Consider the following 57,671-nt stretch of genomic DNA (forward strand, 5'->3'; position numbering starts at 1 on the left):
GTCAGATGTTTTTGTAAGGACTCTAACTCAATATTTTTCATAGTGTTGAACTCTGTGTACAGCAATCCATACAGTATGTATAAGTAAGACCAACACTAAATGCAAACACAGCCTTAAATCAACAGTAAGAAGGTCTTTTTTTTTTATGGAAAATTTACCGCCTGCTTCATTTGCTTTTTAACGGCATCAACCGCTAATTTTACATTCAAAGGCGTTTGGCCGCCAAAGGCATGCACCGCATAGACAGGAACGGCAGGGAGCAGAAAATCTGGAAAGATATCAAGCAGTTCGCCTTTGTGCTTGCTCGGAGAAAAGATAAAATCAGGTACTAAAGCGATACCCGCCCCGGATTTCACCATGGCTATTACGGCATTTAACGAATCGTTAAAGCGGTTGGGCTTAAAAACCAGCTCTATGGTTTTGCCACTGCTGTTATCCGTTAAGGTGTGACTGACGCTTTTCCCCTGCCAGCGATTGGCAACATAATCACAGGCAAGCAGCTTTTCGGGATTGCTTTTTAACTGTCCCACAGACAAATTTTCCCGCTGGATATACTGGGGACTGGCACATAAAACTTCACGAAAGCTGCCCAGTAATTGCTGCTTATAATCGCTTGACGGCAACTCCCCCACCCGAATGGCGATATCGATATTGTCATCAATTAAATCAACACGCTGATCACTGGCATAAATGCTGGGAATGATCTTGTTAAAACGACTGACCAGACTGCCGATGGCCGGTGAGATCACCGCTTCAATTAAGGCATGGGGGGCGCTGATACTCAGGGTGCCGCTTGGCTCTTGCTGTGCGTACCTGGCATTGTCCCAGGCTTGGTTGGCCAGCACATTTATCTGCTGGCATTGTTGGTAGAAATCCCGTCCCACCGGCGTTAATACCTGCTGGCGTGTGGTGCGCTTTAACAGCAGCACGCCCAGCTCCTGCTCCAGGGTTTTCAGTTGCTGGCTGAGCACAGATTTGGAGATCCCCAAATCGCTGGCGGCGGCGCTGATAGAGCCCAGCTCAACAATTCGGGAAAACACCAGCATATGGCGGATATATTTCATCATATTGTTCGCTATTTTAGAACAGTGATTCAGGCTTTACTATCTTTTTCAAAGACAATATTCGGCCTACTATTAAGTCATCACCGATAAATGAGTTATTTTCAGGAGCAAAAAATGAACGAACAAGACAAAGCAGATATCATCGCCAAAGTTATCCGGGCAAGCGACATCTGGAAGCAAGGTTTTAACTCGGGTAATGCCGATGTTTGCGCCGGTCAGTATACGCCGGATGCGGTGATGCGGGCGCGTCCTTTCGGCACTTTTACCGGCTTTGATGCCATCAGGGAGTTTTGGCAAAACTTGATCAATGACGGCTTTAGCGATGTCGATTATATCGAGCCTGATTATCAGGTGATTGATGAAGCCAGCGTACTGCTGACTTCCCGCTGGCGCATGAATAAGGCCGGCGGCGTGATCCATAAAGAATTATGGCAGCAACAGGCAAACGGTGAATTTAAGCTGACCGAAGATGATTTTGAAGTGCTTGAATAGCAAAAACGTTAACTGACAGCAAAACTTAAGATCGTTATAAAGTTATTGCGAGTCTATAAAAGCGCTAATAATGTCGGCCGTCTGTCCGGGCACTTCTATCATAGGTAAGTGGCCGGCATTGGTAATAACCTCAACAGTGGGATTAAGCAACAGCGGTTTAAGCACCTGCGCCCCACTGACATCAAGCACCCGGTCTTTATCTCCCCAGAGCACTAAAGTCGGGGCTGCATAATCTTTCAGTACCCGGTTTAACGGGGATGTCGGCAGCGGGATTCCCTGGTCGAAGTTATGGATCTGATGAAAAATTTTAGTGTTCAGGGCAAGGGACTTTTCCGCTTGCTGTGCCAGGTGATCCACTATGACTTGCGGAATAAAAGGCGGGTCAACAAAAACAACCTCCAGTAATTGCCTGAACTGCTCTTGGTTTTGCACTAAAACCCGGGGATTTTTTCCCTGTTTTATCTCGGTAAACATTTCACTGGTTTGTGCGCCCATGACACCAAAGGGCGCCAGCAGCAATAAGCTTTGCACAGACTCGGGATAAAGGGCAGCAAAGTTACCGGCAATATAACCTCCCATGGAATTACCCGCCAGATGAAAAGACTTAATGCCCAGGGCATCGGCAAACTGTTTTATCCGCTTTGACTGAGGCAAAGCATCATAGTCTAACTCGGGGTTTTTACTGCTGTTACCAAATCCAGGTAGGTCCGGGGCAATGACATCAAAACGCTTGGTCAAATGCTGGGCCAGACGGTTCCAGTTATCTTTATCTGCGCCGAAACCATGGAGCAACAACAGTTTAGGCCCATTCCCGCCACGCAAATATTCCAGTTCCAGCTCGCCGACTTGTACCTTGTGCACCGTTAAACCGGCAAAAAAACGCTCTGCGGCGATAGAGAGTTGAAACAGCCTTTCACTGGGCAGTAAAAAAGCCAGGATAAGCCAAAGACAGAGTAAACCAGCCAAGATATAAGCAATAATTTTCATCTTCAGTAACCCACCTCTGATTTAACCTCTGATCATAGCTTAAGAACGTTATTTAACCGACTATTCATCGGACAAAATAGCACACAGAGCCTCAAAGTAATAAATGCTTTATCTGGGGTTGTAAGTGAGGATATTTCTTTAGGGGTTCGGTACCGACAACCTTATATTCGGCAAAAGCGGTATCACGAACAACAACCTCGGTTTCTAAAAAAACAGTACTGTTTTGTAAAACAGTGACCAGCGGACTGCTGAGGGTATTGTTTAAATTTGTGACTAAAGCAATTTCTTTATTCTGTAACCTGACAATGGACCCCAGGGGATAAACGCCCATCATTTTAATAAAAGGGTAAATCAATGTTTCATCAAAGCTTTTCTTATTATTGTAAATGGTTTTGATGGCCTTGTTTGATGAAGTATTTGGCCTAAATACAGTGTTATGAGACGCAGCCACATAGGTATCGGCAATGGCGATAATCTTTACCGCAAGGGAGATCTCCCCTGCCGTCAACTTATCGGGATAACCTGTCCCGTCCAAACGCTCATGATGATGCCGGACAACATCCAGCCAGACAGCGTCTTTTACCCCTTGTTTTTTTAAGATGCTTTCACTCACTATCGGGTGTTGCTCAACCGCCTCTTTTTGCTCTTTGCTAAGCTTTCCCGGTTGAGCATGCAATTTATTCTGCAGCTTTTCAAAACCTATATCATGGGTAAGCGCCCCCGCAATAAGGGATAAACGTTCTATCTGCGCCAGCCCGTATTGGGCTGCAATAGCCTCACAAATAACCGCACTATGCAGGGCGTTAATAACATTGAAGTCTTTATGAATTTTGATTTGCATCGCAACCAATAAAATATCGAGGTCACGTTTACACTGTAATTGAATATGAAGCGCCAGCTCCAAAACCAGATGGGTAAAATCAACGCTTGGCTGATGGTAATTACCCCGAATAACAAGCAGCTTTTTTATCCAAGAGTTAATCAGAAGAATTATCTCCTTGTCACCCTCTTTGCTAAAGTCATCGTAATCCGCAGACGAGCTTAATAAATTTTCTTTAAAATAGCCTTTTGTATTAATAAAACGAAATTGTTTCAGCGATGAAATGGTACGGCCTTTACGTAACACTAACTGGCCAGCCTTATTAAAAACTGAATAGTTGAGCTTGCAACCTGGATTGATTTCACCGACAGGTATTTTCTTCAGAGAAGATAATGGCATAGATAATTTCCAACATTCTTTGCAATTAAAATACTTAACCGTCCCTAAGCAGCTATTGTTTGACTGTTTGATAAAACAGGGCAAACGACTTTTCCTACTGGTTTGCTTTTTCTATTTAGCAAGGGAAATGTGTTGAAAAACACGGGGGGATTTTCATCAAAAAAACGGTCCTTTGAGTCATACCAGAGAGAGCAGCAGGAGGAAGCTGTTCTCATTCTATGTGCTATTTTTCCCGCCAAATTTGTGTAAAGCCGCCATCACACAAGAAGCCATATCATCTCAGATAAACTTACCCGGGACTATAGAGCAGATCTACTATATTGCAGCCTGGAAAGCGCCATATCATTAGCCCTCTACTCATGACAATGACAAAGAAACGGTGCTGTAAAGCGGGGAAGTTCAGGCACAACAAGAAAAGTTGCTACCGGTAATTGTTGCTGCGTTATATACAGAAAAATTACCGGCAGCAGCTGCGACAAAGGCTTGCCGCAACTTATCTCCCAAGAAAGAATATTAAAAACTGTATTTAAACGAGGCCGAAAATCCGGTGCCGATTTCCCGGGTTTTCACCTTGATATTATCCTGCAGTACTTCCATGTCTTCTCCTAACAGATTCTGCACCTTGAACTTCACGGTACTCGAATAGCTCGGATAGTAGGTATAAACCAGATCAAGCGAGTGGAACGGTTGTTCAAAGGCATCGCCCCGGTCACCCGCGCCGGCGGCAAGAATACGCTCACCGAAGACATTGTAGACCAAAGAGCCGCTGTGATTGCCGTCTGCCGAGTCATAACCAAGCTGGAAGTTCACCACATATTCCGAATGGCCGGTCATGCGGCGCTTCTGGCTCTGGGTACCGGCATCTTCCGCCGACAGCACAGTTTCAGAATCGCTTAAAGTGATGTTACCGGACGAGAATAAACCATCAAGCGCCAGGGAGGATAAGTCATATAACCACTCGGCTTCGACACCGTAAACCTCGGCTTCTTCGCCGTTAAGGTAAGTCAGGCTGTAGCTGTCATCCCCCACCAGCAGTTTGGTTTCGATCGGATCCTCGATGGTTTTATAAAACGCCGCCACCGAGAAGTTATTGCCGTTATCGCCGTAATATTCCCAGCGGGCGTCATAGTGTTTTACCGGGCTGGATTTAAGGCCCACGGTACCGACGGTTTTCAGGTCGGTAATAGGGTCGATAAATTCCACCGGCGAAACTTCACGCATATCCGGGCGCACTATGGTTTCACCGTAACTGAGGCGATACTGGCTTTGCTCGCCTAAATAGGTCAGGGCCAGGGCAGTGAAAATATCGTCTTCAACAATAGAAGCGTTTTCGATATTTTCCGGGGTAAAAATCTCATTAAAGTCGGTGATGCTGTAGATTTGACGGGAGAATGCCAAGGATGTTTGTCTGAAATCTTCCCAGCGTAAACCGCCGCTGATGCGCCATTTTTGATCGTAGATAACATCAAACGAACCGTAATAGGCATCGATTAACTGCGCCGCGACATAATCATCGGTTTTAGGCTCATTAAAGACAAAATCAAAGTCGGTATTGTCGATAAAGCTGTCGGTGAAGGCGCCGCCGATATTAAGGATGTTATCCTCGTCCGTATTTAACACTACGGCTTCATTGAAGTTGAAACCGAATACATCGGTGCGGTAATCGCGGTTTTTCTCCAGGAAGTCACCACCGGCTTTAAGCTCAATTTCAAAATTGCTGAAAAATAGCGGCAAGCTGGCATTCCAGCCATAAGACTCCACTTCATCTTCCATTTCAACAAAGCCATGGGTGCTGACATTGGTCACTTCCAGCGCTTCCGAGTGTTGGTATACGCCGTTGTCGAACACATCCTGCACTTTCAGCTCGGTTTCGTTGGGAATATCCGTGGTGGCACTCGAGTTGGTATATTGCCAGTCGATGCCTAAACCGTAAAATTGATTAAAGGTATGCTGCCCCAGCAACTGGGTAACGATGAGCTCCCTTTCTTCAAAGCGGGTTTTATGGGTACGGGATAATTTGCCGTCCGCCAGGGTTAATTCATTATCCGGTTGCGCCGTGGTGAAGACTTCCACTTCATCATCGGTATTGCGCAGCAACATATTCGACAGGGAAATCTTATGATCGCCGAGCTGATAACCCAGGTTTAAAATACCGTTGAGCTTGATCTCATTGGTGGTTTTCGCCCCTTTGTCCAGGCGGTCGTAACAATCTACGGTGACCGTTTTCTGACAGTCGTTGCTGGCCGCACCGCCGGAAATTTTTCCGCTGGTTTGTTCACTGTGGGTCCAGCCGTTGTCATAACTTAACGCCGCCATAAAACCTAAGGTACCGCCAAAGTAGCTCTCGTCAAACGAATTACCGGTGGCGATAGAAAAGCCCATATCGGGATCCAGGCTTTTTTTGCTGATGTCCTGGTTAGTGTTTAACGATTTCGCCAGCGACTTGTTGATGGCCCGGGCATCTGCTGCCGAGAAGTCCTGACCGGAAAAGTTCTCTTCCGTGGTGATAATATTATCGAGCGAGAAATCGGCTTTATAACGGTCAAAAGCCAGATCTATCGCGCCGGGTAAACCCCGGGTGCCGTCGTCTGTACCTAACCAGTCATCGCTGCCGCCGGCGTAGCTGTACCCGCTGCCTGACGCCAAATCGCCGCCGATATCCATTTCAATATCAAAGAAAAAGTCAGAAGGTATGGTTTTAGTGCGGATATCGACATTACCGCCGCCAAACGCCGCCGGCATATCCGGCGAATAGGCTTTTTGCACCGACAGGCTGCTGATGATGCTGGACGGGAAAATATCTAGCGGAATGACGTTACGGGTTAAATCCGGGCTCGGCACATTGGCGCCGTTTAAACGGGTGCTGGAATAACGCTCACCCAAGCCGCGGATATAAATAAATTTACCGTCAACCAGGGTTAAGCCGGTAACCCGGCGAAGGGCGGAAGCGGCATCGCTGTCACCGGTACGGGAAATTTGTTCGGCTCCCATAATATCGGCAACAAAGGCCTGCTGTTTTCTTTCTTCGATAACAGCGGTGGCACTGCCCTGTAAACGGGTCGCAACGGCAACCACTTCTTCCATCGCCAGCTCCTGCTCATCTCCTTCGGCGGCATAAGCGCCGGGAGCAAAACCGCCGGAGATACCGGCAGAAAACGCCAGCATTAATCCCAGATTTAACGGGCTCAGTGTAAACTTGGATGGTTTGGTTTTCATACCAAATGACCTCTTGGAAAAACAATCCATTAACTAGCTATCAGATAAGCAGGACGGCACTTAGCTGTCCTGCTTGTCTAACAAAATAAAGAATGAAAGGGGCTGTTGCCTAGTGAGCAAATGAAGAAGCGGCGGCAATGCTCATGGCGGCATCGACCCATTTCGCCCAGTCACTGTTGACATCGCTTTCACTGATGGCACCGACATATTCCACCTGGTCAAACCAAGGGTCCATGGCGTTTACATCAACGGCTTCAGGAATCGTTACCGCTGTGCCTTCGGCGTCACTCATGGTTGTCGCAGTGCGGTAGCCATCGGCGGCATAAACCACATGGTCTTTGGTCAATGCAATATTGCCTTTGCTTTTCCACCAGGTCGCCAGGTCAAAATCAGGATTGTTTTTCGGATTTTTAAAGTTGATGCCACAGGCAACAACCGAGCCTTCAACGATGATTTTATCGGCGTTGGCATTGGCAATAACGCCGTCAACTTCAACCTTATCTTTTTCATCGTTCAGTTCGAAACACTGGTGTGAACCTTCGGTGGCAGGGTTAGTCACCAGCAGGTTATACAGCTTGCCCATACCCCATTCGCGCATCATGATGCCGCGTGAAGCATCACCGTCACGGATACTTTCGGTTTCATTGGAAATCACGGTAACATTGGCAACCGTCGGGTTAGAGCCTGACTCGTCGCTGTCCCCCTGGGCCGTTGGCGATGATTTCGCGCCGTCGGTTTCAAAGCCGCGGTTACCTAACTGGTTACCGTGCTTGATCAGTACGTGCTGGATTTTACCGGTATAACCTTCATCCCAGTCAACACTGTCATCCTGGTTATGGGTCAATACCAGATGTTTCATGTTCACGCTGCCGCCAAAGGCTTCAACACCGTCGTCGTAACCTTCGTGAATATGCACATAATCTATGGTAGTGCCTGAGCCGACCGCGTATAAAGACAAGGAATTCAAATCGTCACCGGCGCCCGCCAGTTTAGGACCTGAACCGGCATAGCTGACGGTAACAAATTTCAGGATACCGCTGTTGTCATCTTCGATGTTGCCGCCGTAATAAGACACCGCACCTTCGGTTTTCTGGCTACAGCTGTCGGCTTCACGCTCGGCGGTAGTACATTTGTTGTTGATGCCGCGGCCGTTGATCATGATACCGCCCCAGTCACGGTATTTAGGACCTTCACCTACGGTATCTAAATCTTCGAAAGCTTCGTTGGAAGTGAAGGTAATTGGCTTATCAACCGTACCTTCGGCAACAATGCGTGAACCGCGGGCAACACGCAGATAATCGTCGTTACCGGAAAATACGATAGTGCTGCCTGCTTCAATCGTTAATACCGCGCCTGTCGCCGGGATATTGCTTTCCTGGCCGGGAGCATAATCGGCGCCGATAAATAAGCTGCCGTTAAAAATGTGGCGACCTTCGATTGCCGGAATATAAAGGTCACTGGTGATTTCTTTAAGATCTGACGCAAAAGTGGTGGAGTAAACACAATCGTTGCCGTCAGCGGTACCGGTTAAGGTAGAACCGTTCTGGGTATAAGAAGCACATTTCACTTCAGTAGGGGTACCCGTACTTGGGTTAGTGACACTGTTGTCGACCGAATTGTCAACGGTAGTAGGCTTCACTTTAATATCGCCACCACAACCAGCTAAGACTAAGGCACCGGCAATCATACTTACTTTAAAAACTTTATTTACTAGCATCAGGGTTTGCTCCACAGCGTTTTGTTTAAGTTTGTTAAAATTTGTTTAACGACAAATTTTTTGCAGCTATGTTACGAAGCAAAGATGACAGAAATGTTTTACTAATATTGTGGTTTTGTGTCGCTAATATTTCAGCTGTGTGACACTAAAGATATACGGTAAAGCCTAATTGCCCTGTGCCTGCTTTTTACTTTCCAGCTCCCGGGCGACATCCAAAATCAAACTGGCGGTCAGGCGGGAGCGCTCAACAATGCCCTGAAAACGGCTGACACCGGACTGGTTATCGACCACCGGCAACCAATCCAGGCCTAGCTGTTCCATTTGTGCCAGCACCCGCTTTTTATCCGCTTGCGGGGTTACCGCCTGGCCAAGCTCGACAAAACCCGCCACGTCGGCCAGCTCGGCTTTATCGGTGTTGATAATGGCTTGAGTAAAGCCGTGCCATTTCGCCACCGCATTTTCATCCGGCAAGCCGCGAAAAGGTTTTAACGGATATTTTTCCATCAACTCATTGTTATTATCGCTGTTTAATATCGCGGTAAGTTTTCTCGCAGAAAAGAGGCCGAACAAGGCGCCTTGCTCATCAAGGATCACCGCATATTTAAAAGGGGGTGAGCTGAGCAGATGATTAAAGTACATCCATACTGCCCCGCCGTGGTAACCGCGATAACCTAAGGTAAAGCTCAGCACCTGGCTGCCTGAGGCGATCAGCCTGGGAATTTCCCTGACGCTGCTTTTGGGATCCGCTTTCAGCGCCGTTACCGGGATTTTTGACACCTGTAAATCAATCGGCGCGGCGGCGGCGGTAACAATCACATCGGCGGTTTCAAAAGATAACAGCCCGGGAAGTTCGACCTTTTTAAAAATACCGGCGGATGCCATCCATAACACAAAAGGGATCAGGGCAATGCCGACATCGACCGGTTTGATCTCGACATTTTTCGCCAGCTTGCCCTTAAGCCAGATAAAAAGCACCAAGGTCAAAATAAAGGCGGGGGCAAGAACCCAGCTGTGCTCGCGGATCCAGGCGGTCATATCCATAACTGAATTTCCTCGCTTTAGCAGTTTAAAAACCACTCAGGTGATGAACAAATGACATGGGCTCAAATTAAGCCCATGTATTTGCTTATCATTATAGTTAGCCCGGTGTTATTTCACTATTTGACTCATCCTCCTTTCATCACTTCTTAAGACAACCTGGGCAGCTAAGGTAACTGACAGGACATTTCCGCCTGCTTTTGATAATAATCAGCGGTTAATCCCAGCAGCTGGGGTACAGTGGCGGAGATGACCACGGAGGAGAATGTTCCGACAACAATACCGGCAAATAAAGCAACAGAGAAACCGCTTAAAGACGCCCCCGCCAACAGCCATACCGATAAAATGGTGGCCAAAGTGGTGCCTGAGGTGATCAGGGTACGTACTAAGGTCGATTTGATCGCCAGATTGATTATGCTATCCATGGAGGAATCACTCTGACTGCGCATAAATTCCCGCACCTTATCCCCAACGATTATTGAGTCATTTAACGAGTAGCCGATAATGGCCAAAATGCTGGCTAATACCGTTAAATCAAAACTCAGTCCGGTCCAGGCAAATAACCCCAGCACCAGAATAACATCATGACAAAGCGCTGCCACCGCCCCGGTCGCCAGACGCCACTCAAACCTTACCGCCAGGTAAAGTAAAATCACCACAGCTGCCGTTAACAGCGCCAGCCCGCCCTGCTCTATCAGCTCTTCTCCCACCTGACTGCCCATATAAATGGCTTCCTGAGGTTTGATGGTGATAGCCCCAGGTTTAGCCACCATCTCTTGTGCCAGCTTATCCAGCCAGTCGGCCCCTTTCACACTTGAGACGTTATCTGCCTGGCGCACGGTCCAATAGTGTCCCTGGTTTGCCGACGACAAACGGAATCCGTCCGGTAAATAAGCACTTAAAGCCTGCTGCATTTCCTGCTGGCTGACGCTTTCGCTGGTGGAAAATTCGGTTAAATAGCCTCCGGTAAAGTCCAGGGCGAGATTAAGGCCGCGGCTGAACAGCCCTGCCAACGCAAGCAATACCAGTCCCATAGAAAAGTAAAAACCAACCCTTCTAAATTTCGTCAAAAAAGTCACCGGTGTTTTATCGATATCTTTCATAGTGCAACTCCTAATAACTTCTGCTTATTTTCTCTGATCGCTAAATTGGTTAGTGCCTTGGAGACGAAAACGCCGGTAAACATACTGGTTAAAATGCCTAAACATAAAATGACGGCAAAGCCCTTCACCGGCCCGTAACCTATGGCATAGAGAATCATCCCGGTGATCAAGGTAGTAATATTGGCGTCCAAAATCGTGGCAAAAGCATGTTTATAGCCGACTTCTATCGCCATCAGCACCTTGCGCCCGCGTTTAAGCTCTTCTTTGATACGTTCAAAAATAAGCACATTAGTATCAACCGCCATACCTACGGTGAGTACTAGTCCTGCAATGCCGGGTAAGGTTAACACCGCCCCCGGTAACAGTGACATCAAGCCAAGCAAACTCATTAAGTTCAGCGCCAGGGCAATATTGGCAACCAGGCCTAAACTCCGGTACCAGAGCATCATAAAGACCAGGGTTATCGCTATCCCCAGGGTTAAGGCTTTAATACCGTTGTCGATATTATCGGCCCCTAAAGTGGCTTCTATGGTTTGCTGTTTCACTATGGTCACCGGCGCCGTCAGCGAGCCTGCCCGCAACAACAAAGCCAGTTCCTGTGCCTCCTGCAGGCTTGGCATATTGGTGATGCTAAACTGCGCCCCCAAATGAGACTGTATAGTGGCAACATTAATCACCTCGCTTTTTTTCACCGCTTCATTATCTTGATTGCGGTAATACTCTGAAAATACCGTCACCATAGGTTTGCCGATATTCTCCTTTGAAAACTTCGACATTTTTTTACCGCCTGCGCTGTCTAAGGTTAAGTTCACCAAAGGTGCCCCCATTTGGTCACGACCGGGGCTGGCATTTTTGATATTGCTACCGGTAAAAACCGCCTGGCTGTTTAATACCAGTTGGCGGCCACTTTCATCGCTGATACGCTTAATGCCCATGGCACGGGAATTGGCCGCCAGCTGGTAAAACTCCAGCGAGGCGGTGGCGCCGATAATACGTTTTGCCTGCTCGGGATCATGCACGCCCGGCAACTCGATACGGATACGGTTTTTCCCCTGCTGCTGGGTAACCGCCTCGGTAATGCCTAACTCTTCAATGCGCCCGCGCATGGTTTTTATCGTTTGTTTCATGGTTTGCTGGCGGAACTTTGCCAGCTCGGGGGCGGCATAACTCAAAGTCAATCGGTGGCTACTGACTTTCTCCGGTGTCAGTTCGGGATATACCCGGGTAATTTCAGCCAGCAAAGGTTTCAAAGATTGTGTGCTGCTGGCAGCCAGCGTAAGGCTGATGCCCGATTGCCCGGACACAGCAAGGTGTACTCCCCTGAGCTTATTTTCCATCACCATAGATTTTAGCGACAGCGAGATCTGGTTTAAGCGCTCCGTTAAAGCCTGATCTATGTCGACATCAAGCACAAAAAGGACTCCGCCGCTTAAATCCAGGCCCAGTTTAATCGGCTCTCCTCCCAGGGCTTGCAGCCAGGCGGGAGCGTTATTTGCCACTGTGCTGGTAATCACGTACTCCCCGGCCAGCTTATCTTTTAGTACTTGTTCGACTTGTGTCCGGGCAGTCTCATCCGATAAGACTAAGCTGGTATATGCTTTGTTGGTAGAAATCCCGGCGAGCTGCTGGTCTTGCTTGGCAAGCAATGCTTTTAAAGACTGAGGCGCAATCGGTTTGCTTGTTTCAGATCTTGGGGTGATCTGGATATTGACCTGATTGCTATAAAAATTAGGCAGGGCGCTGACCAGCAGTAATATCAAGGTGATCACTATCACCAGGTTTTGCCAGTTAAAATAAGCCCTCGGCTTTTTTACGGGTACATTCATCATAAAATCTCGACATCAATAGCCGTACAGGATGAAAATCCTGCACGACTACTCCGGTGTTAAAACACCAAAAAAGGAAAATAAAAGTTGTGATTTTTACGGCGCAAAGAGCATGTTTTAATAAAAAAACATAAGCTCAAAGCAGCCTTAACGGATGAATTTAACTGTGGTAGGTGATACGACCGGAATACAGGCAGTTGCCGTCTTTCCAACCGGAAATACGGCATGCCTGATGATTGTGTGTCAGTTGTTGGTGCCAGATAGGGGCTAACGGCGGATTACTGAGATTTTTAAAAAATGCAGGCGCCAGTTCGGTGGCAAAAAACTCTATTTCAAGGACATACTCAGGCTCGGTTTGCACTTCGGCGGCAAAGACCGGAGCAGTGGCCCTGAGTCCTCTGGGCGGGTTGAAGTAACCGTCAAAGTCGTCGTCATCCCCTAAAAAAGCAAACGTCGCCTGCTCTGACATCACAGTTTCGCTCAGCTTAACCCGGCTCTGATCATCTGAAGCTTTTGAAAATGACATAGCAGCAAAGTTGGCCGTATATACGACCAACAACAATGCCAGGATCATTGTTAAGTTACGCCAGATGCTCATGCTTAACTTTATGCCACGCTTTTGTTAACAGGGAAGATTTCATTTCTTCAGATAATAGCTATATATGGCTGTTTTGGGAGATTTCAACAAAACAGCATTTTTTAGTGGCAAACAGGTTTCCGGCAAACAGAAAACAGCGACAAAACGTGCAGCCGGGAAAATAACTCCTATCCTATAACAAACACCCCACAAACAGGCATAACGCTTAAGCGGAGGACAGATGACAGGCCCAGCCCGGTTCACCCTGATCAGCCACATCCTTTGCCCTTATGTACAAAGAGCAGTGATCACCTTAAAAGAATTGGACGTGTCCTATAAACGCATAGACATAGATCTCACGAACAAACCCGAATGGTTTTTAGCCTTGTCTCCGCTGGGCAAAGTGCCGCTATTGGTGGTAGATGATGAGACCGTTATATTTGAGTCAGAGGTGATTTGCGAATACCTCAATGAAGCCAACCAGGGAAAATTGCTGGCTGAAGATGCTTTAGAAAAAGCGGAACAAAGAGCCTGGATTGAGTTTGCTTCTACCACCCTCAGCATTATCGCCCAACTCTATAATGCACCAGATAAAGCCGTTTTTAGCCAGCTACAGGAGAAACTCGAACACTTGGGGCAAACCCTGGAAGATAACCTGGTGCAAGCAGAATACTTCAGCAGTAATGAGTTTTCCCTGGTGGATGCCGCCTTTGCCCCGGCATTCAGGTACCTGCCATTATTTGAAAGCCTCAGCAAAGAGCAATTTTTTCAACACTTGCCCAAATTAGCACTCTGGGCACAATATCTGTTGAGCAGGCCCTCGGTTATTGAAGCGGTCAGTGAGCATTACCAGCAACAACTGATGGAATTTCTGGCAAAACGAGAAAGTTATCTGGGGCAACTGGCGCAGAATCAACTCGCCACTAAAGCCGTTAAGTAACAATATCCAGGTTATTGTAAAATAAAACTCTTGAAAACCGGCCCGGGTCAGTTCTTTTTGAAATCTAGATGTTCAATGCCATGCCGGCGTCTCAATTCATCGATCTCTTTTTTATGCTTGGTCAAGAAAGCGTTAAAATCTTTAAAAACGTCTTTATGATAAATGGTGGATAAAAAATAGTCATCTTTGCCAAAAGGCAGCCCGCGGTTCCACACGACATCCAGATTAGGTAAATTTTGCTCCACATACTTCAACCCCACCTGAACATTGACATAAGCCCCGTGTATTCGCCCCGCCTTTAATAAACGGAATAATTGATCCATATTATCCGCTTCCACCAGGGTGATCCTGCCGGTTTGTACCCAGCCCATATAAGGCCAGGGGCTAAACCCCTTGATACTGCCAAGCACCTTAAATTCATCCAGCAAAAGTTCTTCGTGTTTTTTCAGGGTTAAAATACCGTCAATAATAACAGTGGTGCTGTTGCTGTAATGAATACCATGACTTTTTTTCATTTGCGCCGACCAGTTCGGGCTATCGGGGTATTTGAAATCTATTCTGCCCGCCAGAAAAACCGAAAACAGCCGGGAAACATTATAGGCTTTAAACTTGATATCATACCCGTACTTACGGCCAAAAAGCCGCAACAGGTCTACGGAGTAACCGGATAAGGGTTCCCCGGCTTTCACCTGATAAAAAGGCAGGTAATCCAGGGCCTCGATACCGATCACTAAAGTTTTCTGCTCGTCCTTGGCTGAGCTGGTAAAAGAGACCAGGAAAACCAGCACAGCATAAAAAAAACACCGAAAAATATTAAAGTGAATTTTTTTCATTATTGCCCCGTTTCGGCTATAGAGCGAAAAAGCTACCGGGCTCACCCGGCATCGCCCTGATATTTAACCACTGAAAATTGATATTTCCGCCTGCCAGTCAGGTAAAACATGACATCCAACCATTAAAGCGTGGCACTAAGAGTATTACTCTGTCCAGTTCAGGGAAGTATAATCCTGGAATATGAATAAAATAACCATCAGAGACCGTAAAAGCCAAGATCAGGGTTCACTAAACATCAGGACTTTTTAATCCGGGTTTAAGGGATAAAAATAAAAACATCAACTCCCCTTTGCCCTGAATGCATATAAATAGTCACAGATAAATATGACTTATCCTATCCCAAATAATAAAGGTGACGGCTAGGGATTACATTCCACCTCCCTCCGGTAAATACGCTGCGGCAATTTAAACACGAGCAACCAACCCCCTTAAGCCCAAAAATGTAAAATTTTTGTTGCAACCTGGTTGAACAAATAATACTCTTAACATGATAATCTAGTGATTTTTTTATTTATAAATCATTATTATACAATTCATCATTTACTAGCTTATAAATGATAGTCCAGCTCCCTTCCCATACGAGGAATAATAAAAATGAAAAAAACGATATTAGCGGCTCTCGCCTTGATGTTAACGGCCTGTGCCAGTAATGATAACGAGCAACTGGCCAAAAACGACGATGGCTATCGCTGTGAAAAAGTGTATACCTTAGCCAGTAAGATTCCTAAAAAGGTCTGCACCAACAGCGCACAACGTAAAAAAATGGAAGAAGACTCTAAACAAGCCTTGCGCGAACGACGTAACGGACCGCTTACACAAGCCGCAACTCCGACAAAATTCTAAAGCAGTCTTGATAAATGCCGTAAGTAATAAATCACGGCGACTAACACCGGCAACTTAGCTGACGATGTTAAAGGTTTGGAAGTAGAGAAAGGGTTTCAAGGATGAACCACTTAATCTTGCTACAAAACAGCGCACTGCTTAGTGACAACAGTCTTTAATTATCAATCACCTACCACCTGGTTTCGCCCCCCGGCTTTTGCCTGATACAAAGCCTTATCCCCCCGGTTGATCAAGTCCTGTAAATTTTTCTCCTCACGGACACAAACCACACCGAGACTGACGGTTAAATATATGCTCTCCGGCTCAACGCCGACCCGGGCCGTCGCCACTTTAGCGCGGATACGTTCGGCAATTTCCACGGCTTTCTCCTGTCGGGTATCGGGTAATAACAACAAAAACTCTTCTCCGCCGATACGGCCAAGCTGATCCTGTTTACGCAGGCATTCTTTACTTTTTTCCACCACCTGTACTATCGCCTGATCCCCCGTCTCATGCCCTAAAGTATCATTAACCTGCTTAAAGTGGTCGATATCAAACACGATCAGCGACAGGGGCTGATTCAGCGAAATTGCCTGGCTGAGCATTTGCTGCCCGGTTTCAAAACTATGGCGTCGGTTGGCAATTCGGGTCAGGTGATCTGTCTGGGCCCGGTATCTGAAAATCTTTCGGGTTCTGAGCAAATGCCAGCTCAGTAAAACCAGGGCAAAAGCCAAAAAAGACACCAGCAACAGGAAAAGGTAGGCATTGCGTTTTTGCTCTTGTTCCTTGTCAAACTGCAGGGCATTTATTTGCAGGTCTTGCTGCAATATTTTATTGTCCAGCTCGGTAATATTGACATTAAATAAAGAGGCGGTGGTTGAGGTAGAGCGCAGGACAAAATCTCGCCGTTGCTCCACTTCCTGATCCAGGCGAAGATAAAATTGCGCCATGGCCGCACTATAGTTGCCGGCAAGAAATTCTTTTATTGCCAAGATTTCAAGACTCTCCGTTTGGTATTCGGGAAAAGCCTGTTGATAAGCCGCCAGCTGCGCTTTTGTTTCGGCAAGCTTACCCAGACGAAAATAACTGACGATCAAGCTTTCATACGCCATACGGACAAAATAAACTTCACCTGTGTTGTCTCGCTGCTGCAATGTCAGCAGCAGTTGGGCGACACTTTCATTAAACTTTCCCTGAGCAAAAGCCAGCCTGCCGGCGCCAAAATGACTGAAAAAGGTAAAGTCTTTAAATTGTTTTTGTGTTCTCGCCAGATAAAACAAGGTATCAACATGCTTACCGGCAAGCTCAAAACGCTTCATATTTATCGCGGTATCTACCAGGGTAAATTGCATGTTAAACATATCCTGATAATCATCGACACTGGCCCATTGCCGGTAAGCCTTATTAAGAAAGTCATATGCTTTTTCATAGACATTATAATTTTGATATAACAAACCAGAAGCATTATAAATCATGGCATGTTCGCGGGGAGAAAGCTGGTTATTTGTGGCAATCGCTATCGCCTCATCAAGCAAAGCGAGTCCCCGTGGCAGGTCGGCATTAAAATCTTTAAAACAAAAAGCATAACGTACCAGTACCTTAACCAGTAACTTAGACTGATTGAGTTGCCGCGCCTGCTCCAGCGCCTGTTTACGGTCCGGGCAATAGAGCCGGGTATCGTAAGTTTGCAGATACCTGACATAAGAGCGCTCCAGCAGGCTTTCCACCTGCAATACCGACGGCCCCTGATGATAGGCCTGGTCGAGGGTGATTGCCTGGCTATATGAAGCTATCGCCTGATCCAGCTGCTCACCTCTCTCCTGGTGACTTGCAAGTAAAAACCAATAATTCGCCTGCTGTTGCAAATCAAGAGTGGCAATGTCGCTTTGGTAAGACAGCAACAACTCCAGTTTCTCTTCAGGCCCGGCGATTGCGGATAATTTTTGCTTAAGGATATCCAGACTTTGCCCGTAAACAGACGGGAACACAGCCAAGTTCAGTAGGAAACAGATAACAGTTAAAACCCTGCTCAGGGAGTACATCAACAAGCTCCGGATACAATTTATTCAGGCACAAGTCACCAAATTAACAGGAGCTCATTGTGACGATTTTCAATCTAATAAATAATTCAATCTATTAGTATTATAAAGCAGGACAAGAAATAACGAAGTTATTCTTTGTTCCTACATTTTATCCTGAATATAGCGCGGCTCTTATTCTCCCTGTATCATCCTGCTCCTACTCGTCCTGAGTTCGCTGGATACATACTTCCTGTATAACCCAGCTCTTACTCGTCCTGAGTTCGCTGGATACATACTTCCTGTATAACCCAGCTCTTACTCGTCCTGAGTTCGCTGGATACATACTTCCTGTATAACCCAGCTCCTACTCGTCCTGAGTTCGCTGGATACATACTTCCTGTATAACCCAGCTCTTACTCGTCCTGAGTTCGCTGGATACATACTTCCTGTATAACCCAGCTCTTACTCGTCCTGAGTTCGCTGGATACATACTTCCTGTATAACCCAGCTCCTACTCGTCCTGAGTACGCTGGATACATACTTCCTGTATAATCCAGCTCCTACTCGTCCTGAGTACGCTGGATACATACTTCCTGTATTAAAAAGGGAAGCCGTTTTGGCTTCCCTTCTGTGCTCAACAATTACCTTGTTCAATCGTCACATTGTTCAATAACCAGGGTCCCCGCCTGCCCTTCACTCACCAGGGGAGCATCTAAAGTCAGCGTAAAACTGTAATCGGCAACACTCAAAGTAGCGGAGTTGTTGTCTGTGCCGCCATCCCCCCGGTAAAGCGGGTAAACAACACCGGCCTGAAGGTCATGTGTCAGCTGGCCCGGTTCACCGACAAAATACTGCAGCTGCCAGTCATTGGAATTATCCGCCAGCTTAAAGTTAATTTCTCCCGGGCTGTTAATTTTTACCTGGTAGCGGTTATTCCCTTTATAACTGAGCTGATAGTCAGCCAACGGCTGCCACTGTGTTAAATCGCCGCGGACAAAAATTCCGGTATCCGCCAAAGGCCCCAGCTCGGTACTGTCCGGCAACAGACAATTGGCACTTGGGCTTTTGCTGACGGTTAATAGCGGATTTTGCGCCTCCAGGACATCAAACAAGAAATCATAACGGCCGCCGGTCTCAATATTCAGGGATAAATCTCCCTGGTTGGCAACCAGAGGTTTGGCCTGATTTAGGGTTAGCTCGCCGTCGTCGGCGCCAAAGTTAACTGCCTGCCAGTTTTCATCCGCCACTTTAAACTGGTATATCTGCTCTGCCAGCTCAAGCGAAGTTAAATAGAGGCCGCCTCCGAGGTAATCAAACACCTGAGCGCTGTTCCAGTTATTCATGGTGCCGCGCAAATAGAACTCGGTAGCACTAAAGGCCGGACTAAACTCAGTTAACGTCAATACCGGCGCCTGTTGTTCGAAGGCATTTAACGAAAACAGATAGTCGCCGGCTTCGTTAATTTCCAGAACAAGATCTTCTCCTCCGGCAAGCAAACTCAACTGCAGACTTTCTCCCGGGGTTATGCTGACGCCATCACCGCCAAAATTGGTCGCTGCCGACCAGTTCATATCCGCAATTTTAAACTGGTAGCTACCCGCTTCCAGGGCAAGCGCCAATTGATATTGATAATCCCCCAGGTAGCGAAAAGCATTTACCGTGCTCCATTCATTCATGCTGCCGCGTAAATAAAGGGCTGTTTCACCGTAAGGGGCGGCAGGGTCTACCTCTTTGATTTGTATATTCACCGCCGCTTTGTCCAAAGCATTAAAGGTAAACTGATAACTGCCGGCACGCTCAACCGTCAGCTCAATATTCCCCAGGCCCGCTTGTAATACCCGGCTCTGCTCCAGCGGCACATTTGCCTGATCTGCGCTGATGCCATAATTGATCGCACTCCAGGCAGCATCGGCAATCTTAAACTGATATGTCCCCGCTTCCAGGTTAACCGCTACCCGGTAGTCTCCATTGCCGTCAAAGGTCAGCTCATGATCTAGTCCCCAGCCATTCATGTCTCCGCGCAAGTAAACCCGGCTGCTGCCAAAAGGTTTGATATTGCTGTAATCCTTATTGTCGGTATTCACCGCCAAACCTACTCCCTGGCTAACTCCCTGCGGCTGGACAAAAACCGCCACCGATAACGGCGGAATAATAAAGGTACCGTCAGCAAATGTTGCCTGTTTAACCTGCCCATCCGCCCCTTGCTGCTGGACGTCATGCAGGCTAAACCCCTGGCTGCCGGCTAAATGGAAACTCTGGCTTTGGTCGTCATGGTTAAAGATCACCACTACAGCATCATAGTTAGCATCGAGATCTGCCACATTAGCCCCGTCGTCGATGGACATCACTATCAGCCCCGATACCTGGTCCGGACCGACATTACGAAAATCTACCCTTTGCATGATATCCGTAGCAGTGCGCAGGCGAAACAATTCACTGCTGCTGCGGATTTTCAGCATATCCATAAAGACAGCACTGCTGGTGCTGATGTCTTGCGGCGAGGGAATATCCAGACCGTTATTATTGGCCACTACTTGTGATATCAAGGGCCAGTTGTCCTGATCTTTTTCCGCCGGCGGCAGGCCGACATGGTAGTTATTGCCTTGTTTGGAAAAATCGACCTTGTTAAACCAGTCGCCGAAATCAAAGCTGTCGCGGGCCATGGACTTGGAACGTAACAGCTCAGAGCCCATTTGGAAGAAGGGAATGCCCTGGGCATAAACCGGATAAGCCAAAGACAATAACTGTAAACGCACCCGATCTGCGGTACTGGTGCCATAAGGGATACGGTACTGGTTATTGTCCCACAGGGTCTGATTATCATGTTTGGAGACATAGTTGATCATATCCGCCGGATCTAAGGCATAAGCCGTGGCCTGGTCGTGATAAGGCACCTGCTCGCCGGTGACGGTATTGCCGCTGCTATCGAGCAGGACAAAGTCCACCAGGTTGCCCGCCAGCGAAACCCTGGCCTGATCCATGGATAATTCATGCTCGGCCTGATAGTCACTGGCAAGTTCATTGGCATTGACCCCTAGACCGTTACCCAATCCCTGGTTGCTGCGCAGCTGTTCGCCCCCTTCAAAGGGCCCGCCGCCACGCACCGCATCACGCAGGCGATCGGAAAAAGTCCCGATTGACGTACCGGCCATATTGACCTGCCCCGCCTGTTCAAACAGGGCATCATTGGCAACTTCACCGAAATTCCAGCCTTCGCCGTAAAAGTAGTTATCGCTGTCCACCGCCCACACGGCTTCGCGGGCCGCCAGCATGGCAGCTTTGGGCTGGTGTCCCATCAAATCAAAACGGAAACCGTCGATGCGGTAATCCCGGGCCCAGATCACCAAAGAGTCGGTCATTAATTTCGCCATCATTCTGTGCTCGGTGGCGGTGTTGTCACAGCAAGTGGACATCTGGACATTTCCGGTTAACGGATCCAGACGGTGGTAATAGCCGGGTACGACCTTATCCAGCACCGAGCGATCGTTTAAACCCGAGGCATTGGTGTGGTTATAGACTACATCCATCACCACCCGGTAGCCGAGATCGTGCAAGGCCATCACCATCTGGCGGAATTCTTTAATGCGGGATACTCCTTGGGGATTTTTCGCATAACTGCCTTCGGGCACGGTATAGTGGAAGGGGTCATAACCCCAGTTAAAGCTGTCCAGGGAACGTAATTCATTAACTAAAGCCTGGGCTTCCTCCCCTGCGGGGGAATAAGCAGCCAACACTTGCGCCACGGTCTGCGCTTGATTGACATCAGAGCTGCAAATCTGCGCGCCCGCGTTGATGCTGCATAAATGGCCGATGCTGCTGTCTAGATCAACCACATTGTCAGCATCTTCATTGACCGTCGCAATATCGAATATCGGCAGCAAATGAAAATGGTTCATGCCGGCCGCTTGCAGGGCTTTCAAGTGTTTGATGCCGTCCGAGTCGCTTTCGCTAAAGGCGGCATATTTTCCCTTGGCACTTTCATCCGAGAGGTTTTGCTCAAAGGCGCTGAAATCCCTGACATGGGCTTCGTAAATCATGATATCTTCCGGCACCGCGATGGCCGGCACCTGATGTTCACTCCAGCCCTGCGGTTGGCTGTACTCTTCACTGAGATTGACCACCTGGGAATAAAGACTGTTGGTGGACAGGCTCAGGGAATAAGGATCGGTAACCACCATAGTCTCCATCTGGTTGGACACAGGATGATAGGCGGTAATTTCATAGCGGTAATAATATAACTCAGCTGCACCGCCCCCGGCATAATGCCAGATGCCGTTATCGTCTTCCGTCATCGGAAACGGGGTACCGCCTAAAGGCTGGAAGTTTTCATCAAACAACTGCAACTTCACGCTTTGCGCCGTTGGCGCCCAAAGAGAAAAAGCGATACCGTTATCAAAACTCAGCCCGAGCGTTTGCTCATCGGCATCATTTTCACCAGCGGTATAAACATCGTCCAATACCCCGGGAATCTGTACCCGGGTCATGGCCACCACTTCACCGGCATCATTTTTGGCTACGGCAATCAGCTGCTCCTTAAGCAGGGGTTTCACCTCAAGGTCCGGTGGCAGCTGCCAGCCGAAAAACTCCGATAAATGGGGAAACTTGTCATAAACCGATTGCGAAAAAGTCGCCACCGGAGACAGTGCATAGCCCTGGCCGCCAGTGATCTGTTTGCTGGTTTCATCAAGGCTGATATCTGCCGTTTCCGAGCTATAAAGTTCAACAACAGCAAAGTTGACTCCCGGAGTCCAGGCCAGGGTCTGTTGATCCACCCAGTGGGCCGCGGCCCCGCTCAAGGTAACCGAAATCGTTGCGCCGGCCTCATAGAGTACTTTGCTTTGGCCGTGAAAAGTAAAGGCATGCCGGCTTGCTTGGCTTAAATCAAAACTGGAGTTGTTATCTCCCAGCGCCTTGTCATCGCCTTTATGGACAATAAAATTGAGGCAGTCACCGCTGCCCTCCTGGTAATCCAGCAAATAATAAGCACCATAGTCGTCACTGATACCGGCATAGGGATAGGGATCCTGCCACTGGCTAAAGTGAGGAGAATTCAGGGTGGCTCCGGCATAATCACCGCAACCTTCGCCATTCCATAAATGCAGCCCCCAACCGTCATAGTCCCCGTCTTCCCGGCGGTAATAAATGGCAACCTGGTTATCTCCAAGAGTTACGGTATTAATCTCAGGCCCCCGCTCTTGTCCGGATAAGTCTGTGGTAATGCTGGCATCACTGGTATTACATCCCGCCAAGGCCAGAGCGGCGGTAATAACCAAAGAGCCGAACACACAGGTTCTGAGCCGCTTTGAATGCTTATCGGAGTTTTTCATCTTGCTGGAGTTCCTTATTATTGTTATTCCTTAAAATAAACATCCCAAGAGAAAATATCACCTCAGGCGAAGTTGAATACGTATGCAGCCCCCTGCCAAATTTCTGATGACGTTTTACACTGGTTCACCAGCATAATCACAATCGGGATCATAATGACGTTTTTTCGAAGTAAGTTAGCCAGCCCTTTATCTATAAGAGCCGCAGCAGTAGTGTTCACCCTGAGTTTTAGCTTATTACCGCAACAGGCAACTGCCAAAAGCGTTAATATCAGCTCTCCCGACGGCAGCATCACCCTAGCCGTCAACGATGATAACGGCCCAAGCTACCGGGTCAGCTTCAAAGGACAGACAGTGATCGAACCTTCCCAACTGGGTATGGCCTTTAAAGCCGTGCCCGGTTTTGATACCAGCTTTACCATAGCCTCAGTTGAAAACAACCAGGTTAACAGCAGCTGGCAACAACCCTGGGGAGAGCGGCAAACGGTAGTTGATCACCACAACGAGCTGCTGGTCCGCTTTAACTCATCGCGACAGCTCAGCAACCACTATCAGGTACGATTTCGGGTCTTTAACGACGGTTTAGGTTTTCGTTATGAGGTGCCAAAACAAAACGGCCTGACGGGTAAGGTTGAAATTACCGATGAATTAACCGAATTTAATATTCCAGAGGCAGAGCAAACCACCGCCTGGTGGATCCCTGCCCGCGGCTGGAACCGCTATGAATACCTGTATAACACTACGCCCTTATCCGACATCGACCGCGTCCATACTCCTTTCACCTTCAAACTAAAAAGCCGGGTACATGTCAGTATCCATGAAGCCGCACTGGTGGATTACGCCGCCATGACATTAAACCAGCAAAGAACAGGGAGACTCAAAGCTGATTTAACCCCCTGGTCCGACGGCATTTTGGTAAAAACAAAAACCGATTTTCATACCCCCTGGCGCACGATACAAGTTAGTCCGGACGCTGTCGGTTTACTCAATTCAGACTTAATCTTAAACCTGAATGAACCCAGTAAAATCGCCGATACTTCCTGGATCAAACCCGGTAAATATATAGGTATCTGGTGGGGCATGCATATCAATGAAACCACTTGGGGCAGCGGCGACCGCCATGGTGCCACCACAAGTGAAACCAAACGCTATATGGATTTTGCTGCCGAAAACGGCTTCGACGGCGTACTGGTGGAAGGCTGGAATATCGGCTGGGACGGCGACTGGTTCTTTAACGGTGATATCTTTAATTTTACCCGAAGTTATGATGATTTTGACCTGAAAGCCGTCACCGACTATGGCCAAAAATTAGGTGTAAGACTTATCGGCCACCATGAAACCTCCGGCAGCGTGACTAACTACCGCAACCAGCTGGATAACGCCTATGACTTATACCAAAAGCACCATGTCAGCCAGATAAAGACCGGCTATGTCGCCGATGGCGGCGATATCAAACGTATAGATGAGAACGGCGTGGCACGCCATGAATGGCACGACGGCCAGTTCACTATCGGAGAATATTTGCACAGCGTAAAAGAAGCCGCCAAACGCAAGATCAGCATCAACACCCATGAGCCGATCAAAGACACCGGGCTAAGGCGCACTTACCCTAACTGGCTCACTCGCGAAGGGGCACGGGGACAGGAGTTTAATGCCTGGGCCAATCCCGCCAACGGTCCCGAACATACCGCTATGTTGCCTTTTACCCGCATGCTTGCCGGGCCGATGGACTTTACTCCGGGGATCTTTAATTTCGACTTTAATAACGACAACCCGGAAAAAACCGGTATACGGCCGCAAACCACTTTAGCCAAGCAGTTAGCTTTATACGTAGTGTTATACAGTCCGGTGCAGATGGCAGCGGATCTGCCGAGAAACTATCAGGCAAACCTGCCGGCATTCCAGTTTATCAAGGACGTGCCTGCCGACTGGCAGCAAAGTCAGGCACTTGCCGGTGAGGTAGGTGATTATGTGGTTTTTGCCCGCCAGGAGCGAAATGGCAAGGATTGGTATCTGGGTGCCTTAACCGACGAACAGGCCCGAGAGATTGAAATACCGCTAAGCTTTCTCGAAAGCGGCACGCAATACCAGGCACAAATTTACCGGGACGGCGCAAAGGCGCATTGGTTAAATAACCCATATGACTTAGTGATAGAACAAAAAACAGTGACAGCCAAAGATAAACTGACTTTGTCGCTCGCCGCCAGTGGCGGTACCGCCATTCGCTTTAAGCGAATAAGATAAGCCAAGCTACTTTGATATTGGCCGAATGTCAGGAAGCAAGGTTTTTCTGGCATTCGCTACCTCCTGCCATAGCTTTTCCGCCAACTGAGCATGCTTATGGTAAAATTGGTGACTTAACATCAAATAATAATCCCGGGTTTCCAGTGGTGGCCAATCCCTTTCGATATCAGTGATCTGCTGTGCCTTAAGATAAGGATCCAACAAAATATCCTGAGTTGCCACCGCATCTACCCGGCCGGATTTTAATAACCGGTAGAGCTGATCGACATCTTTCACTTCAGCCACCGCCAGGCGGTGAGCGCGTAACATCGCATTAATGGAGAAACCCGACTGTGTGGCAACAGACACCCCTTCAGGCATAAAGCGTTTACCGTCCCAATCAGCCTTTGAGCCTTTATTGCGGTAAAGAAAATAACTGATCTGGGCGATACGTTTATTAACATCCGGCAAACCGGCTTTCATCGGATAAACGCCAAAAACTTCACGTTCTTTCAGATAGGAAAAAATAAAAACCCCGTCTATCACCCCATGATGTAAATGGTTCAAAATCAGGCGATTAGAATAACGTTCAAATATCACCCTGATACCGATCTTTTCGGCTGCGGTTTTTATAATATCAATAGCAATGCCCGGGGGAGAAGCTACCTTAGCTCCAGTGCCTAACTGGTAGGGGTAAGACTCGGTATCGCTATAGGCCAGGCGGATTTCTTGCTGCGCCCGTGCATCCACTAAAATAAACAACAGCAGTAGCAGAAAAATATAACGAGACATAAATTACCCAACTCAGTAAATTATGTATAACTATAGTGCAAGGCAAGCTGCTGAGATATTTTTCAGAAGCAGGTTTTAATAAACAATGACCAGAGAGCAAAGAGTTTACAGCTATGCCTTAACATGCTCGCTATTGTCGCCATCAACAAAGTCTTGCAAGAGAGATAAAGCCCGTGGAAAATTCAATTGCCCAAGGCCAAGACGAAAATATTCCCCTTCCACCCCGAACAGGTTCGCCGGTAATAACAAAACCTTGTATTTGCGGGCGAGCTCAGGTGCCCAGTTGCTGACAGGCCTTTCTAAATGAGAGCTCACTAAAGTCATAATACCCGCCTGGGGCGGCTGCCATGAGAACAATCCGGCATTGCTATCGACAAAACGCTGAAAATGATTGATGTTGTCACTGATAATTCGGTTATTTCGCGCCAGGATATTATCACTATATTTCAGCGCCATTAATGCCAGTTGTTCATCCACGGCCGAGGTACAAATTGAGCCATAGGCTTTAACCGACAGTAATTTAGCCAATAAGCTTTTATCCCCCGACAATACCCAACCGATACGTAGCCCTGCCAGGCCGAAGCTTTTCGACATCACGCCAACCACCAGGCTTTTTTCATAGCTGAGATAATCATGAGCCAACGACAGGTCATTATAGTTGCTGGCCTGGGTGACATCATCGGCTAACAAATAGCAATGGTGCTTTTTCGCCGAAGCCAGTACCTGCTTTGCCGCTTCACTGTCGATGATGCTGCCGGTGGGGTTATGGGGGGAATTAATGACAATCAACCTGGTATTATCATTCATCTTAGCCACCAGCTGCTCCGTCTCCATACGCCAGCTACCCGAGACTTGCAGGGGGATAGCATTGACCTTTACTCCCATTGCCTGCGCCATAGTCACCAGGGAAGGATAATTAGGAGTAAAGACAACTATCTCATCTCCCGGCGATAGCAGGCTTGTATAAATCGCCGCCAGCGCCTCCTGCGCTCCGCAAAAGGTCAGCACATTACTTTCATCAAATGGATAACTTTTCCGGTTAAGGGTCTGATGGAAGTGGACAATTTCCTGCCTTAGCGCCACCGACCCCGACAGGGGAGCATAAGTTAAAGGCAGCTCCGCCAGATCTTTATCCGCCAGTTGGCACAGCTGGGCTACCGTCAACGCCTGGGCGCAGGAGTTACTGAGGTTAAAAGTAATCTCGGTATTAAGGCCCTGGCTATAGGCGATATGCGCCGGTAATGTTAATGCTTCCATGTTACTCCCCCAGGCATAAACCTGCACACTTGAAAGAGCGCCTTAATCATTTTTCAGCTGCCACACCGTCAGTTGCTGTTCGCTCACCTGGTAATTACGCCGGTTGGTTTTTACCACCCGGGTGATCTCCTGCTGTTCAAGCAAATTGAAATCTCCCGCTAAATATTGCAGCAAACCGTCAAAGCCGGTGACATTCTCACCGTTGACCTTAATGCCCCCCAGCCATTTATTTTTTTCAGTGATCTGCTCGCTAAAACCATAATCGGAAACCAGCACCAATAAACCGCCGGCTTTCAGCCTTTGCCTGATCGTAGCTAAAAATAGCCGCGGGTCATAACTTAACTCCAGCACCTGCTGTGCCAGGATAACATCATAACCGCTAAATATAGCCTTAAGATTGGCGGCATCTCCCTGGCAAAAGTTGATTTTATCCCGAGCCTTTTCCAGTCCTAAACCCGTTAGGCTGATCTCCTTAAAGTCGACGATATCCCCTTCATTTTCACAGGTATAACGGACACTGTTCCCCTGCTGTAACCTGACGCCATGCTGAATATAGCGGGCGGAGAAATCTACCGCATCGATATGGCCAAAATCCGGCGCCAATTCAAAGGCACAACGACCGACGCTACAGCCAAGATCCAGCATTTTTCCCCTGGGGATGGCATATTTATCCGTAACAGCAATCAGCTTTTGCGCCAACTGCTGCGCATAATTCCCCAGGTTTAAACCGGGCTCGCCATAATGGTTTTCCAGCTGCCGGCAGATCTCCCAGCTGGTTTCATAATGGTTAACCTCAATTGCCGGTATTTCCTCAAACTCACTGTGGATGTAACGGAAACCGGCATGCTGGAAAAAATGCCGCCGAAAGGCATAACGGGATGATTTACAGGCTTCATTGCCGGTAGAAATCCAGGAGCCCCCCTTGATTAGGTTATGCTTGCCGTCAAAAGTCGGGGTGGAAAAATCATCGTATAAGGGGTGTACCTCAAAACCATTAAAACCGTCGATGGCCGATTCTGTCCACTGCCAGACATTGCCGGTAATATCAAACAGGCCATCGGTTTCAAAGCGGTTTACCGGGCAGGAGGAAGCAAAATACTGCAAATTGATATTGCCGGGGGCTTCCTGCCAGTCGACTAAATCTGTTGGGATCTTATCCCGTAAACAATACCACTCGGCTTCCGTGGGCAAACGGATATAACCGCTGCTTCGCCCGGATTTCCAGCGGCAAAAGGCGTGCGCTTCCAGGTAATTCACTTCCACCGGCCAGTCCAGCGGCAAAGGCATTTCTGAAAGCAGGTTGCGCTGGAAGTAGCTGTCTCCCTTTTTCAGCCAGAAACGCGGCATGCTTGCCCGGGTAAAGGCCAGCCATTGCTGCCCTTCTTCATTCCAGTATGCGGGATTATCATATCCCCCAGCCTCGACAAAACCTAAAAACTCCTGGTTCGACACCAGGTATTTAGAGGCCTGGAAATCCCTGACCTCAAGCTCTACCTGCCCGTATTCGTTATCCCAGCCATAAGTGTGATCACTGTCGGCCTTGCCTAAATGAACCGTTTTCCCTGCTACCGCGACTAAAGTATTTTGCGGGGCATCACCGCTATAGGGGCAGGCCTGCCACTGCTCACTCGCCGTCAAATACTGCAGCGGCAACATCCGCATGATCACCGAGGACGTTTCAATATGGATACGCTCATGCTCACAGCCCATCAGGATCACCCAGGCGAGGGAGTCTTTTGCAATCGGCAAACTTAATTCCATGGTATCGATCAGCTGCTCGACCAAGGCCTTTACCTGCTTGCGATAAGCAACCACTTCATCAACCGCCGGCCAGTCATAATGGCTGCTGTCGAGATCGTCCCAGCTCATTTCATCCACCCCGACGGCGCAGATGGCTTCAAGCTTTTCATTGATGCGTTTATCCAGGTATTTGCCCAGGATAAGTTTATTGATGTAAAAAGTCGCAGTATGGCCAAAATAAAAAATCAGCGGATGACGTAACTTTTCCGGACGCAAATAAAACGCCTCGGGATCATTGATCAGGGAAAATAACGAATCATAGCTGTCCCAGCTATTTTGAAAATACGCCTTCAATTCGGCTCTTTTCTGCTTAACGCATGTCCCCGTCAGTAACGGAGGCCTCATTTGTTGTTTCGTGATATTCATCGGCCAGGTATTCACCTTGTTATTTTTGTCTTTTATTGCCCGCAAGTCATTTGCCGGCAAACCCGCATTATTTGCTATTACTCTAATAAAACGTTTTTTGCTGATATTTAGCTAAGACACTGTTTTTTAATTTATCCCCTAATTTCCCTGAGTTTTCAACAGATAAATCAGCCATATCCTTTACCGTCTGCATATAAAGCTGTACCGCATTAATACGCTCACTGAACCAGCGCTGGCGGGCAAACAAACTGACGGCATCAAAACCATCCTTATCGTGATTAAGGGCCCCGGGCAGGCTCACAGGGGCAAATGACGGTTTTAAACCGGCCTGACAACCCTTGTTGTTATAGACCTCCAAGGCATCAATTAAATTCGCCAGGGCAAAAACAACATTCAGGTAAGGGTTGTAATGCTTACTCGAAGCCCCCAGCCGGTGCTCGATACGGGCGGTTTTTTGCCAGTTTTTCCTGCTGAGCAGTACCTGGTTGGCGGCATCATATAATAACGGCTCAACCCCCATGTCCTGATTATGCTTGCCGTATTGCTTATACAAGGCAATGCTGCCCTGATGCCCGCCGGAAATATCCACCGGCGAGCAAAGCTCTTTTGCCAGACCATAGCGACTTTTTAGCGCCAGGCGCTCAAAGGCATCTGCTTCCGGCAGATAAAGCAGACAACAACCTAAACTGGTTTGCAGAAAACACTGCTGCAGATATTCGCCAAAGCTATGTTTGGCAATAATATTTTCACCCCTGCCATCGCTGGCGCTGATATTGATTTGCACCGCATTGGGAATATGCACCGCCCGGGCCTCACCGGAAAAAATATTGCTGCTGCCCAAGGCAAGTTGCCCCTTATCTCCGCACCAGACCACGGGTTTGATCAGGGTTTGCTCTACTCCCTGCTGTGCGAATAAATAAGGTAATTTCTCCAGTGCAAACGCCAGGTTATCGGCTTCCTTCAACGGCGTCTGGCCATTAAAAACAGAGACATACTCCCACTGATGGCGCCAGTATTCCGGCACCAGTTCAGCGTCTATGCCAAGGGAGCGCAATTGCCGGTTAAGCAGGGCAAAGTCCAGTTCCTGGTTTGCCCGGTAAGGAGGAAAGCGATAGCAGCCTTCAAGCTCGAAATGTACCGCCGGGGTATAACCCAGCGTATGGATATAAGACTCAAGTAAGCCTATCACCTGCCGTGCCAGGGCGCTGATCTCATCCACAGGGCGATTCACAGGTTGGCCATCGCAATTTTTTCCATCACAAAAGCCGGTTATGCCATTTCCGGCTGATAGACCACGGCGCTGTTCGCCCCCTGCTCTTTGGCCCGGTAAAGCGCCAAGTCCGCCTGCTGATACAAACTGACACTATCGCTGCATTGGGGGGAAAGGCTGGCAATACCTATGCTGACACTGACAGAAAAGCGTTTTTTATTTCCCACTTCAAAAATATAATCATTAATACTGGCGGCCAACCTTTGGGCAATTTGACGACATTGCTCCGGGCTTATCCGCGGCAGCACACAAAGAAATTCTTCACCGCTGATACGGCCCATCACATCCCCCTGACGCAGCACCTTTTGTCCGGCTCGTGCCACCTGGCAGATCACCTGGTCACCGGCAAGATGGCCAAAATTATCATTGATGTGCTTAAAATTATCGATATCAAGCAAGATCACCGACAACTCCCCTTTTTCCGGCACAGTACCGTCGGTATACTTTTTAAGATAATTGAAAACATAACGGCGGTTATATGCCTTGGACAAGGGGTCCAGGGTCGATAACTCAAGAATTTTATCGTTATATTTGCGCTGGTACACCATAACCACTAAAAAGAAAATCGACAAACTTACCGCAAACAACAAGAAGTACTTTTGTTGCCTGTCTTCCAGCTGAGAATGCTCTTGCCTGAGTTCGGTTAATTCCTGCTGCTTTTGCAGCAAAGAAACTTCCTGCTCCTTACGGCTTTGCTCCATGCTTAAACGCACTTTTTCCAAACGACCATCGGCATTTTTACGCTGCAGTTCAGCATATTGCTCAAGATAGCGGTTTAACAGCTGATAAGCCCGGCCATTTTCTCCCCGGGCATACGCCAGCTCTGCGCTGAGTTTTTCAACTTCCAGTTGCCATTTGGTGCCTTTAAGTTCGGGCATACCGGCAAAAATATCCCCGGCTGCCGACAAGGTCTGCTGTGCCCCGGAAAAATCGCCTTTATCCATCAAACAAGCAGCCTTGCGCTTTAACAGTTCGGCTTTATAGTCCGCCAGGGCGTTGATCGATAACGCTTCATCGATAATGGCGATACCCCGCTGACACTGTCCCTGCTCTGCCAGGGTCATGCCCAGGCCATATGCGGCAAAAAAAGCCACTTCCCGATTCGGGGTATAATCAATCAGGGTACGGTAACGTTCAAAAGTCGTGATAGCCAATTGATATTTTTGCCAATAGCGGTAGATGGTGGCCAGCGCATACACGGCATCGGCAATATGCGCCCGGTAACTGAGCTGTTCATAGCTCGCCAGCGCTTTTTGATAATATTCCACCGATTTTTCATATTCGCCGAGATAACCATAAATGGCGCCATAGGTTTCATTTACCCGCGCCAGCAAAAACTTATCCCCGAGGGCAAAAGCTTCAACATAGGTTTCCTGAAGTTCCTTGAGGGAGGTTTGATATAATTCCGTCAGGCTGCGGGTATAAGCAAGTTCCTGTTTACCGACGATATAAATATGATTGAGATTGGCCTGCTCCGCCTGGGTTAACGCCTGTTGAAAGAAATCAACCGCCTGGCTATAAAGCCCTTTTTGCTGGGCCAATACACCGGCATAAACATTAAAACCACCGGATATTTCCGCCGGGGTCTGCGCCGTGATCAGCTGCTGCGCCTGTTTTACCGTCACATCGAGATCGGCATTTAAATACAATAATAACTCGGCCTGTGCCTTGCGCAGCAACAACCATAACTTTTCATCATCCGGCCATTGCCCGGCTTCTTGTTCCAGCACCTGAAGACGCCGGTAACTCAACCAGGGCTCGCGGTTGACCTCTTCAAACATCCCCTGTAAGGACGAGAGTTTCTCTTGGTCTTGCGCCAAAGCAACAGGAGCAGAAATTCCCGAAAACAGGAACAACACAATCCCGGTTATAATAAATTTGAGGCTGATCTGCATCCTTTACCCGCTACACCTTTCTTACATTATGCTAACCAACTTTAACACAAGCAGCAGAATAAACGAACAAGCTAACGGCTAAGCTTGATGAAATTAGCCCTTAAACAACTGATTAAATTTCTTCACCGAAAAACCATTTAAAATTTGATCGCCGATTTTTAATACCGGTACCGCCCGCATCCCTAAAGCCGCCAGCTCTTTTTGTCCCTGCGGCGTTTTTACATTACACAGCCGGTATTTGATCCCCTGCTGGTCCAAATAACGTTTGGCACTGTCGCAATGGGGACATTTGCTCATGCTATATAAAACAACTCTTTTCATACTGGCTCACTTACTTTTCATGATTCTTTTCATTCTCCCTATTATCTCCCGTGTGATTTTCTCTTGCCATAAATAAAAAAAATCCCCTCACTGCGTCCTGGGAAAGCCGCTATCCGGAGGGGGAAAACCACTAAGGTTCAACGATGAAAATTCAAAACTTACTTCAATTCAAAAAACTCCCGGGCCTGGCAGCCGCCTTTAAAGCTAAACTCCCGCCAATACCCGGTTATCACTTATTTAACCTGAGCCGTGGTCAGCTCTGCCGCTTCAAACTCATCATCCGCTGTTTGCTCATGACGGCCTTTGATCTCAAAGATCATCGACAAGATCACCGGTACCAAAAACATGGTAAAGATAGTCGATACCAGCAGACCGCCAACCACCACGGCACCTAAGCCCCGGTAGAGTTCGCTACCGGCTCCCGGCATCAATACCAGGGGTAACATACCGCCGACTGAGGTCAGGGTGCTCATTAAAATAGGCCGTACCCGGGATTTCACCGACTCAACCACCGCCTGCTGCGGCGTTAATGCTGTGGTCACAGTACCGTCATCGGATCTGCCTTTAAGCAGGTTGATGGCCTGATGCACGATTAAAATCGCGTTGTTGACCACAACCCCCGCCAGGATCACGAAACCGATAATGGTTAACACGTCCATATTCTGGATCGGGGTATAGCGGTCAATCAGGCTGTAACTGTGTACTGCCGACAGCCCGGCAAAACCGCCCAGGGTTGCCAACGGCACAGTTACCATGATCACCACGGGATAGAGCCAGTTCTGGAACAGCACCGCCATTACCAGGTACACCACCACTAACGCCAGGAATAAAGAGCTCATCAGGAAACCGGAAAGAGTACCGTCTCCCATCAATGCCTGCTTGATATCGTTTAACTTACCGGCAGAGCCGGAAAGGTTGATATCCACCACTGGATTGATTTGTCCTGCCGTTCTTAATTCCGCCACCATAGTATTGATGGTGGCAATGGCATCTTCCATCGCCATACCGTTTGGCGGGGTAAATTGCAGCGTTACCGCCCTTTGCCTGTCGGCATGTTTAATTTGATCCGCTACCTGCACCCGTTCCAGTCGGGCAATATTTTCCAGGTCAACCACATTGCCTGCCGGTGTCGCCACCGGGGTTTGCATCAGGGCATCTAAAGGCGCATCGACACTGGCCTGCTGGGAAATGATCTTGATATCTTTAAGCTCGCCGCCGATTTCAAAACCCCGCACCAGCAAATAACCGTCGCCGTTAGCGGCAACCGCCATGCCGACATCCGAGCGGTTCATACCCATTTCCTGCAGGCGCTCATCATCCGGTGTTACCCGCAATTCAGGAGTCGGCAACAGGAAGTTTGCCGGCTCGGGCACCACGCCATAGGGGCCGAATTTGCCCATCAGGCTAAACATTAATGCGGTAGCGCTTTGAGACACCAGCTCAAGGTCATCCCCCACCAGGTCAATCTTAATGGCGGAGCCCGTAGTACCGCCGTTTAAAAACAGCGGAAACTGGAAGGCAAAGCTGATCACATCCGGAGCCTGGGCGCCGTAGGTGGCATAATTAAACAAATCTATGGTATCCACCGCGGTCACTTCATTGGCAGGCAAGGCCCCCTGAAACATCTTACCGCCCATGGCGACAACAAAATAGTGCTCTAATGCCGGGGCGGTGATCTTCTCCCCGCTCATGGTGGTTAATTCGGGACGGCGATCGCTGGGATCCGGTTTTTCGGTGCCGCGGATTTTCGCTTCGGCAACAAACTTATCTCCGGTATATTCCCATGCCGGCTTGATGCTGCCTTCCAAACGTTTGGCTATGGTTTGCATCTGATCCAGGCTATAACCCGGCGGCGGGATCAAAACACCGAACACGGCATTACGGTTACCTTTAGGTAAATAATCCAGCGGCGGGATCAAGGCCCAGATGCCGACAAACGTCAACACGGCAAAGGTCAAGACCACGGTTATCCGGCTTTTCCAGGAAACAATCAGCTTGGCAACAAGGCGGCTGACATAAGCGGGCAAGGCATTAAAAAAGCCACTGACCTTATCAACTTTCGACGCCGGTTTATCCTTGGCGGTTTTCCCGGGCAGACGTAAAAAGCTTGATGCCGCCGCCGGGATCACCAGTACGGAAACCACAAAGCTGATACTCACCGCCGCCATAATCGCCAAAGCAATATCACGGAATAACTGTCCGGCACTGTCCTGGATAAAGAGGATCGGCAGGAACACCACCAAGGTGGTTAAGGTCGAAGCAAATACCGCACTGGCCACTTCCTTGGTGCCGTCGATACTGGCACGCCAGGGTTTCTTGCCCATTTCCAGGTGGCGGAAAATGTTCTCAATAACCACGATGGCATTATCTATTACCATACCCACGGCAAACGCCATACCCGCCAGGGAAACGATATTGATAGAGCGTCCCAGGGATACCAGTACCACCACTGAAGCGATGACAGAAATAGGAATAGCAATGGCGATCACCCCGATGGTACGGAATGAACGTAAAAACAATAATAAGGTCAGGGTGGCCAATAAGCCGCCGATCAAAATATTACTTTGTACCAGATCGATTGCCCGCTCGACATAAGTAGAAGAATCCCAGGGCTGGATCAGCTCAAAGGTACCGTTAATACCGAGTTTTTTCGCATGTTGCGCCAACAGACCATCCGGCGCATTCAGGCTGCGGATCTCCGCCTTGATTTCCGTCATGGTTTCCAGCAGGTTGGCGCCATATTGCAACTGAAAGTTAAAGAAAGGCATCAGAATGCCTCGTGAGCGTACCCAATCGACCATTTCTTTATAAGACTCAGTCACGCTGGCAACATCTTCAAGATAGACAGGACCGGTTTGATCGCGGCGGATCACCAGTTTTTTGATAACATTGATATCGGTAAATCGGCCCACGGCACGTACCCGGATATCATTTTTGCCGTCCTGCAACTTACCGCCGGAATAATTCTGGTTATTCACCTGGATAGCATTGATAAATTCAGCATAGGTAATGCCGCGGTTGGCCAGCGCTACAGGGTCAAACTGAATTTGTAATTCCCGTTCACGTGCGCCGACGATGCCGACCTTAGACACCCCTTTGATCCGCTCCAGGCGGGGGCGCAGGCGTAATTCCATAAAGTCATATAAGGTAGTGGCATCAAAATTCGGATCCGTCGATGCCAGGCCAACCCAGGCAATGTAATCGACAGAGTCAGGATCAACCGCTTCCACCACTGGCTCGCTCACCCCTCTGGGGTAGGCAGGCACCTCATCCAGTTTTTGCAACACGCTTTGCATCGCCAAATTGATATCGGTACCGGTTTCAAACTCCAGGCGAACACTACCGGACCCTGACTGGGAAATACTGGTCATGGAAGCCAGGCCGGTCACATCTCCTAAGACCTGCTCCTGCTCGGTAATAATATCGGATTCAATCTCATTGGGAGAGGCATTTTCCCAGAAGGTGTTGACGGAAACGACCACAGAATCCACCGTAGGTGTCATTTGCACCGGCACCTGGGAAAAAGCAATAATCCCCGCCAATATCGATAACACGACCGCTACGGTAACCGTGATCGGTTGCCTGACCGCTTGATCTATTAATTTCATTTTTCTCTACCTAGTCACAGCTGTATGTTTGCCGGCGAAAACCGGCAATAGCTAAAAACATTATCTCTTTATTCACCGGCGCCTATGCTGGCGGAACTTTGCGGGGCACTTGAGGCCACAAATCCCCGGCCGGTTTTCGCATCTGTCGCCACTACCGGTCCCGGCATCAGGCGCTCATTGCCTTCAACAATCACTTTATCCCCCGGGGTCAGTTGATTATTGGCCGCCAGGGCATAAACCTCTGCCGACTTATATAACACAGTTACCGGCACAGGCGTGGCCACAGAGCCGTTTTCACTACTGGAAACTTTATAAACCAAGGTCATGCCGCCTTTATTCACCACGGCATTTTTAGACACCGCCAGCACCTGGTCTTCACTTGAAGTGGCGACCCAACCGGTAACCGCCATACCGGAAAGAATATTCGGCATCGCCGGGAAGGAAACCACTAAATTAAAAGTCCGGCTGCGGTTATTGACCTGGGAAACCAGTTTAAAATCCTTGCTGCTGATGCTTTGCCCGTTGACTTCCAGGGTAATTTCCGAGGTAGTAGACAACTGGCTAGCCAGGCGTTGCGGTACTTCCAGCCAGGCTTCGAGACGGTCGCTGGAGATCATTTCAATCGCCACTTCTCCCTGGTTGAACCATTCCCCCGGTTCAGCCAGCCTTTGGGTGACATAACCGTTAAAAGGCGCCCGCAATTCGGTATCCGCCAAACGTATCTTCAGCAGCTCAAGCTCATTCTGCAGCGCTTTTACCTGGAAATTGGCCTGGGATAAAGCCGCTTCGGCGACAGCTAATTCGGTTTTAACATTTCTTAACTGGCGTTCTGAAATCGCATTCTTTTCGGCGGTATAAGTAAAAGCAGTTAAATCCTCCTGTAAATTCTTTTGTTCGGCTTTTCTTTGCTTAACTAAAGCCTTGCTGCGGTCATATTCCGCCTGCAACTGAAGCGACTGGGCATGCAAACGACGGCTGTCCAGGCGTAGCAAGAGATCACCTAAGCTCACCCTGTCTCCTTCATTCACCAGAACCTGGTCGACGCTGCTCGACTCCCGCACAGAAACGCCGGCTTCAACCGCCGCCTTGATATTGCCGACAACACGTTCGCGCTGTTGCATATCCGATAAGGTTACCGGCTCAACCAGTACCGCCTGCTGTGCCAGCACGACATAACTTACGCCGCTTAACAATAGCGCCGCCATTAAGGCATTTAACTTTGCAAAACTCTTTTTCATTTCCCGATACCCTCAGCCAAAACTTCAACAACCCAAGCCACTATTAGACCAGTCGTCTAGCATTCTAGTGTCAAATGAAAATAGATCAAGTAACTTTGCGGCTTAATTCACCACAAAAACAACTAAACAACTGATAATATTAGTTAAAATAAAATTAAAAAATTTAGACCGCATGGTCCAAAACAAGCTAAAAACCGGGGCCAGTGTTCAGTTTATTGCAACAAACTGATCAACAGTGATGAAATAATGCCGGGGAGATAAGCTTGCAAGAACAGCAAAGCATGTGGAATGAGCAACAGGCAAAACCTTTTACTGGAGACAGCCTGCTGCAGAAACAGCAAAACAGCCCGTGGCCGGGCCGAAGTTTAACTTGGGGATTTTTCCTGCAGGATATTGGTAAAGATCAGGGCAACAAATTGCTCCAGCGGCACTATGCTCTGATCTATTTGCACCCGGATAATAATGCCCTGGAGCGCACTGTTGATCATGTTGGCCAACATATCGGCATCGTCTTTACAGTTTATTTCATCGGCTACCTGGGCTTCCCTGATGGTTTGCGCCAGCACACTTGCCATAGAATCAAATGAATACTTGATCGCCCCGCGCATCACTTCATTTAATTGTGACGTTTCCAGCGCCATCTTCGGTAAAGCGCATTCGCAAGACAAACCGTGTTCAAGAAAGTAAGTGATTTTATCGTTAAAGTAATTCTTCAGCCGGTTTAGCGGCGAATATGTGCGGTCGGTTAATTTAGCCCGGCATTCCTGATTCCAGCCATCGGTGGAGTTTTCAAGTGGAGTTTTCAATGAGCTGCAGGCCAAAATCATCTTTTGATTTAAAATAGTGATAGAATGACCCTTTAGGCACACCCGCCAGATCCAGGATTTCTTTTAAACCACAGGCATGGTAACTTTTGGCGGTAATGGCTTTATGGCCTGCTTCCAGAATAATATCCCGGGTGCCCTTAACGGCCTCATTTGCCACTGTGTCTTTCTCTGGCATCATCAATTCTCAAAGTGAAATGTATGAATATATTAGACCAGTCGTATATTATTTCAACCATAATTTTATTCACACTTGCTATTTCCCCGTTAACGTCAAATGTGAAGCCAGAAAAATCATAGAGTTAGCCAAGGGATGATAAATCTGCAATTTATCTTATTGACACGACCGAGTAATCAAGGATGTAATCAACTGACGGCTCCCGGGTTCCGGCGATAGCTGAACACAGGATGACAACAACTTACCCTGAACTAAAAAACAACTTACTCACAGGGTTATACACAAGATCAGCGCTAAAACAGGGGAGGAGAAATTTTGACAACAACATCTACTAAGGTTGGCCTGCTGGGGATCCCTTATGACGACAATTCATCTTTTAGCCGCGGACCGGCCAAAGCCCCGGCAAGCATAAGAAGTGTTTTGCAAAGCGGCTCCCTCAACAGCGGCTGTGAAAATGGGATCAATTTAAAAGATAACCCGATGTGGTTAGATTGCGGTGACCTTAAAATAACAGGTAACCATGATTTCGTCTCCGGGATAGAGTCAGGCTGCACGGATTTACTTAGCCGGGGCATGCGCCTGCTGACCTTAGGTGGAGATCACAGCATCAGTTATCCTATTCTAAGAGCTTACGCCGGACATTACCCGAAATTAAACATTTTACACCTGGATGCCCATTCCGATTTATATGACAGTTTTAAAGGCAACAGATTATCCAATGCCTGCCCTTTCGCCCGGATAATGGAGGAAAACTTATGTCAGCGCCTGGTACAGCTTGGGATCAGAACCTTAAACCAGCATCAGGTTGAACAGGCACAAAAGTTTAAGGTGGAAATGATTGAAATGCGCCACTGGCAAAGCGGGCAATTGCCGGAATTTGACGGCCCGGTTTACCTGTCACTGGATATTGACGCCCTGGATCCGGCCTTCGCTCCCGGCGTATCTCACCGCGAACCCGGAGGTTTTTCTACCCGGGAAGTGATCAATTTAATTCACAAAATCAATATGCCGCTGGTGGGAGCCGATATTGTCGAATTTAATCCGGATAAGGATATCGATGGAGTCACAGCGCAAGTCAGCGCCAAACTGGTAAAAGAAATAGCCGGGAAGATGCTGGATCAGGTTTAAAGCCGATAAATCACAACCGCCATCGGCAAGCACCGGTGGCGGCATTTTTCCCAACTGACATTATAAATCCGAGAACAGCTCAAACTCATCAATTTCAATATAAGTATCGCCGTGGTTGGTTACCACTTTAAGCCTGACAATACGGGCAGTGACTGCCGTATTTAAGGTGGCAATTTGATCCGAGACCTGGGATAACAGGTAAGACTCGTGATCAACAAAGGTTTCGCCGTCACTGGATACCTGCAGCACCACTTTCTCAGGCCCACGTCCCAACTGACGCGACTGGTCGTTTAATACCACACGGAAGCCGGTGATTTTCACTAAACCGTCAAAATCCACCTGCAGCCAGTACTCCGGCTCGACAAAATCAGGATCGTGATCGGTATTCAGCTCTTTTTTCACCATCCAGAAGCCGCGGCCGAGTTTCTCCACGCCTTCTTCGTCATTAATCTGCTCTTTATAGGTAAAACCGTCAAAAGCCGCCGCGCCGACATCATTGTTATAAAAATCACTGACGCTATAACTGCTCTCCGTCAGGCCGTTGGTGCCTATTAAGGCAATATTGCCGTAATCGCCGGTGCGCAGCAATGAGGCGCTGCCGTCATCGGGATCGACTCCGGAAATACCATCCCCCTGTACCAGGGCGAGATATTCAATATCACAACTGCTTTCACTGTCCGGGATATAACCGATACGCACGGTTTCCTGGGTGCGGTTGACGGTAGACACAAGATCTAACCAGCTGTCCGAGTATACCTGTCCCAATTGGAAATTCAGGGGCCAGTTACCTTCCTGGCACTCGAGATATTTATCTTCTTCTGCAACTATGCCTACCTTTACGGTTTCCGATTTGCCGATATAGATATTGGCTATTTTACCAATATATTCTTCAATCGATGTTTCAGCGGCAGTTACCGATAAAGACACCAATAAAGCCAGACTGGTCATTTTAAATTTCATGTCTCTCTCCATAGTTAAAACAGTCACTTGCCCCGGTAATGCAGTTAATGTGCCAGGAAAAATGTCAAAAGTTTGAACTTATTAGAGAAAATGCAGATTTTAACTTAAAAGAATTTGCAACCAGACGCTCGCGCTACATCACCAACTCATCGCTGGCGGGGGTATCCTCAAGGCATAGTTTCAGTAACACCAAGGCCTGTTTTAACCTTTCATAGCTGCGGGGAGCACATAAACTGATACGGATATTTTGCGGCGCCGGAAAACGTCCTATGGCATAAGATTCCGCAGCCCGCAGCAATAAACCTTTCCCTTGGGCATATTGAACAAAGTCTACCGCCCGCCAGTGCTCCGGCAACGCCAGCCAGGCATTAAAGGCATAAGGCAAGGTGATTAACGGGTATCCCGCCAACTCCTTTTGCAGAATGCGGTGCCGGGCCAGCATTTCCCGGGTGAGCCAGGCTTCCTGTTCGGCCATTTTTCCCGAGGTCAGCCAGCGGCATACCAGCTCTACCATTACCGGCGGTATGGTCCAGCAACTGGCCCGCAGGCTTTTTCTTAAACCGCTCCTGAGCCTGTTCCGCGCCACCAGGTAACCCAGGCGCAACCCGCCGGAAAAACTCTTGGAAAAGCTGGAGATATAAATGGTCAGCTCGGGAGCGAGCAAGTAAAAACTGCTGACTTTTTCACTTTCCGGTAAAAACTGAACATCATCGTCCAGGATCAGCAGCTGGTATTGCCGGCAAATGGCAATAAGCTCCAGTTTTCGCGATAAAGGCATTTGCACGCAACTGGGATTTTGCACTTGTGATGTCAGGTAAAGCACCCGGGGATTGTATTGCTGGCAGGCAGAGATTAACGCCTGCGGCAACACCCCCTGCTCATCCATCGCCAAACCGTGGCACTTCAGTTGTTGCTCCTGGCAGGCCAGAGCAATGCCGGGAAAAGACAAGCCTTCACATAAAACGGTATCGCCGCTGCGGCAAGTCGCTTGCAGCGACAGGGAAATACCGTGCTGGCCGCCATAAGTAAACAAGACTTCATCGGCACTGCACACCAGGTTACGCCCGCTTAACCAATCCGCCAATTGCTGTCTTTGATGCTGCAAACCGGTTTCCGGCTGGTAATCCAGACAAGCGGCCAATAACTGGCGATCCCCGGCAATCTCTGTCAGCGCCTGAGCCATCAAATCTTCCTGGGGACCAGCGGGAGCTTTGGAGCTGCGCAAATCATAACGGCTGTCATCGCCAGTTAGCATGACATACGGCCCCGGCTCCGCCTGCTTAATATAAGTACCGCTGCCGACCCTGGCGACCACAGTACCGCGCCGCTCCGACTCGGCATATGAGCGGGTGATAGTGCCTATAGTCACACCAAGGGCATCTGCCAACCTGCGCTGGGGCGGTAATTTTTCACCGGCTTTAAGTGCCCCGCTTGCCACGGCTTCATCAATGGCATCTGCCACTTGTTTATATTTCGCCAAACTGGAAGGTTTTAACTCGGGCTGCCACATTGTCATGGGTACAATAAAATCCTTGATCTATTTGTACCCCTATATATCATAAAAAACACCTAACAACCATTAAAAACACAGAATTGTACGCATACAATATCTGTTTTTAATTCATGATAACCGATAAAGATAACTTTATGGCAGCCCAGATAGAACTCAGCAGCATACTTATTCCGCTATTCCTTTTTACCCTGCTAGCCACCGCAACCCCAGGGCCTAACAACACCTTGTTGACCTTATCCGGCAGCCGTTTTGGTTACCGCCAGACCCTGCCGTTTCTTTTCGGCATCAGGGCGGGTATTACCGGGCTTTTTATCCTGATGGGCTCGGGTATAGGCGGTATACTCGCCCAGAATCCCCACTGGTATTTTTACCTCAAACTGCTCGGCGCTGCTTACCTTATTTATCTGGCAGTAAAAATGGCATTTTCCAGGAGTCACAAACAACAAAGCGGCGCAGCCAACCTGATAGGCTTTCGCCAGGGGGCGCTATTACAGTTTATTAATCCCAAGTCCATGATGATGGTTTTATCCTGCATCACCGCTTTTAGTCTGCCGGGAGATCTGTACCTGCTTTCCGTGATTCAGGCCTGCCTGATATTCAATCTGGTGGGGTTAATGAGTAACAGCGCCTGGACGCTATTTGGCTCGCTGATCAGCCGTTTTTTAGCCACAGAGCTTGCCAGACAAAGGTTTAACCGGTTTTTGGCCATATTAACCCTGATTGCCGTGGCCTTACTTTTTATTTAATTACATCGTTAGGTTCTTCATTTCACTGTTGAAAATCAAGGCAACTCGAAAAACCGAAAGTAAATTCAGGAGAGATAAATGCTCAAACAAATAAGCCCGTCAATTCGCTTTAGTAATCAACAAGAAGAGATGCAACTGGATGTGATTCATGGCTATTTAAAACGCTCTTACTGGGCCAAAGATATACCCAAAGACCTGGTACAAAAGTCTATCGACAATTCCATGTGTTTCGCCGCTTTTGACGGCCGCCGGCAAATCGCCTTTGCCCGGGTGATCACAGACAAAGCCAGTTTCGCCTACCTGGCTGATGTCTTTGTGCTCGAGCCATACCGGGGTCGCGGGATCAGCAAACAGCTGATGTCTGAAATACTCAAAGAGCCTGAACTGCAGGGCCTGAGGCGTTTTATGTTATGCACAGCCGATGCCCACGATTTATACCGCCAATTCGGCTTTAGTGTCGCAAGCTCCCCCCAAAACCTGATGGCAATTCATCAACCTGACATTTACGCCGGGATATCAGCTTAAAAGCGGGAGCAAACTACCTTAATGCCGGAAATAATCAGGGTAAACACTGCCACATCATGGCCAGTGGTGCGGCTAAACCGACAAACCATACCAGGGAACGCAACTTATCCTGATCAAAATAATACATCAAACAATAGGTAACCCTGGCAGCAACATAGATCATCGCCAGGCGTTCAACAGTTTTATCAACGGAATCGGTCGCCAAAACCAGAGCTATGGCTAATGAGAAAATAATCAAGGACTCAAAAGAGTTATAGTGGGCGGCTGAGGCACGGGCACCAAACCCTGTTAACCTGGCTTGTTGCTCCCTGGGGTAATTATTATCATAACGGCTCTCCTTATTCATGGCATAAGCCAGCGGAGCTTTGGCTAAATAAGGTAACAGCGCGGCAATCATGGCGCAAATAATCAGCGTTTCCATACACAACACCTAATAAAACAAACTACATAAGGGATCACAAGCATAAAACGATTCACATAAATCAACAACTTATTTATCCAGTGCCGCCGCTAGACTTTAGCCGCCGGCGCTTTTCTTCGCCTCCTGCCTTTCTTTTTAAAACCGGATGCCGATTTAACCTTAAGCCCCTGCAACTGTGAAGGCAGCTGTTGGCAGGCCTGCTCCACCAGCTGGTGCAGGGTTTGGGTCAGGGGCTGCATAAAACTCTGGTAACTGACTTGTTTTTCACTGATGGCATTCAGGCTTGCTTCCCATTGGGCAGTCATATCCGGTAAGGTCGCCGCTTCCGGCAAGGTGGCGATCAGCGCTTTACCCACTTCGGTGGCATGAATCTGCTTGCCCTGGCGACAGAGGAAATCCCGTTTAAACAATAATTCGATAATCCCGGCCCGGGTAGCCTCGGTGCCGAGACCGTCGGTATCTTTTAGGATCTTTTTCAGCGCCTTGTCGCTGACAAAACGGTTGATGCCTGTCATTGCCGCCAGCAAAGTCGCATCGGTAAAAGCCTGCGGCGGTTTGGTCATTTTTTCCGCCAGCCGCCCCTGTTGGCACAACAAGACATCCTCCTGATGTAACTCAGGTAAATGCTGGCTTTGGGCTTCCTCCGCCTCATCCGGGTTATGCGCTTTTGTCTTGGCCGCACTTTTTTGCGGCCAAAGCACTTTCCAGCCGATCACCACAGTATTTTTCGCACTGGCGGTAAATTTTCCGCCGCCGATATTCAGCTCAACCTTAGTTTGATCATAGCTGTGCGCCGGATAAAACTGGGCCAGATACTGGCGCACAATCAACTGGTAGATATTCTTCTCAAAGGTATTTAACTGGATATTAGCCGCGGATTTTTCCGTCGGCACGATCGCATGGTGGGCGCCGACTTTTTTATCGTTAAACGCTTTGCTTTTCAAGCCTGCGTTCGCCTGTCCTGCCGCCTGGCCATACTGGGAAGATGAAGCAAGCATATTAATAATGCCCGGCGCCAGCTTATGCTGCTCTTCAGGCAAATAACGGCAATCGGATCTCGGGTAGGTGATCAGCTTATGTTTTTCATAAAGGGACTGACAGATATCCAGTACCAGCTTGGCATTCATGGAATAGATCTTGGCAGCCTCGATTTGCAGCGCCGATAAATTAAACGGCAAAGGCGGCGATTGTTTTTTGTTTTCTTTAACAACCGAGGTAACCGTCGCCGGTTGCCCGCTGATGCGGCGCACGACATTTTCCGCCAGCGCCTTAACCACCACCCTGTCCTGCTCGTCCATATAAGGCGAGCATTCCTGGCTTGGCTGCCATTTGGCGCTAAAGCTCTCGCCGTTTGCACAAACAATATCGGCATACACCTCATAAAAAGGTTTGCTGACAAAGTTGGCGATTTCCTCATCCCTGCGCACCACCAGTCCCAATACCGGGGTCTGCACCCGGCCGACGGAAAGCACCCCTTTAAAGCCGACTTTTTGCCCCTGCAGGGTATAGGTTCGGGTGAGGTTAATGCCGTATAACCAGTCGGCACGGCTGCGGGCCAGGGCTGAAACCGATAAAGGGATAAAGTCGCGGTTGGCCTTCAGCGCCGCCAATGAACGTTTTACCGCACTGGTATTTAAATCGCTGACCAGCAAACGTTTTACCCGGGCTTTTTTCGTTTTCGCCAGCTTTAAGTAATCGATCACCTCATCCACCAATAGCTGGCCTTCGCGGTCGGGATCGCCGGCATGAATGATCTCATCCGCCTGCTTCACCAGTTTACGTAAAACCGTTAGCTGGCTTCGGGTTTGTGATTTAGGTTTTAACTGCCACTGCTGTGGTACTATCGGCAGATGCTCCAGTTTCCACTGTTTATATTTTTGATCATAAGTTTCCGGCTCGGCCTGCTCCAGGATATGGCCGATACACCAGCTGACGACATCACCGTTGCCCAGCTGGATAAACCCCGGATTATTCTTATGGGGTTTAGGCAAAGCCGCGGCAATCGCCCGCCCTAAACTTGGTTTTTCAGCAATATAAAGTTTCATATAAGATGCGCAGCAATAAACTGATATACTGGATAATAAATCATTACTGTATTTTTATCCAGGCTCGCTGTTCTGATGTTCTGCCAAGTGAGTATCGACCCAGACCTTAACCTGAGAAAAGCGGTAATGTTCAAGCAAAGCAAAACTCTTCAGTTTGCGCACCCTGAGCTTAGTAAAAACAGGTGTCGTTAAACCGCAAAGAAAACGGCTGATCAGCACACTGCTGGCCTGGTGCCCCAATTTACTCATGATCTCGCCAGAAATATCGCCGAAATCGAAACTTTCCAGCGGCGCAAGCGGGGCCGCTTGCGGCAATAGCGCCACCTGTCCCCGGCAAACGCTGCAATGGCCACAATTTTGTGTCAGCTGCTCATCGGCAAAATATTGTCCCAGGCGCCGGCTTAAACAGCTATCCCCGGTAAAAAACGCCAATAGCTGATGAATACGCTTGATTTCACTTTGTTCTTTGGTTGCAAATTTTTCGCTTAGCAGGCCCGTCAGTTGTTCAATGCCGTAGGGCGAATTCAGCACCTGATAAACCTGGGTCATGGTTTTCGCCTGCAACTCGATAAGCCCATGGCTATCAAGATATTCCAGTGCCGTCAGCACCCTTTGCCGGTCGCTGGGATATATGTGCTGCAGCTGATCAAAGTTTATCGTATACCAGGTTCTCGCCTTGTCACAAGACTGTAGTAAGGCCTCAATAAAGTCCGCCCGCTCGCCGCTAAAACTGGTGATTAATTGCTGCTCAGACTTACCCGGGAGCTTAAACTTATATTCGGCAAAATAACTGTATGCCGGTTTAAGCACGCCAAAAAGCTCCAGATAAACCAGTAAGGTTTTTAAACTTAACAAACGAATATTGGCGTCATTGGATAAGCTGTTTAATACCAGCTGCCACTGATCCTGCTGCTGTGCAATTTCATCAAGCACATAACGGATGGCATCCGCCTCAGGAGTATCACCATAAACAAAGTTTTCCAGCACATTTAAATTGTCGGCATTGGCCAACACCAGACAATGGGAAGACAAGCCGTCACGCCCCGCCCGGCCGATTTCCTGGGCATAGTTTTCTATTGATTTAGGCAGGTCGTAATGCACCACATAACGGATATCGCTTTTATCTATGCCCATGCCAAACGCTATGGTGGCAACAATCAGCTTAATAGCACCTGACATAAACTGCTGCTGGATCTGCTGGCGATCCTCGGCCGACATACCGGCATGGTAGGCCTGTGCGTTTAAACCTTGCTGTTTTAATTGCCCCGCCAGCACCTCGGCGCTTTGCTGCAGGGTGACATAAATGATACCGCTGTGCTGGTGTTTATCTTGGAGCCAGGACGTTAATGCCGCCAGCTTGTCATTTTGGCTAACCCCGAGCACAGCCAGATCCAGGTTGGCGCGATAAAACCCGGTTAAGACTACATCTCCGGCCCGTACGCCAAGTTTATTGCCCATGTCTTCAATAACCGCCGTGGTTGCCGTCGCCGTCAGCAACAACACCTGAGGAATCGCCAGCTCCTGCATGTATACCGGCAGTTTGAGATAGTCCGGCCTGAAATTATGCCCCCATTCAGAAATACAGTGGGCTTCATCCACCACCAATAACGACAACTTTACCTGGGCAATAAACTGGCGGAACCTTTCATTGTTAAGACGCTCAACAGAAATCATCAAAATTTTAATATCACCGCTGCGCACCCGGTTCATCACTTCTTGCGCTTGTGCTTTTGACTGGGCCGAATCTATACTCGCCGCCGTTATGCCCTTGCTCTGTAAAAATTCCAGTTGGTCTTTCATCAGCGCCAATAAAGGAGAAACCACTAATGTTAAATGGGGCAAGCATAAAGCCGATAACTGGTAGCAAAGGGATTTGCCGGCACCGGTGGGAAAAATGGCGGCGGCGCTGCGCCCTGAAACTATGGTCTGAATAACTTCGGCCTGACCCGGGCGGAAGCTTTGATAGCCAAAATAACGGTGCAGGAGTTGATGAATATCTGTTGTCATTAGCTCTCTTGTAAATAAAGCTGGCAGGAAAAAGTAACGGGATTATCGGATAAAGCGGTGGAAAAGAACAAGGATCATTTAAATTTATATCGCCCGCAATCCGCTAATGGCGATAACCTAAGGCAAACAAATGCTCTTCGAAGATTTCTTCATAACGCCCGCTTGCTTTAAACAGCGACAGCGCCAAGTCAAATTCATCGCACAGTTCCTGGCGGTTAAAGCCCATATAGGTATAGACATCGGGGAAAATCGGATGGATCACAAACTCATTGGCATCAAAGTTCCCCTTGGACCAGGTTTTTAAGCTGTGCAGGAAGATATATTTGTCACCGATACTGACATCCACCATGCCGATGGCCAGCAACCTCGCCTGCTCTTTCGGTTTCGGCACTTCCTTATAATATTCATTGTCCGCTACCGCAGCATTAAATGCTTTTCCCAGCAAAGTACGGGCCCTTTGATAGGTCACCACGGAAACACCTTTTAAATCCTCTACCGAGTTGATTTTCATTCCCCTGTCCCTGCGGGTGATAGCCACATCCGAATACCTGAATATCGGCTGACTGATACAGCCATTGATTTCACTTTTCGAAAAAATGTTGGCGGCGCCATCAACAGTCTTCTCATTGAGCTCAACCACCAGTCGGGCATTGGACAACATATAACGATAGGTAATTCTTTTTGAAGGAATATAGGCATAAACGCCATCGATGAGATCTTTAAATAAAGCAGATTGATTAGGGCCTGCAAATAACGGCCGAAAATTTCCCAGGGCTATTTTTAATTCCGTCTCATCCGCCCGGGCCAATGGCGGAAAAAAGAACAAGCATATAACCAGACTGGCGATCACACGAACTAACATTCAGCCCTTCCTCATCACATCACTTCACATCACTTCATATTACTTCACATCAAAGCATTAATTAGGAATCGGAAAAGTGAGAAATAACAACTCAAGGTCAATTTTTATACCTTCCTGACCTCATTATTGTATTTAGTATAGAAGCTGTTAGCAGATCCCTCTAGTTTGCCAGCCTCACTGAAAAATGAAAACTTGTTGTGATTTAAAGGAAAAATGCGATGAAAACCCGTGTTATTGCGCTGTTCTCCTCGCATATCAAAAATGCCTTTGGTACTCTTTAACAATAAAAAAAATAATAAGGAGACGTTATGAAAAAGACCCTGCTCGCCCTTTCGTTATCGATTACCGCGGCCTTCAGCGGCCAGGTCAGTGCCGACCATAACACCAATCTTGACCGTTATCTGGCACAATACAGCCCCTATAAAATGGAATATGATGCCAGCCATTTCTCCGCCAAAGACAAGCTGATCCTGCAAAAACTGGTCAAAGCAGCCGAACTGCTGCATGAAGTCTACTGGCAGCAAACCTCCAAATACGGCCGGGAATTACGGGATGCCCTGGAACTGGTGCCAGAAAGCGAACAGGCGCAAAAATTACTGACCCTGCTTAATCGCAACGGCGCCCCGTTTGAACAGCTCAACAACAATGTTGCCTTTATGGGGCAACAAACCTATTACCCGGGACAGGAGTTTTACCCCCGCGGCCTCAGCGCCGAAGAATTCAACAGCTATATGAAAACTCTGCCCAAAGAACAGCAGGCTGAATTTATGAACCCCTATACCGTGATCCAAAAAGACGGCAAAGGAGGTTATAGGGCCGTAAGATATTACCAGGCCTATAAAGCTCTGCTAGATCCCGTGATCGAGCTGCTTAATGAAGTCGCGGAACTGACCGACAATGCTTCGTTCGCCAAATTCCTGCGTTTAAAGGCCAGGGCACTGCTCACCGATGAATATTTTGATGCCGACGTTGCCTGGATAGATCTGGCCGGCAATAAATTTGATCTGGTCTTTGGTCCTTTCGAAACCTACGACGACGGTATTAAAGGGGTAAAAGCCAAGTACCAGGCCTATATCGAAGTAGTGGATAAAGAAGAATCGGCAAAATTGGACTTATACACCCAATACCTGCAGGAAATGGAAAACAATCTGCCGATCCCCGAACAATACCGCTCCGTAGTCGGCGGTTTAACGACCAAGTTTGTTGTCGTCAGGGATATTATCCGCACCGGTATGGCTATCGTCGGTTACCAGGCGGTTGCCACCAACCTGCCCAACGATCCCGCGGTACACGAGCTTAAAGGTACGAAAAAAACCTTCTGGAAAAACATGTTCGAAGCCAGGTTCAGCGGCATTATCAAACCGGTCAGTGAAGTGCTGATCAACGAAAAACAATTGCCGGACATTTCCGACGACGGCTTTTTCCAGTTTGTACTCATGCATGAAATCAGCCATGCCCTGGGGCCGAGAACCGTTAAGGTCGGCAGTAAAAAAGGCATAGCCACCAATGCCGCCATAGGCCCTAACTATAACGCCCTGGAAGAGGCAAAAGCCGATATCAGCGGCATGCACTCGCTGATTTACCTGATGGATAAAGGCATAGTGGATGCCAAGCGCCGCAATAACTTTTTCATCTCTTATTTGGGCAGCTTATTCCGCTCGATGCGTTTTGGCTTAAACCAGGCCCATGGCAAAGCCGCGGTATTATCGCTAAATTATTTCGCCGAAAACGGCGGGGTGACTTATGATGACCACAGCGGCCGCTGGACCTTGAACGACAAGAAGTTTGAAGAAAATGTCGCCTCCCTGGCAAAAGCCCTGCTAATCCTCGAAGGGGATGGCGACAACACTAAGGTGCAGGCCTTTTTTGACCGCTGGGCGGTGAATTCTCCGCGGATCCAGGCCAGCCTGGAGAAGGTTAATCATTTACCCATAGATGTCCTGCCCGAATATAGCATTAAATGGCATTAATCCCGGTACAAATGGATTAGCCAAGCCCTTAAAAACAAAAGCCCGGCAGATGCCGGGCTTGCTTTTTCAGCCGAACAAAGTTGCTAGTCTCTGATATCTGCCAGGGTGGGCAGCGCCGGAAAAGCGCCTTTTTGCGTGCAGGTAAAAGCGCCGCATAAGGTGGCAAACTCAACGATATTTTCAACATAAGTTTGCTGTGTTAACAGCGCCTGAAAAGCTGCAATATCGAGATCCCGGTACGCCAGCTGGTAAAGCAGGCCGCCAACAAAAGCATCACCTGCCGCGGTAGTATCTACCGGGGTGATAGCCGGGGCCTGATGAACAAAATGATACTCCCGGCTATATACCGATATTTCATTACCGCCGTCGGTCACCACCACCAGGGACGGACCGGTTTTCAGGCAATAACTTATCAGTTCGTCGGCACTTTGGCTGAGCTGCTCAGACAAATATAACAACTCTTCGCGGCTGAATTTTATAATATCGGTATAAGGCAGGCACTCAAGAATACGCGAAGATAATACCGAAGCCTCCGACCACAAGGTTAATCTTAAGTTGACATCCAGACTCACCAGTAAGCCGTTTTCTTTGGCCAGCTTTAATCCGGTTAAGGTGGTTTGCGCCAGTTTTGCTGTGGTCAGGGTATTGGAGCAATAATGGAAAATATCCGAACGTTTGAAACTTTCTTCCTGAAAATCGTCACTGCTAAAACGCATATCTGCGGTATCGTGCCGGTAAAAATTAAAGCTACGCTCTTTTTTATCGTCCAGGGATACCAGCACCAGGGCCGAATTGCTGTTTTCAAAACTGCATAAATAATCGGTTTTCACCTGATAGGCCGCCAATTGCTTTTGTAAAAACAAGCCAAAATTATCCGAGCCGATGCCGCCGACAAAATAACTTTCGCCGCCAAGTTTTGCAATGGCCACTGCAACATTTGCAGGTGCTCCGCCAGCAATAGGTTTGAAGCTGGTTTCATCGTCTTCATTAGGTAAAAAGTCGATGAGCACTTCACCAAAGCACAACACTTTTTTCATTGAGGTTTCCTTAAAAAACAACCCGCTGTTTTATCTGGCGTTATGCCGCAACACAGCGGGTAAAATAAAAGCCCGGCGATGCCCGAAGTTATGCCGGGCACAGGGGCTTTGTTGACATTAACCGATATCAGAACTCATATTTCAGTGCTAATGACGTCGTCCGGCCGTTAATGGTGCGGGCACGGATAATGCCGTTATCCGGCACGCTGCCTTCTTCGGCTTCGGTGATGCCATTGGTATCAAACAGGTTGTTGACGTTTAACGATACCGACATGTTTTCTGTCATCATATAAGAGACAAAACCGTTTACCTGGGTATAACCGTCGAATTCCAGATCGTTATTATCCTGGGCATAGGCGTCTGTGGTACCGATGACACTTAAACCGGCAGAGCCGTTGTTGAAGTTATAACGGCCGATAAGAGAGTAAATGAAATCCGCCTGTCTGCGCGGGGTATTGCCAACGACATCAGCATTTATGGCATCTTTAGTGATCTCGGCATCGGTCCAGGTAATGCTGCCGCGCACATCGAAATTACCGAAATAATAGGCCGACTCCAGCTCGATGCCTTTGGCTTCATAAACCCGGTCAAAGAACCTCTGGCTGGTGGCTTCAAAGTTCTGCTCTTCGGTTTCGGCAAAAAACGCCGTGGCAAAAAGGGAGAACTTATCCTTGCGGAATTTCACCCCAAGTTCATATTGGTCGACTTCATCCACCGCATCCTGCTCCGCGACCGAGCCATCACTATTGATTTTACCGTACATCAAACGGTCGGCATTGGCACGGCCGCCATGGCTGAAGTTGGCAAAAACCGCCAGGTTATCATCCAGGAAGTAGTTGGCCCCTAGCGTATAAGAGTTATAACTCCAGTCGTAATTGATGGGGGAAGCATTGGCAATATCTGCCGAAGATACACTTTGCTCAGGAATAGAGATCTCACCGTCACGGTTCATATCCACTTGTGACTGCACGGTAGCAGCATAATAACCACTGGCTTCACCACTGTCGTGGCGGAAGCTGGCATCTATGGTCAAATCGTCAAAGTCGGCAGAAATATTGATATAGGGCGCATCGATATCATATTCGGCATCATAAGCCCGCTGACAACAGTTGCCCCAGTAAGGCACGCCATAGGCATAAAGACCATTGTCGGAATAGTTGGTGCCGTCGCTGCCGACAACATCAAGCAGAGCAGCATTATCGCCTTTGACTTCCATCAGGTAAGAGTTCCACATCCAGGACATGGCAATATTCTGTGTCGATTTATAATAACCGAAGGTTACCGTGGCGTAATCAAGTTCTTTGGTCAGTTTCAGATCGTTAACAATCGAGCTCAAATCTTCAATTTCAACATCAAAGGTATGGATACGCATCGCCATATCATCACCAAATGCCTGTCCGGCATCAGGCCCGTTGGCATACATCAAAGAGGCACCGTCACCGCCGATAGCACTGGCAATAGCACTGCTGTCTTCAACGCTGGCAGGAATTAAGGAATTATAGTTACCGCTGACATCGCTTTTTCTTAAGCGGTTTTCGATGGACCAGTTATTGCCCAGTTCGAAAAAGGCTTCAAAACCTATGCTGTTGACCACAGGGTTCATGCCGTCACGGACATCGCCGCGGCTGATATTGCCGTCGCCGTCAAGTCGCAGCGTGGAAAGCAGGTAGGCCGAATGCGGCGTATCTTCCTGCGAGTCAAAACCCGGCAGGGAATCGCCGTTGGCATACATAGGCATCGGCAGGTAGCCAACCGTTTTATCGTCTAAGTGCTTGAAGTAAAAACGCACGTAACCATCGTCAAATTCTTTGGTCAGGTTCGCCTTGATTTGGCCACCTTTATTTGAGGTGTAGCCGGTATCCCGTGCCCCTTCACCCGTGCGTAAAAAGCCGCCGATATGAAAACGAGTGCTGTCATTGATATAGCTGCCGTATTCAAAATCGGTGCGGTAGCTGTCGTAATCCAGGCCGATGGTGGTAGAAACGCTGCCGGACTCGCTGTCACCGGTTTTGCTGATAAAGTTAATGATACCACCGGGGGCGTTACTGGCGGCAGTCGCCGAGGTACCGCCACGAATAGCTTCAACCGTTTGTACGGTCGAGTCGGCGCGCAGGAAGGTATCGGCATTACCAAAAGAGATGTCGCCAAATTGCATCACCGGCAGGCCATCTTCCTGCAGCTGCAGGAATTTAGCTCCCCCGGCCGCTACGGGTAAACCGCGCACCGCAATATTGGCATTACCTTCACCGCCGGTGGCTTCAGAGCGGATACCCGGTAAAGAGCGGAAAATTTCCGAGGTGGTTCTCGGTGTGGCCACTTCCATTTGTTCGGCAGAAAAACTGCTGATGGACACGCTCGATGCCATGATGGTTTTACCCTTGGCAACACCGGTTACGACTATGCGCTCCATCCCCAGTGAATCATTTTGATCTGCTTCTTTATTCTCTCCTTCAGCCGCGATAGCCGTACTGCTGATGGCAAGAGCTAACACGCTTAACGAAAACTTCTTTGACAAATGGTGAGACATTGCTTTCCCCTCGTTACTTTCTGTTAATTTTGGCGTGATTTCTATGCGGTTTTAGTTGTCAAATTATAGGTCATAAAAATCACAGTCTTCCGACTTAACCTAAACCAAAGCTTAATCGATTAAGTTACTTTTAAGATTAACAAATGATTTTATAATTGCAAGTCTATTTGGCTGATATTTAAGCTAACCGGGCTCAAGATAATAATTTACTGCGAAATTACTGAACTTTATCTGCAGATAAAACAGCCGGGCAGAGTGCTTTATCTGCCGGCATAACCACAAACAAAACAACTTAATCAAATAAGAAAAATAAAGCTAACATAGCAAAGCGATACCTGATAATGTGTAACAATTAAATCAGCGATCGGTCGTGGCGGGCTTTACACCCCTGGGTTCGGCCGTTATTTTATTCCTTCGCCGAACCAGGCTTAACAGCAAACGGGCAAATTAAGTTTTGATGCTGAGCTAAGCTGAGTAGCACAAAAAAGTGAGCAAGATGAAAAAAAGCAATGGTTTAACATTAAAAAAAGTGGCGGACATCCTGGGGGTGTCCAATGCAACGGTTTCTAATGCCTTTAACCGCCCCGATCAGCTATCAGAAAAAAGGCGTAAAGAAATCCTCGCCGCCTGCCATGAGCTAGGTTACAGCGGCCCCAACCAGGCCGCCAGGCTGCTGAGAAAAGGCAGCTCCAACATAGTTGCCCTGGTCTTGCCGGACAGCCTGGAATATATGGTCTCGGATCCCGTTGCCAACCAATTTATGCGTGGGGTCACTTCGGTGCTGGAAAAGAACAACCTGAATTTACTGTTATATTCCGGACAGTCCCAAAGTATCCAGTCGGTGGTCGATTTCGTCGACGGCTTTATCTGTTACGGCGCGCCAAGAAACCCTAAGCTGATCCCCCAGCTAAAGACATCGGGTAAGAAAATCGTCACCGTCGATTTTGATATTGAAGGCATGGCCTCAGTCAATATCGATAACGAGCAGGCCGCCTACCAAATTGCCGATCAGGCGATACGGCTTGAACAGGATAATGTCGCCGTACTCGGCCTGCGCCTTGTGGACAGCGAACAAATTTGCCGGGTATATGACAAGGAATTGCTCGACTGCAACAGCTCGATTTCACACCGCCGCCTGGACGGTTATAGCAAAGCGTTGTCGGAAAAAGGCATCAACCTCGGCGGCGATCGCATCTGGAATATCCCGGAAAGTAATATCAAACTCGCTTCACTGGCCGCCAGGGAAGCCCTTTCCTGTCAGCCGCAGCCAAATGTCCTGTTGTGCATGAGTGATCTGATCGCCCTGGCCGCCATCCGCGAAGCCACAGTGATGGGGTTGAAGATCCCCGAAGATATCCGCATTGTCGGTTTTGACGGTATCGAAGAATCGTTAAGATCCACCCCTAAGCTGACCACGATTCACCAGTACAGTGATCTTAAGGGAGAAACTGCCGCTAAACTCTTTATCGATAATGACAATCATAATGAAGTCTTAAGCTATGAGCTGCAAATGGGCGACAGCTGTTAACAGCTAAGAGTACGCCAAAGGCCGGGATAGCAACAGGCACCCCGGAGCAGTTTCGCCGGTTTTTAAAGCCGGCGTTGTTATGTAAAACCCGGGGTTAACTGCCCGCCAGTAATTCGGCCAAATCCAGCTGCTGCTGATGCTCACCGTCACTGAGGAAGATACTCGCCTGTTGCAGCGCCATATCCACCACTAAACGGGCACTCTCACGACCATTTATCCATTTCATACACAGCTTTTGCTTATCACCGCAAATTTCAAACAGGCCGTTAAACGCCTCACTCTGGTTGCGCAGCCTAATCAAGGCAGACAAGGCTTTCACCACAGGTTTCTCCATGGCCGCTGCCACCTGGTTTTTGTTCAGGTATGAACGATTAATATCCCGGCCGACATTAGTGCTTGCCAGCAATTGCATATCATTTTCCAGCGCCAGCAAACCGCCATAATAAACCTGGGGCACGCCGGGCGAAAAGAACTGGATAGCACGGGCGATCAGGTAATTGAGATCGTCTTTCGCCAGGGCATCATAATAGCTGCAGTTAACCTGATAGATATCAACATTACTGGCGGCGGCCCCTGAGGCTTGTTCACTGCCGCCGCCGCTGTTGCTGTGGATAGCAGCGATCAGTGTCTCAATTTGCTGCTGACTCAATAAACCCGGCAGGCCGTCTTTTCCGGCAGCATCCTCAATACCTATGCCGTCATGGGTATCAAGTACGGTAATACAATTTCTCGGTGAGATCTTTAACCAGTTCACCAGCGGCTGTACATCCCGGGTGGTCAAATAATGCAGCACCAGCGGCGGCAGGGCAAAGTCATACACCAGGTTCACCCGTTTGGCGATTTCAATCTGGGTTTTATAATAGGAATGTATTTCCACCAGCGACTTCATGCCGGCTTTATTGGCCATATCGGATAACTGATTAATAAAATCGAAGGTTTCATCTATCATAAAACAGCTGGTGCCGGCTTTTTTAATGGCAAACCCCGCCGCATCCAAGCGGATATAACTGATATTATTGGCGGCAAAGGTATCAATCACCTTGTTAAGGTATTCGCGCCCCAGCTCGCTTTTAACATCCAAGTCTATCTGGCTGTCGGTAAATGTGGTCCAAAAATCGACGCTTTCCCCCGTTGCCAGTTGATAAGGGGTAAAACAGCCGGTGGTTTTTGGCCGGGGGATCAGCGACAGCAGTGCTTCACTGGCGCCATCAGGAAAAACCTTGTCCTTGGTCAGAAATAAGTCCCAATAAGCCGAAGCTTGTCCTTTCGCCAGCACATCCTTAAATTCTTTCGATTCCGCCGAGGCATGGTTGACAATAAGATCTGCCATGATCTCACAATCTCTGCCCAGCGCCTTAATGTCTTGCCAGCACCCGATACGCTCATCAACCCGGGTATGATCTATCGGATCAAAACCGGCGTCGCTGCCGTCGATGGGATAAAAGAAGGG

At 48.4% G+C, this 57,671-nt stretch carries 40 protein-coding genes (1 of these 40 running past the window's edge); 9 read left to right on the forward strand and 31 right to left on the reverse strand.

Going from position 1 to position 57,671, the window contains the following annotated elements; all coding sequences use genetic code 11:
- Window positions 1-143: 143 nt before the first annotated feature.
- Window positions 144-1,067 carry a LysR family transcriptional regulator gene (locus tag QL234_RS30345; protein WP_281561470.1) on the reverse strand — a complete coding sequence of 308 codons (924 nt, stop codon included), beginning with the start codon at window positions 1,065-1,067 and terminating at the stop codon, window positions 144-146.
- 111 nt (window positions 1,068-1,178) lie between these two features.
- Between QL234_RS30345 and QL234_RS30350 the strand changes: the two genes are divergently transcribed.
- Window positions 1,179-1,556, forward strand: a complete 378-nt coding sequence (locus QL234_RS30350) for a nuclear transport factor 2 family protein (protein WP_281561471.1) — start codon at window positions 1,179-1,181, stop codon at window positions 1,554-1,556.
- Window positions 1,557-1,598: 42 nt separating this feature from the next.
- Here the strand turns inward: QL234_RS30350 and QL234_RS30355 are convergent, their stop codons facing one another.
- From QL234_RS30355 to QL234_RS30390, 8 genes are all read right to left on the reverse strand, one after another.
- Window positions 1,599-2,543 (reverse strand): alpha/beta fold hydrolase, encoded by a 945-nt coding sequence (locus QL234_RS30355; RefSeq protein WP_281561472.1) that lies wholly within the window; start codon window positions 2,541-2,543, stop codon window positions 1,599-1,601.
- 91 nt (window positions 2,544-2,634) lie between these two features.
- On the reverse strand, window positions 2,635-3,762 hold the full coding sequence (locus QL234_RS30360) for an HD domain-containing phosphohydrolase (RefSeq protein WP_281561473.1): 1,128 nt from the start codon (window positions 3,760-3,762) through the stop codon (window positions 2,635-2,637).
- A gap of 513 nt (window positions 3,763-4,275) precedes the next feature.
- Window positions 4,276-6,978 (reverse strand): TonB-dependent receptor plug domain-containing protein, encoded by a 2,703-nt coding sequence (locus QL234_RS30365; protein WP_281561474.1) that lies wholly within the window; start codon window positions 6,976-6,978, stop codon window positions 4,276-4,278.
- A 109-nt stretch (window positions 6,979-7,087) separates the two neighbouring features.
- Window positions 7,088-8,695 (reverse strand): hypothetical protein, encoded by a 1,608-nt coding sequence (locus QL234_RS30370; protein WP_281561475.1) that lies wholly within the window; start codon window positions 8,693-8,695, stop codon window positions 7,088-7,090.
- 165 nt (window positions 8,696-8,860) lie between these two features.
- Complete coding sequence (locus QL234_RS30375; RefSeq protein WP_281561476.1) at window positions 8,861-9,736, reverse strand: hypothetical protein; 876 nt, start codon at window positions 9,734-9,736, stop codon at window positions 8,861-8,863.
- A 164-nt stretch (window positions 9,737-9,900) separates the two neighbouring features.
- On the reverse strand, window positions 9,901-10,836 hold the full coding sequence (gene secF / locus QL234_RS30380; RefSeq protein WP_281561477.1) for a protein translocase subunit SecF: 936 nt from the start codon (window positions 10,834-10,836) through the stop codon (window positions 9,901-9,903).
- Window positions 10,833-12,665, reverse strand: coding sequence for a protein translocase subunit SecD (gene secD, locus QL234_RS30385; protein WP_281561478.1), 1,833 nt, complete (start codon window positions 12,663-12,665; stop codon window positions 10,833-10,835). The genes secF and secD overlap by 4 nt, the downstream gene beginning before the upstream one ends.
- Window positions 12,666-12,822: 157 nt before the next feature.
- Window positions 12,823-13,188 (reverse strand): hypothetical protein, encoded by a 366-nt coding sequence (locus tag QL234_RS30390; RefSeq protein WP_281561479.1) that lies wholly within the window; start codon window positions 13,186-13,188, stop codon window positions 12,823-12,825.
- Window positions 13,189-13,480: 292 nt separating this feature from the next.
- Here QL234_RS30390 and QL234_RS30395 point away from each other — a divergent pair, with 292 nt between their 5' ends.
- Window positions 13,481-14,179 carry a glutathione S-transferase family protein gene (locus tag QL234_RS30395; protein ID WP_281561480.1) on the forward strand — a complete coding sequence of 233 codons (699 nt, stop codon included), beginning with the start codon at window positions 13,481-13,483 and terminating at the stop codon, window positions 14,177-14,179.
- 47 nt (window positions 14,180-14,226) lie between these two features.
- Here the strand turns inward: QL234_RS30395 and QL234_RS30400 are convergent, their stop codons facing one another.
- The gene (locus QL234_RS30400; protein WP_281561481.1) at window positions 14,227-15,012 is read right to left on the reverse strand and encodes a transporter substrate-binding domain-containing protein; all 786 of its coding nucleotides are present in this window, start codon (window positions 15,010-15,012) and stop codon (window positions 14,227-14,229) included.
- Window positions 15,013-15,607: 595 nt separating this feature from the next.
- Here QL234_RS30400 and QL234_RS30405 point away from each other — a divergent pair.
- Window positions 15,608-15,856 carry a hypothetical protein gene (locus QL234_RS30405; RefSeq protein ID WP_281561482.1) on the forward strand — a complete coding sequence of 83 codons (249 nt, stop codon included), beginning with the start codon at window positions 15,608-15,610 and terminating at the stop codon, window positions 15,854-15,856.
- 161 nt (window positions 15,857-16,017) lie between these two features.
- On the opposite strand, the gene QL234_RS30410 is transcribed toward QL234_RS30405, so the two are convergent.
- Both QL234_RS30410 and pulA read right to left on the reverse strand, forming a co-directional pair.
- Window positions 16,018-17,823 carry a GGDEF domain-containing protein gene (locus QL234_RS30410; RefSeq protein ID WP_281561483.1) on the reverse strand — a complete coding sequence of 602 codons (1,806 nt, stop codon included), beginning with the start codon at window positions 17,821-17,823 and terminating at the stop codon, window positions 16,018-16,020.
- Between the two features lie 683 nt (window positions 17,824-18,506).
- Entirely contained in the window at window positions 18,507-23,183 is a 4,677-nt protein-coding gene (gene pulA / locus QL234_RS30415; RefSeq protein ID WP_281561484.1) for a pullulanase-type alpha-1,6-glucosidase, read from the reverse strand.
- 153 nt (window positions 23,184-23,336) lie between these two features.
- Between pulA and QL234_RS30420 the strand changes: the two genes are divergently transcribed.
- Window positions 23,337-25,424, forward strand: coding sequence for a glycoside hydrolase family 97 protein (locus QL234_RS30420; protein ID WP_281561485.1), 2,088 nt, complete (start codon window positions 23,337-23,339; stop codon window positions 25,422-25,424).
- Between the two features lie 6 nt (window positions 25,425-25,430).
- Here QL234_RS30420 and QL234_RS30425 read toward each other — a convergent pair whose 3' ends face one another.
- The 10 genes from QL234_RS30425 to QL234_RS30470 form a co-directional block, all read right to left on the reverse strand.
- Window positions 25,431-26,195, reverse strand: a complete 765-nt coding sequence (locus QL234_RS30425; protein WP_281561486.1) for a transporter substrate-binding domain-containing protein — start codon at window positions 26,193-26,195, stop codon at window positions 25,431-25,433.
- Window positions 26,196-26,306: 111 nt separating this feature from the next.
- Window positions 26,307-27,452 carry an aminotransferase class I/II-fold pyridoxal phosphate-dependent enzyme gene (locus QL234_RS30430; RefSeq protein ID WP_281561487.1) on the reverse strand — a complete coding sequence of 382 codons (1,146 nt, stop codon included), beginning with the start codon at window positions 27,450-27,452 and terminating at the stop codon, window positions 26,307-26,309.
- Window positions 27,453-27,494: 42 nt separating this feature from the next.
- Window positions 27,495-29,597: a 5-histidylcysteine sulfoxide synthase gene (gene ovoA, locus QL234_RS30435; RefSeq protein ID WP_281561521.1), complete on the reverse strand. Its 2,103-nt coding sequence runs from the start codon at window positions 29,595-29,597 to the stop codon at window positions 27,495-27,497.
- 103 nt (window positions 29,598-29,700) lie between these two features.
- The gene (locus QL234_RS30440; RefSeq protein WP_281561488.1) at window positions 29,701-30,849 is read right to left on the reverse strand and encodes a hypothetical protein; all 1,149 of its coding nucleotides are present in this window, start codon (window positions 30,847-30,849) and stop codon (window positions 29,701-29,703) included.
- 38 nt (window positions 30,850-30,887) lie between these two features.
- Complete coding sequence (locus QL234_RS30445) at window positions 30,888-32,744, reverse strand: tetratricopeptide repeat-containing diguanylate cyclase (RefSeq protein ID WP_281561489.1); 1,857 nt, start codon at window positions 32,742-32,744, stop codon at window positions 30,888-30,890.
- A gap of 132 nt (window positions 32,745-32,876) precedes the next feature.
- A complete protein-coding gene (locus QL234_RS30450) occupies window positions 32,877-33,104 on the reverse strand; it encodes a glutaredoxin family protein (RefSeq protein ID WP_281561490.1) in 228 nt (75 codons plus the stop codon).
- A 233-nt stretch (window positions 33,105-33,337) separates the two neighbouring features.
- Window positions 33,338-36,712, reverse strand: a complete 3,375-nt coding sequence (locus QL234_RS30455) for an efflux RND transporter permease subunit (protein WP_281561491.1) — start codon at window positions 36,710-36,712, stop codon at window positions 33,338-33,340.
- A gap of 68 nt (window positions 36,713-36,780) precedes the next feature.
- Window positions 36,781-37,950, reverse strand: coding sequence for an efflux RND transporter periplasmic adaptor subunit (locus QL234_RS30460; protein WP_281561492.1), 1,170 nt, complete (start codon window positions 37,948-37,950; stop codon window positions 36,781-36,783).
- A 365-nt stretch (window positions 37,951-38,315) separates the two neighbouring features.
- Window positions 38,316-38,756, reverse strand: a complete 441-nt coding sequence (locus QL234_RS30465) for a TetR family transcriptional regulator C-terminal domain-containing protein (protein WP_281561493.1) — start codon at window positions 38,754-38,756, stop codon at window positions 38,316-38,318.
- Window positions 38,740-38,934, reverse strand: coding sequence for a TetR/AcrR family transcriptional regulator (locus tag QL234_RS30470; RefSeq protein ID WP_281561494.1), 195 nt, complete (start codon window positions 38,932-38,934; stop codon window positions 38,740-38,742). Before QL234_RS30470 ends, QL234_RS30465 begins: the two co-directional genes overlap by 17 nt.
- A 333-nt stretch (window positions 38,935-39,267) precedes the next feature.
- On the opposite strand from QL234_RS30470, the gene speB reads away from it, so the two are divergent.
- Window positions 39,268-40,080 carry an agmatinase gene (speB, locus tag QL234_RS30475; protein WP_281561495.1) on the forward strand — a complete coding sequence of 271 codons (813 nt, stop codon included), beginning with the start codon at window positions 39,268-39,270 and terminating at the stop codon, window positions 40,078-40,080.
- Between the two features lie 60 nt (window positions 40,081-40,140).
- Here the strand turns inward: speB and QL234_RS30480 are convergent, their stop codons facing one another.
- Both QL234_RS30480 and QL234_RS30485 read right to left on the reverse strand, forming a co-directional pair.
- Window positions 40,141-41,040 carry a discoidin domain-containing protein gene (locus QL234_RS30480; RefSeq protein ID WP_281561496.1) on the reverse strand — a complete coding sequence of 300 codons (900 nt, stop codon included), beginning with the start codon at window positions 41,038-41,040 and terminating at the stop codon, window positions 40,141-40,143.
- 133 nt (window positions 41,041-41,173) lie between these two features.
- Complete coding sequence (locus QL234_RS30485) at window positions 41,174-42,556, reverse strand: PLP-dependent aminotransferase family protein (RefSeq protein ID WP_281561497.1); 1,383 nt, start codon at window positions 42,554-42,556, stop codon at window positions 41,174-41,176.
- 131 nt (window positions 42,557-42,687) lie between these two features.
- Here QL234_RS30485 and QL234_RS30490 point away from each other — a divergent pair, with 131 nt between their 5' ends.
- A complete protein-coding gene (locus QL234_RS30490) occupies window positions 42,688-43,299 on the forward strand; it encodes a LysE family translocator (protein ID WP_281561498.1) in 612 nt (203 codons plus the stop codon).
- 78 nt (window positions 43,300-43,377) lie between these two features.
- Window positions 43,378-43,824, forward strand: coding sequence for a GNAT family N-acetyltransferase (locus QL234_RS30495; protein WP_281561499.1), 447 nt, complete (start codon window positions 43,378-43,380; stop codon window positions 43,822-43,824).
- 34 nt (window positions 43,825-43,858) lie between these two features.
- Here QL234_RS30495 and QL234_RS30500 read toward each other — a convergent pair whose 3' ends face one another.
- From QL234_RS30500 to QL234_RS30515, 4 genes are all read right to left on the reverse strand, one after another.
- Window positions 43,859-44,245 carry an MAPEG family protein gene (locus tag QL234_RS30500; RefSeq protein ID WP_281561500.1) on the reverse strand — a complete coding sequence of 129 codons (387 nt, stop codon included), beginning with the start codon at window positions 44,243-44,245 and terminating at the stop codon, window positions 43,859-43,861.
- An 89-nt stretch (window positions 44,246-44,334) separates the two neighbouring features.
- A complete protein-coding gene (locus QL234_RS30505; RefSeq protein ID WP_281561501.1) occupies window positions 44,335-46,290 on the reverse strand; it encodes a DNA topoisomerase III in 1,956 nt (651 codons plus the stop codon).
- Window positions 46,291-46,344: 54 nt separating this feature from the next.
- The gene (locus QL234_RS30510) at window positions 46,345-48,297 is read right to left on the reverse strand and encodes a RecQ family ATP-dependent DNA helicase (protein WP_281561502.1); all 1,953 of its coding nucleotides are present in this window, start codon (window positions 48,295-48,297) and stop codon (window positions 46,345-46,347) included.
- A gap of 103 nt (window positions 48,298-48,400) precedes the next feature.
- Window positions 48,401-49,159 (reverse strand): transporter substrate-binding domain-containing protein, encoded by a 759-nt coding sequence (locus QL234_RS30515; protein WP_281561503.1) that lies wholly within the window; start codon window positions 49,157-49,159, stop codon window positions 48,401-48,403.
- A 308-nt stretch (window positions 49,160-49,467) separates the two neighbouring features.
- Here QL234_RS30515 and QL234_RS30520 point away from each other — a divergent pair, with 308 nt between their 5' ends.
- Window positions 49,468-51,129 (forward strand): hypothetical protein, encoded by a 1,662-nt coding sequence (locus tag QL234_RS30520; protein WP_281561504.1) that lies wholly within the window; start codon window positions 49,468-49,470, stop codon window positions 51,127-51,129.
- Between the two features lie 83 nt (window positions 51,130-51,212).
- Here QL234_RS30520 and QL234_RS30525 read toward each other — a convergent pair whose 3' ends face one another.
- Window positions 51,213-52,166 carry a carbohydrate kinase gene (locus tag QL234_RS30525; protein ID WP_281561505.1) on the reverse strand — a complete coding sequence of 318 codons (954 nt, stop codon included), beginning with the start codon at window positions 52,164-52,166 and terminating at the stop codon, window positions 51,213-51,215.
- Between the two features lie 127 nt (window positions 52,167-52,293).
- Entirely contained in the window at window positions 52,294-54,693 is a 2,400-nt protein-coding gene (locus QL234_RS30530) for a TonB-dependent receptor (RefSeq protein WP_281561506.1), read from the reverse strand.
- A gap of 496 nt (window positions 54,694-55,189) precedes the next feature.
- On the opposite strand from QL234_RS30530, the gene QL234_RS30535 reads away from it, so the two are divergent.
- The gene (locus tag QL234_RS30535; protein WP_281561507.1) at window positions 55,190-56,221 is read left to right on the forward strand and encodes a LacI family DNA-binding transcriptional regulator; all 1,032 of its coding nucleotides are present in this window, start codon (window positions 55,190-55,192) and stop codon (window positions 56,219-56,221) included.
- A gap of 94 nt (window positions 56,222-56,315) precedes the next feature.
- Here the strand turns inward: QL234_RS30535 and gtfA are convergent, their stop codons facing one another.
- Window positions 56,316-57,671 carry the 3' portion of a sucrose phosphorylase gene (gtfA, locus tag QL234_RS30540; protein ID WP_281561508.1) on the reverse strand. The gene runs 120 nt beyond the window's last position, so the window shows 1,356 of its 1,476 coding nt (coding positions 121-1,476); its start codon lies beyond the right edge, outside the window; the stop codon is at window positions 56,316-56,318.

Source organism: Thalassomonas sp. RHCl1 (genome assembly GCF_947387555.1).
GTDB lineage: Bacteria > Pseudomonadota > Gammaproteobacteria > Enterobacterales > Alteromonadaceae > Thalassomonas.

Coding starts and splice junctions, on each gene's coding strand:
- QL234_RS30345 (WP_281561470.1), bottom strand. CDS start 1,067: ATGATGAAATATATCCGCCATATGCTGGTGTTTTCCCGAATTGTTGAG.
- QL234_RS30350 (WP_281561471.1), top strand. CDS start 1,179: ATGAACGAACAAGACAAAGCAGATATCATCGCCAAAGTTATCCGGGCA.
- QL234_RS30355 (WP_281561472.1), bottom strand. CDS start 2,543: ATGAAAATTATTGCTTATATCTTGGCTGGTTTACTCTGTCTTTGGCTT.
- QL234_RS30360 (WP_281561473.1), bottom strand. CDS start 3,762: ATGCCATTATCTTCTCTGAAGAAAATACCTGTCGGTGAAATCAATCCA.
- QL234_RS30365 (WP_281561474.1), bottom strand. CDS start 6,978: ATGAAAACCAAACCATCCAAGTTTACACTGAGCCCGTTAAATCTGGGA.
- QL234_RS30370 (WP_281561475.1), bottom strand. CDS start 8,695: ATGCTAGTAAATAAAGTTTTTAAAGTAAGTATGATTGCCGGTGCCTTA.
- QL234_RS30375 (WP_281561476.1), bottom strand. CDS start 9,736: ATGGATATGACCGCCTGGATCCGCGAGCACAGCTGGGTTCTTGCCCCC.
- secF (WP_281561477.1), bottom strand. CDS start 10,836: ATGAAAGATATCGATAAAACACCGGTGACTTTTTTGACGAAATTTAGA.
- secD (WP_281561478.1), bottom strand. CDS start 12,665: ATGATGAATGTACCCGTAAAAAAGCCGAGGGCTTATTTTAACTGGCAA.
- QL234_RS30390 (WP_281561479.1), bottom strand. CDS start 13,188: ATGTCATTTTCAAAAGCTTCAGATGATCAGAGCCGGGTTAAGCTGAGC.
- QL234_RS30395 (WP_281561480.1), top strand. CDS start 13,481: ATGACAGGCCCAGCCCGGTTCACCCTGATCAGCCACATCCTTTGCCCT.
- QL234_RS30400 (WP_281561481.1), bottom strand. CDS start 15,012: ATGAAAAAAATTCACTTTAATATTTTTCGGTGTTTTTTTTATGCTGTG.
- QL234_RS30405 (WP_281561482.1), top strand. CDS start 15,608: ATGAAAAAAACGATATTAGCGGCTCTCGCCTTGATGTTAACGGCCTGT.
- pulA (WP_281561484.1), bottom strand. CDS start 23,183: ATGAAAAACTCCGATAAGCATTCAAAGCGGCTCAGAACCTGTGTGTTC.
- QL234_RS30420 (WP_281561485.1), top strand. CDS start 23,337: ATGACGTTTTTTCGAAGTAAGTTAGCCAGCCCTTTATCTATAAGAGCC.
- QL234_RS30425 (WP_281561486.1), bottom strand. CDS start 26,195: ATGTCTCGTTATATTTTTCTGCTACTGCTGTTGTTTATTTTAGTGGAT.
- QL234_RS30430 (WP_281561487.1), bottom strand. CDS start 27,452: ATGGAAGCATTAACATTACCGGCGCATATCGCCTATAGCCAGGGCCTT.
- ovoA (WP_281561521.1), bottom strand. CDS start 29,597: ATGAGGCCTCCGTTACTGACGGGGACATGCGTTAAGCAGAAAAGAGCC.
- QL234_RS30450 (WP_281561490.1), bottom strand. CDS start 33,104: ATGAAAAGAGTTGTTTTATATAGCATGAGCAAATGTCCCCATTGCGAC.
- QL234_RS30455 (WP_281561491.1), bottom strand. CDS start 36,712: ATGAAATTAATAGATCAAGCGGTCAGGCAACCGATCACGGTTACCGTA.
- QL234_RS30460 (WP_281561492.1), bottom strand. CDS start 37,950: ATGAAAAAGAGTTTTGCAAAGTTAAATGCCTTAATGGCGGCGCTATTG.
- QL234_RS30480 (WP_281561496.1), bottom strand. CDS start 41,040: ATGAAATTTAAAATGACCAGTCTGGCTTTATTGGTGTCTTTATCGGTA.
- QL234_RS30485 (WP_281561497.1), bottom strand. CDS start 42,556: ATGACAATGTGGCAGCCCGAGTTAAAACCTTCCAGTTTGGCGAAATAT.
- QL234_RS30490 (WP_281561498.1), top strand. CDS start 42,688: ATGGCAGCCCAGATAGAACTCAGCAGCATACTTATTCCGCTATTCCTT.
- QL234_RS30495 (WP_281561499.1), top strand. CDS start 43,378: ATGCTCAAACAAATAAGCCCGTCAATTCGCTTTAGTAATCAACAAGAA.
- QL234_RS30500 (WP_281561500.1), bottom strand. CDS start 44,245: ATGGAAACGCTGATTATTTGCGCCATGATTGCCGCGCTGTTACCTTAT.
- QL234_RS30505 (WP_281561501.1), bottom strand. CDS start 46,290: ATGAAACTTTATATTGCTGAAAAACCAAGTTTAGGGCGGGCGATTGCC.
- QL234_RS30510 (WP_281561502.1), bottom strand. CDS start 48,297: ATGACAACAGATATTCATCAACTCCTGCACCGTTATTTTGGCTATCAA.
- QL234_RS30515 (WP_281561503.1), bottom strand. CDS start 49,159: ATGTTAGTTCGTGTGATCGCCAGTCTGGTTATATGCTTGTTCTTTTTT.
- QL234_RS30520 (WP_281561504.1), top strand. CDS start 49,468: ATGAAAAAGACCCTGCTCGCCCTTTCGTTATCGATTACCGCGGCCTTC.
- QL234_RS30525 (WP_281561505.1), bottom strand. CDS start 52,166: ATGAAAAAAGTGTTGTGCTTTGGTGAAGTGCTCATCGACTTTTTACCT.
- QL234_RS30530 (WP_281561506.1), bottom strand. CDS start 54,693: ATGTCTCACCATTTGTCAAAGAAGTTTTCGTTAAGCGTGTTAGCTCTT.
- QL234_RS30535 (WP_281561507.1), top strand. CDS start 55,190: ATGAAAAAAAGCAATGGTTTAACATTAAAAAAAGTGGCGGACATCCTG.